Annotated in this window: 44 protein-coding genes, 1 tRNA gene, 1 rRNA gene and 1 pseudogene; 32 read left to right on the top strand and 15 right to left on the bottom strand. The window is 31.7% G+C overall.

All coding sequences use genetic code 4. From position 1 onward, the window contains the following. From OF376_RS03045 to OF376_RS03035, 3 genes and pseudogenes are all read right to left on the bottom strand, one after another. Positions 1–376: pseudogene (locus OF376_RS03045) on the bottom strand (Vmc-like lipoprotein signal peptide domain-containing protein); the annotation flags it as partial. A 161-nt stretch (positions 377–537) separates the two neighbouring features. Then, on the bottom strand, positions 538–1,335 hold the full coding sequence (locus tag OF376_RS03040; RefSeq protein ID WP_263822049.1) for a hypothetical protein: 798 nt from the start codon (positions 1,333–1,335) through the stop codon (positions 538–540). 2 nt (positions 1,336–1,337) lie between these two features. After that, on the bottom strand, positions 1,338–3,467 hold the full coding sequence (locus OF376_RS03035; RefSeq protein ID WP_263822048.1) for a Tex-like N-terminal domain-containing protein: 2,130 nt from the start codon (positions 3,465–3,467) through the stop codon (positions 1,338–1,340). Positions 3,468–3,547: 80 nt separating this feature from the next. Between OF376_RS03035 and OF376_RS03030 the strand changes: the two genes are divergently transcribed. From OF376_RS03030 to rsmG, 3 genes are read left to right on the top strand one after another with little or no spacing between them, the layout of a single operon-like run. Continuing rightward, entirely contained in the window at positions 3,548–5,659 is a 2,112-nt protein-coding gene (locus OF376_RS03030; RefSeq protein WP_263822047.1) for a DUF31 family protein, read from the top strand. Positions 5,660–5,676: 17 nt separating this feature from the next. Further along, positions 5,677–7,533 carry a tRNA uridine-5-carboxymethylaminomethyl(34) synthesis enzyme MnmG gene (mnmG, locus tag OF376_RS03025; protein ID WP_263822046.1) on the top strand — a complete coding sequence of 619 codons (1,857 nt, stop codon included), beginning with the start codon at positions 5,677–5,679 and terminating at the stop codon, positions 7,531–7,533. Further along, the gene (gene rsmG, locus OF376_RS03020; RefSeq protein WP_263822045.1) at positions 7,526–8,236 is read left to right on the top strand and encodes a 16S rRNA (guanine(527)-N(7))-methyltransferase RsmG; all 711 of its coding nucleotides are present in this window, start codon (positions 7,526–7,528) and stop codon (positions 8,234–8,236) included. Before mnmG ends, rsmG begins: the two co-directional genes overlap by 8 nt. A gap of 1,106 nt (positions 8,237–9,342) precedes the next feature. On the opposite strand, the gene OF376_RS03015 is transcribed toward rsmG, so the two are convergent. From OF376_RS03015 to OF376_RS02980, 8 genes are all read right to left on the bottom strand, one after another. Beyond that, positions 9,343–9,882: a PQ-loop repeat-containing protein gene (locus OF376_RS03015; protein WP_263822044.1), complete on the bottom strand. Its 540-nt coding sequence runs from the start codon at positions 9,880–9,882 to the stop codon at positions 9,343–9,345. A 149-nt stretch (positions 9,883–10,031) separates the two neighbouring features. Continuing rightward, a complete protein-coding gene (locus OF376_RS03010) occupies positions 10,032–10,535 on the bottom strand; it encodes a hypothetical protein (protein ID WP_263822043.1) in 504 nt (167 codons plus the stop codon). A 2-nt stretch (positions 10,536–10,537) separates the two neighbouring features. After that, the gene (locus OF376_RS03005; RefSeq protein ID WP_263822042.1) at positions 10,538–11,095 is read right to left on the bottom strand and encodes a PQ-loop domain-containing transporter; all 558 of its coding nucleotides are present in this window, start codon (positions 11,093–11,095) and stop codon (positions 10,538–10,540) included. 104 nt (positions 11,096–11,199) lie between these two features. Further along, a complete protein-coding gene (locus OF376_RS03000) occupies positions 11,200–11,760 on the bottom strand; it encodes an L-threonylcarbamoyladenylate synthase (protein ID WP_263822041.1) in 561 nt (186 codons plus the stop codon). Continuing rightward, positions 11,760–12,617: a HemK/PrmC family methyltransferase gene (locus OF376_RS02995; protein ID WP_263822040.1), complete on the bottom strand. Its 858-nt coding sequence runs from the start codon at positions 12,615–12,617 to the stop codon at positions 11,760–11,762. The genes OF376_RS03000 and OF376_RS02995 overlap by 1 nt, the downstream gene beginning before the upstream one ends. A gap of 1 nt (position 12,618) precedes the next feature. Further along, entirely contained in the window at positions 12,619–13,698 is a 1,080-nt protein-coding gene (prfA, locus tag OF376_RS02990) for a peptide chain release factor 1 (RefSeq protein ID WP_263822039.1), read from the bottom strand. 113 nt (positions 13,699–13,811) lie between these two features. Beyond that, on the bottom strand, positions 13,812–14,114 hold the full coding sequence (gene rpmE, locus OF376_RS02985; RefSeq protein WP_263822038.1) for a 50S ribosomal protein L31: 303 nt from the start codon (positions 14,112–14,114) through the stop codon (positions 13,812–13,814). Between the two features lie 142 nt (positions 14,115–14,256). Beyond that, entirely contained in the window at positions 14,257–15,654 is a 1,398-nt protein-coding gene (locus tag OF376_RS02980) for a DnaA ATPase domain-containing protein (protein WP_263822037.1), read from the bottom strand. A 139-nt stretch (positions 15,655–15,793) separates the two neighbouring features. On the opposite strand from OF376_RS02980, the gene rpmH reads away from it, so the two are divergent. From rpmH to OF376_RS02885, 19 genes are all read left to right on the top strand, one after another. After that, on the top strand, positions 15,794–15,940 hold the full coding sequence (rpmH, locus tag OF376_RS02975) for a 50S ribosomal protein L34 (RefSeq protein ID WP_263818122.1): 147 nt from the start codon (positions 15,794–15,796) through the stop codon (positions 15,938–15,940). A gap of 6 nt (positions 15,941–15,946) precedes the next feature. Then, entirely contained in the window at positions 15,947–16,306 is a 360-nt protein-coding gene (rnpA, locus tag OF376_RS02970; RefSeq protein ID WP_263822036.1) for a ribonuclease P protein component, read from the top strand. Continuing rightward, entirely contained in the window at positions 16,291–17,445 is a 1,155-nt protein-coding gene (gene yidC / locus OF376_RS02965; RefSeq protein WP_263822035.1) for a membrane protein insertase YidC, read from the top strand. The genes rnpA and yidC overlap by 16 nt, the downstream gene beginning before the upstream one ends. Next, entirely contained in the window at positions 17,445–18,296 is an 852-nt protein-coding gene (gene rsmA / locus OF376_RS02960; RefSeq protein ID WP_263822034.1) for a 16S rRNA (adenine(1518)-N(6)/adenine(1519)-N(6))-dimethyltransferase RsmA, read from the top strand. The genes yidC and rsmA overlap by 1 nt, the downstream gene beginning before the upstream one ends. Continuing rightward, the gene (locus OF376_RS02955) at positions 18,286–19,080 is read left to right on the top strand and encodes a GHMP family kinase ATP-binding protein (RefSeq protein ID WP_263822033.1); all 795 of its coding nucleotides are present in this window, start codon (positions 18,286–18,288) and stop codon (positions 19,078–19,080) included. The genes rsmA and OF376_RS02955 overlap by 11 nt, the downstream gene beginning before the upstream one ends. A gap of 4 nt (positions 19,081–19,084) precedes the next feature. Then, the gene (gene gltX / locus OF376_RS02950) at positions 19,085–20,536 is read left to right on the top strand and encodes a glutamate--tRNA ligase (protein ID WP_263822032.1); all 1,452 of its coding nucleotides are present in this window, start codon (positions 19,085–19,087) and stop codon (positions 20,534–20,536) included. Further along, positions 20,536–21,765, top strand: a complete 1,230-nt coding sequence (locus OF376_RS02945; RefSeq protein WP_263822031.1) for an HD domain-containing protein — start codon at positions 20,536–20,538, stop codon at positions 21,763–21,765. Before gltX ends, OF376_RS02945 begins: the two co-directional genes overlap by 1 nt. Positions 21,766–21,776: 11 nt before the next feature. Continuing rightward, the gene (gene rpoE / locus OF376_RS02940; protein WP_263822030.1) at positions 21,777–22,250 is read left to right on the top strand and encodes a DNA-directed RNA polymerase subunit delta; all 474 of its coding nucleotides are present in this window, start codon (positions 21,777–21,779) and stop codon (positions 22,248–22,250) included. After that, a complete protein-coding gene (locus OF376_RS02935) occupies positions 22,250–23,119 on the top strand; it encodes a class II fructose-bisphosphate aldolase (protein ID WP_263822029.1) in 870 nt (289 codons plus the stop codon). Before rpoE ends, OF376_RS02935 begins: the two co-directional genes overlap by 1 nt. Before the next feature lie 14 nt (positions 23,120–23,133). Beyond that, positions 23,134–24,240 carry a redox-regulated ATPase YchF gene (gene ychF, locus OF376_RS02930; protein WP_263822028.1) on the top strand — a complete coding sequence of 369 codons (1,107 nt, stop codon included), beginning with the start codon at positions 23,134–23,136 and terminating at the stop codon, positions 24,238–24,240. Positions 24,241–24,314: 74 nt separating this feature from the next. Next, positions 24,315–24,968, top strand: a complete 654-nt coding sequence (locus tag OF376_RS02925; RefSeq protein WP_263822027.1) for a thymidine kinase — start codon at positions 24,315–24,317, stop codon at positions 24,966–24,968. 2 nt (positions 24,969–24,970) lie between these two features. Further along, entirely contained in the window at positions 24,971–25,441 is a 471-nt protein-coding gene (locus OF376_RS02920) for a hypothetical protein (RefSeq protein ID WP_263822026.1), read from the top strand. Continuing rightward, positions 25,428–26,255 carry a ribosome biogenesis GTPase YlqF gene (gene ylqF, locus OF376_RS02915; protein ID WP_263822025.1) on the top strand — a complete coding sequence of 276 codons (828 nt, stop codon included), beginning with the start codon at positions 25,428–25,430 and terminating at the stop codon, positions 26,253–26,255. The genes OF376_RS02920 and ylqF overlap by 14 nt, the downstream gene beginning before the upstream one ends. 21 nt (positions 26,256–26,276) lie before the next feature. Next, positions 26,277–28,301, top strand: coding sequence for a type I DNA topoisomerase (gene topA, locus OF376_RS02910; protein WP_263822024.1), 2,025 nt, complete (start codon positions 26,277–26,279; stop codon positions 28,299–28,301). Between the two features lie 11 nt (positions 28,302–28,312). Beyond that, positions 28,313–28,636, top strand: coding sequence for a thioredoxin family protein (locus tag OF376_RS02905; protein ID WP_263822023.1), 324 nt, complete (start codon positions 28,313–28,315; stop codon positions 28,634–28,636). A 64-nt stretch (positions 28,637–28,700) separates the two neighbouring features. Beyond that, positions 28,701–28,789, top strand: a tRNA-Ser gene (locus OF376_RS02900). Between the two features lie 133 nt (positions 28,790–28,922). Continuing rightward, complete coding sequence (locus OF376_RS02895; protein ID WP_263822022.1) at positions 28,923–29,186, top strand: HPr family phosphocarrier protein; 264 nt, start codon at positions 28,923–28,925, stop codon at positions 29,184–29,186. 11 nt (positions 29,187–29,197) lie between these two features. Beyond that, the gene (locus OF376_RS02890) at positions 29,198–31,174 is read left to right on the top strand and encodes a transketolase (protein ID WP_263822021.1); all 1,977 of its coding nucleotides are present in this window, start codon (positions 29,198–29,200) and stop codon (positions 31,172–31,174) included. Beyond that, on the top strand, positions 31,162–31,662 hold the full coding sequence (locus OF376_RS02885; RefSeq protein ID WP_263822020.1) for a dUTP diphosphatase: 501 nt from the start codon (positions 31,162–31,164) through the stop codon (positions 31,660–31,662). Before OF376_RS02890 ends, OF376_RS02885 begins: the two co-directional genes overlap by 13 nt. A 27-nt stretch (positions 31,663–31,689) precedes the next feature. On the opposite strand, the gene OF376_RS02880 is transcribed toward OF376_RS02885, so the two are convergent. Both OF376_RS02880 and OF376_RS02875 read right to left on the bottom strand, forming a co-directional pair. After that, the gene (locus OF376_RS02880) at positions 31,690–32,913 is read right to left on the bottom strand and encodes a peptidase U32 family protein (RefSeq protein ID WP_263822019.1); all 1,224 of its coding nucleotides are present in this window, start codon (positions 32,911–32,913) and stop codon (positions 31,690–31,692) included. Further along, complete coding sequence (locus tag OF376_RS02875; protein WP_263822018.1) at positions 32,903–33,844, bottom strand: peptidase U32 family protein; 942 nt, start codon at positions 33,842–33,844, stop codon at positions 32,903–32,905. Before OF376_RS02875 ends, OF376_RS02880 begins: the two co-directional genes overlap by 11 nt. Before the next feature lie 107 nt (positions 33,845–33,951). Here OF376_RS02875 and OF376_RS02870 point away from each other — a divergent pair, with 107 nt between their 5' ends. The 3 genes from OF376_RS02870 to cmk are packed head-to-tail and all read left to right on the top strand — an operon-like array spanning position 33,952 to position 36,292. Further along, complete coding sequence (locus OF376_RS02870) at positions 33,952–35,034, top strand: YbhB/YbcL family Raf kinase inhibitor-like protein (protein WP_263822017.1); 1,083 nt, start codon at positions 33,952–33,954, stop codon at positions 35,032–35,034. Then, entirely contained in the window at positions 35,027–35,581 is a 555-nt protein-coding gene (locus OF376_RS02865) for a hypothetical protein (RefSeq protein WP_263822016.1), read from the top strand. Before OF376_RS02870 ends, OF376_RS02865 begins: the two co-directional genes overlap by 8 nt. A gap of 18 nt (positions 35,582–35,599) precedes the next feature. Then, the gene (cmk, locus tag OF376_RS02860) at positions 35,600–36,292 is read left to right on the top strand and encodes a (d)CMP kinase (RefSeq protein ID WP_263822015.1); all 693 of its coding nucleotides are present in this window, start codon (positions 35,600–35,602) and stop codon (positions 36,290–36,292) included. 56 nt (positions 36,293–36,348) lie between these two features. On the opposite strand, the gene OF376_RS02855 is transcribed toward cmk, so the two are convergent. Both OF376_RS02855 and OF376_RS02850 read right to left on the bottom strand, forming a co-directional pair. Continuing rightward, positions 36,349–37,629 (bottom strand): lipoprotein 17-related variable surface protein, encoded by a 1,281-nt coding sequence (locus OF376_RS02855; protein WP_263822014.1) that lies wholly within the window; start codon positions 37,627–37,629, stop codon positions 36,349–36,351. Between the two features lie 14 nt (positions 37,630–37,643). Next, positions 37,644–38,420, bottom strand: coding sequence for a hypothetical protein (locus tag OF376_RS02850; RefSeq protein ID WP_263822013.1), 777 nt, complete (start codon positions 38,418–38,420; stop codon positions 37,644–37,646). 235 nt (positions 38,421–38,655) lie between these two features. On the opposite strand from OF376_RS02850, the gene rplJ reads away from it, so the two are divergent. The 7 genes from rplJ to OF376_RS02815 all read left to right on the top strand — a co-directional run. After that, complete coding sequence (gene rplJ, locus OF376_RS02845; protein WP_263822012.1) at positions 38,656–39,159, top strand: 50S ribosomal protein L10; 504 nt, start codon at positions 38,656–38,658, stop codon at positions 39,157–39,159. A 15-nt stretch (positions 39,160–39,174) separates the two neighbouring features. Continuing rightward, a complete protein-coding gene (rplL, locus tag OF376_RS02840; protein WP_263818096.1) occupies positions 39,175–39,537 on the top strand; it encodes a 50S ribosomal protein L7/L12 in 363 nt (120 codons plus the stop codon). A 107-nt stretch (positions 39,538–39,644) separates the two neighbouring features. After that, positions 39,645–40,217, top strand: a complete 573-nt coding sequence (efp, locus tag OF376_RS02835) for an elongation factor P (RefSeq protein ID WP_263822011.1) — start codon at positions 39,645–39,647, stop codon at positions 40,215–40,217. An 8-nt stretch (positions 40,218–40,225) separates the two neighbouring features. Beyond that, positions 40,226–40,618, top strand: coding sequence for a transcription antitermination protein NusB (locus tag OF376_RS02830; protein ID WP_263822010.1), 393 nt, complete (start codon positions 40,226–40,228; stop codon positions 40,616–40,618). A gap of 1 nt (position 40,619) precedes the next feature. After that, positions 40,620–41,357, top strand: coding sequence for an RsmE family RNA methyltransferase (locus OF376_RS02825; protein WP_263822009.1), 738 nt, complete (start codon positions 40,620–40,622; stop codon positions 41,355–41,357). Next, the gene (locus OF376_RS02820; protein WP_263822008.1) at positions 41,338–42,360 is read left to right on the top strand and encodes a hypothetical protein; all 1,023 of its coding nucleotides are present in this window, start codon (positions 41,338–41,340) and stop codon (positions 42,358–42,360) included. The genes OF376_RS02825 and OF376_RS02820 overlap by 20 nt, the downstream gene beginning before the upstream one ends. Before the next feature lie 221 nt (positions 42,361–42,581). Next, positions 42,582–42,676, top strand: a 16S ribosomal RNA gene (locus OF376_RS02815); the annotation flags it as partial.

Below are 42,676 nucleotides of genomic sequence, written 5' to 3'. Positions count from 1 at the left end.
AATTGGCAATTTGTTTTTCAGCTTCAGCTAGGAATGTTTTTTCGTATAATCCCTTGTCAATTAAAGGTTTAAATGTAGATGATTTATTTAAGTCGATAGCTTCATCTAATCCCTTTGCAAGATTACGGATTTGTTCGAATGGTGAATTTCAAAAACGAGCTCAGTAAAAAGCATCGACATTGTTTAATTCTCCATATTTCTTTTGTTCCCCTTTACGAGCTAGAATTTGATCAATGATTTTGCTTCTAGTTTCAATTTTGTCTTTACTATCTGGATTGCCACAACTAGCTGTAATAGCAGCCACTCCCCCTAAGGCAGCAACGGCTCCAAAACCTAATAAAGAAAAACCAAGGATTTTTTTATTAATTTTTTTCATGAATAATCACTCTTTCTATTGATGAACACAGTTAAGACATATTAACTGTATGTCACCTTTTTCTTTTTCACTATGATTGTACCAAATATTATAAAAAGTGACCCGCTATCAGCACCTATAATTTACAAAAAAATAAAAAAGAAAAAAACCGCAGCTTTTTGCTACGATTTTTTAATTAATTTAGAGCGTTGGGTGTGTGTTAATTGTAAAGGTTCTTCGCCTATAAAAATGGTTACTTCTACATTTAAGTCAGCTATTTGAGGATCTTTCGTTTCATAAATTTGTAGGTCGGTCACCTTAACTTTTAATTGATTAAAAGGTGGTTGGTTTTTATAGGTTTGAATTTGTGCAAAGGCGGGATTATCAATGTTTAGAAGTAATGCTTCATCACCGAGCTTTTTAATTTCGTGCGCTGAGAGGTTTTTATATTCTGGTTTTAGTTGGACACCAAAATAATCAAGTTGTAACTCTTCGTTTTTTGCAAGTGCCTCTTTTAAGTATTTTTTATATCGGCGTTTTGTATTGTACGTTTCTAATTCTTCTGCTGAGATATACTCTTGAATATGTTCAATTGTTTTTTCTTGATTTTGATAAGTAATTTTAATTTCAAAAAATAAGATGTTTTCACCTAGTAGACGAGGTTGATTAACGATTTCATAACTTAATTCGTCAGGATTAATTTGGTCACTAGGCAGGAAATTGGGTTTGATGATTTTAAAAATAGTATAGTCTTGCGGATCTTTTTCGTTCTGTGAGAAACTTTTTAAAGCTTGTGCAGCAGTAATGGAATGAACACTATAACCATCATTTATTTTGATGATGGGTTTGTTGATCTTACGAAAAATAACTTCACTGATTTCTTTTTTAGCACAAGAAAAAGCGACACTAGGTATTGTGATACATGCGCTTAGAGATAAAGCTAATCCGAAAATAATTTGTCGTTTTTTTAGTTTTTTCATTTTTAAATCACCATGACAACAACTTGTTCTTTATTTATATTGATTTTATCAATTTTTACTTTGATTTTCATATTAATAGACAAATCGTCGTCTTTTGTAATTAATTTATTAGGTGCAAAAACCGTTTTTGGAAGTCCGATATCAATGAATAAACCAAAATCTGTTACGTTTGTAATAATTCCATCGTATGTTTGGTTAATTTGTAGGTCATAAAAATTTTTCAATTGATTTCAAAACATTAATGAGCCATAGTTATCACGGATATCGTATGTGGGATTACTTAAAGCTTCAAGAATGTATTTAATAGTTCAGTGTGAAGTACTAAACTCCTGACTTAATTGGTTATATAAAGCATCATTTAGATTAATTTTAACTTTTTGAGCTATTACGTCTTCTGGTTTGATGTTTAACTTTTGCATAAGTTGTTTAGCTAATAAATAATCATCTGGATGAATAATAGTACTATCAAGGATTTCAGCAGAATTATGCACTCGCAAGAAACCGATAGCTTGCAGGTATACTTGTGATGTTACATAAGGAATATTTTTGATTTCTTCGCGTGATTTAATCGTTTTATTGGTTTGCAAGTACTTCATAATACTACTAGCAGCTCGTTTATTTAAGCCAGAGATTTTGGCTAGTAAATATTTATTTGAAAGATTAATGTCAACACCCACTTGGTTTACGCAATATGAAACGCAGAAGTTTAACTCTTCCTCTAACATTTTATTATCTAAATCGTGTTGATATTGTCCGACACCAATGTTTTGTGGATCAATCTTGATTAATTCACTTAAAGGATCTAGAACACGCCGTGCGATACTAATTGCCGAACGGATATTTACTGGACAATCATTTAACTCCTCATTAGCAATCTCGTTAACAGAATAGGCCGATGCACCATCTTCATTGACGCTTACAAAGGGGATGGATAGATTTTGTTTCTTTAAAAACTCATTGATTCAAATTAATGTTTCAGTGGATGCTGTTTTATTGCCGATGGCGATAAGACGGACTTGTTTTTCAGTTAAAAGAGTAGCAATAATCTGCTCAGCTTCGTTTATTTTATTAAACGGTGCATGCGGATAGATAGTTTGGGTAGCTAAAACATTGTTGAAGGCATCGATGACTGCAATTTTGCAACCATGAGCAAAACCTGGATCAATACTTAAGACTGTTTGTGGTAAAACAGGTTTAGTTAACAATAAATGTTTTAGGTTATTGCTGAAGACTTTAATACTTTGTTCTTGGGCTTTGTTTGTTAATTCCTTGTGTACGCTATTAATCACAGCCGGAAAGACTAGACGTTTTAAACCATCTTTGGCAGCTTTGGCAATATATGGTGCACAATCTGTCGCTCTTTTTTTATGATATTTGTTAGCCATGAAATTAATAATATAATCTTCGTCAAAAAGAAATTTTAAAGACAATACTTTTGCTTCAACAGCACGGTTAATTGCCATTATTTGATAAGCCTTTAAAAAATTGATTTTATTTTTTCAATCATAATATAAATGATATTTTTCTTCCTCATCCAGTTCTTTTTTAGCTAATTTGGTCTGAACATAACCATAATTTCACAAACTCTTTAAAGCCATTTGTGAACCGATTGGATCTTGTGCAATAATAGCAGCTATAATGTCGCACGCTTTATCAATGGCCACATCTACTGTTGGTACTTGTTCGTTTACAAAATTGGCAGCGGCCTGTTTGACATTGGTTTTGAAATCGTTTTGCATAATTAAATCAGCTAGGGGTTGTAAACCTAACTCGATGGCTTTTTTTGCTCTTGTGACTCGGTTTGTCATATAAGGTTCATATAATGTCTCTAACTCACTAAGTGTATTCACACTCTTAATAGCGGTTAATAATTCATTAGTTAATAAACCTTTTGTTTGTAAAGTTTCAATGATGAATGTTTGGCGTTTTTCTAATTTTATTAGATAAGCATAACGATCAGCAATCTTCTTAATTAAATGTTCATCCATGTTATTAGTTTTGGCTTTTTGATAACGCGCAATATAAGCGATGGTGTTTTCTTGTTCTAATAGTTCTAAAACATTTTGAATATAAGTTTCATTAATGTTTGTTTCAGCACTCATGGTGCGAATGATATCTGCGTATGTTTGCATCTAAATACCTTATAGTTCTTCTGATATAGTTATCATTTATAATTTATAATTATATTTAATTGTATGTTAATTGGTGGTATATGAAAAAACAAATTAGAAAAAGAATTTGACAATGAGGGATGTTAACACTTGGATTGGGTATGGGTGCTATAGCCACAACAAGTTGTGGATTAATACGACGTTTTTCAGATATTCATATTCAACGAAAAGCGTATGCGATAAAACTATTACCCTTAAATGAGTATGAAAAATTACCATCTGAAATGACAGATGAAATGATTTTAAAAAGTTTTGTTTTTGTTAGCAAAAACAAACAAAAGGAGTTCATTTTAGAAACGGCTAATTTATCTGTAATTGAGAAAAAATCAGATGATAAACACGGTTCTCTAGATGTTATGTTGCACGAACGTACGAGCGGTGAGTTCTTTTGGGTCCGGATTTCTGACACATTTATTAATGAAAAAATTTATACAGAAATTGCAGATGTTCGCGATATAACACCACAAACATATACACTAGATAAATTATTGAATTTAGAGGGCACACCCTTTGAAATAATTAATAGCAACCCATATTATGCAGAATATTTACAAAAAGCCAATCGCTATTATAATCAGTCAGAACGAGATGACGAAGTTGTACAGTTTTATGCAAATAAAACCGGTTTTTTGGGTTTTAATACTGACGAAGAAACGCGAATTGATATTCTAAAAACAACAACATTTAGACAATCTTTAAAATATCAAGTGTCATTTTTAAATTACATTGAACGTAATAAACTCTTAGAAGCTGATGTCATGGAAACTGATTGGGATGTGGATATTAATGTTGTTAATCAATTAATTAAGAAAAACCCCTATGGATATTTACCGAGTGGATTTTTACAATTTTTCAATTGATTGAGCCCAATGGAATATAATCATTTATTAAAAAGTAAAAAAATATTCGCCAACGCTGTTTATGTGGAAGGGATTAGCTTCCGTTCATCAGATCGTCATGGAGAATTAGAATTCTATATTTTATTGTCAAATGGCAAGTATATTTACAAAAAAATTAATCACCACAATAGTTTACTAAAAACTAATGAGGATTATTATCGATATATTTTTGATCGAACAATTAGCTTAAATATGTTACAAACCAATGCTGAAAATAATTTAAATATTATCAGTGGAACAGGATTTATTTTAGATCGTATTCCTACAAATGAACCAGATACATATACTTTTTTAGTGGCCACAAATAATCACGTTTTAAATATGCGATCATATGATGATGAAAAAGACTCGACCAAATGGTTTAACAAAGATTCTTATGATAAATTTTTAGAAGATAATAAAGCAGAAATTTCTAATGAAGCATATGAGGACAAGGATCGCTATAAATACCTTCTATGAGGAAAAGCGCCAAAGAAGTCAGCTATTTCAAATAGCTTTTCATCTATTAACGGTGTAGGTTTTTCTGAATTATCGAAGGTTTTAGATTATACAGAGGATAATTATAAAAACACTTTCTTTTTTGCGCCACAATTAACGGGCCATGATTTTGTTTTAGGAAGTAATAAAAAGGAAACCAAAAACATCGATAAAATAGATAATGGAACTATTGACTTTGTTGTTATTAAAATGACAGTTAATAAAAAAGATGTTGATAAACAACTGCCAGAATTAAGTAAAATTATAGGAACACCGAATGAACAGGCATGATATGTTAATTACCAAATTAACTATCCATACCACCCACAAGTAACGACTTTCTCAGCCGGATATGTCGGTGCTTCTGATGACTCAACTGGACTGAGCTTATGAAAAGGGTCAAAAGGGGTCGGTAATCTAGTTATAAGTAGTCAACACGTATTGCAAAACACCAATATTTTAACAAACGGGAAACATCCAACTGGCTCAGATGATTATCGTTATAACATCGGTAGTCAAATATATAGTTCTGATGAATTGGGAACTTTAACAGCTGGTTCAAGTGGTTCAATGATAATTGATGCTAATTTCAATTTAGTTGGAATCCATTATGCCGGTTTAGAAGAAGGCACTGGAAATAATCAAAAAAACTCTATTATTGGGAATATGCTTTTTTCTTACAGTCCTGATTTAGATGGGGACGTGGATGCGATTGGCGCCTTGAGAACGTATTTAAAAGCAAATAACATATATACAATCAAACTTAATAGAAAATAAAATTCATGGAGGTAAGAATGAATTTAAATAAAACATATGATGTAATCGTTGTCGGTGCAGGACATGCGGGCTTAGAAGCCTGTTTTGCTGCAGCTAAATCCAATTTATATACTTGTCTAATTACTTTAAAAAAGAAAAGTATTGGTTTAATGCCGTGCAATCCATCGATTGGTGGTCCTGCGAAAGGGATTGTCACACGCGAAATTGATGCTTTAGGAGGTATGCAGGCAAAAGCAGCGGATGCTTGTGCGATGCAAATGAAAATCTTAAATTCATCAAAAGGTCCAGGTGTGTGAGCTATTCGTTCGCAAACTGATAAGGTTGCTTACCATGAATGATTTGTGAAAGCGGTTGAACAACAAGCTAATTTGGATTTATACGAGGCGGAAGTTACTGATTTGCTTGTTGAGGATGATCAAATTAAAGGTGTTGTTGTAAATGGGAATGAACAATTACACGCTTCTGTTGTTATTTTAACAACGGGTACTTATTTGCAATCAGTAACCCATAAAGGATCATTAAAAATTAATGAAGGACCAGATGGTTTAAATAATGCTCAATCTTTATCTCATGCCTTAAAAAAATTAGGTTTTGAACTGATTCGTTTAAAAACAGGAACGCCACCACGAATTAAAAAAGATTCGATTAATTATGAAAACATGATTTATGAACCAGGAACTAATGATCTGATTGCTTTTAGTCATTATCAACCAGTATATAAACCTTTTGAAGAACAGTTACCATGTTACATCATTCATACCAGTCAAGAATTACATGAGCTTATTAACGCTCACCTAAAAGATTCGGCGATGTATGGAGGGATGATTGATGGTGTTGGACCACGTTATTGTCCATCTATTGAAGATAAAATTGTTAAGTTTGCTAATAAACCTCGACACCAAATTTTTGTAGAACCCGAATCATATTCTTTAGATTCCATTTATTTAGGTGGTTTTTCTACGTCGATGCCCACTGATGTTCAAGAAAAAATGATTCGCATGTTACCGGGGTTAGAAAAATGTGAAATTTTAAAATATGCTTACGCCATTGAATATGATGCAATTGATCCGACTCAACTTTACCCAACGCTTGAATCTAAAAAGATAAAAAATTTATATTTTGCTGGCCAAATTAATGGTACAAGCGGATATGAAGAAGCTGCTGCGCAAGGTTTGATGGCAGCAATTAATGCTATATTAAAATTACAAAACAAAGCACCATTGATTTTAAAAAGAACAGAAGCTTATATCGGTGTGATGATTGATGATATTGTAACTAAAGGGATTGTTGAGCCATATAGATTATTAACTTCACGGGCTGAACACCGCTTATCATTAAGAAATGATAATGCTGATGATCGTTTAATAAAATATGGTTATGATATTGGTCTAGTATCACAAGCTATGTATGATGATTATGTGCAAGCACAAAAAACATTTAGTGCTGTTATCAATTGGTTAAAAAACACCACAATCGGCCAAATTGATCAATTAAAAAACACGACGACAAAAACTAATGTCAGCTTATTTGATTATTTAAAACGTCCAGAAATTAAATTAGCAGATTTATTAGTTTATCAAAACATTTTTGACGATTTAAGTACACAATTAATTTCAAAAATTCAGATTGCAGTTAAATATGAAGGTTATATTAAAAACCAAGAAGAGCATTTACGACAATTACAAAGTCTGGATACATACAAACTCGACCCCACAATCGATTATCATCAAATCCCCAATATTTCTTTAGAGACAAGAGATAAATTAGCAAAAATTCGACCGCTTGATTTACAACAAGCGTCACGAATTTCGGGAGTCAATTTAGTTGATATTGCGATGATTAAATATTACTTGGAGCATAAAAAAGATGAATAAAGAAACATTTATTAAAAAGGTTCATGAACTTTTTCCGCATGTAAGTGCGACACAAATTGATTTAATTCTAGCCTATAAGAATTTAGTGCAAGAATATAATCAATATTTTAATTTAACACGTTTAGACGATGAGTCAAAAATTTACCAAGAATTCTTATTAGATTCACTTTTACCATATGCTGATTCAAGTATCATGCCAGTGGATGTTAAGAAGAAATTGATTGATATTGGTTCAGGATCAGGAATTCCTGGCATTTTAATTGCAATCGTTTTTGCTTCATATGATGTTGTTTTATTAGAAGCGAATGCTAAAAAATGTACATTTTTAAACACTGTTATTGAGCGATTAAATTTGCAAAATGTTCAAGCGTGAAATATGCGAGCTGAAGAGATGACTTTAGATATGCGTGAGTCATTTGATATAGCGACTGCTCGGGCTGTGGCGGGTTTATATAAGATCTTAGAAATATCTACCCCATTTGTTAAGGTGGATGGACTTCTTATTGAACCAAAAGGGCTAGCATACGAGGCTGAAATTAACGAAGCGTTAAACACAATTAAGACATTGAACCTGTCTTTAATTAAACATAATGCTTATATTTCAAGCGACAAATCAAATAATGTTTTGGTATATCGAAAACTAAAACGAACAAGCAAACAATACCCACGTAAGTGAGCGCAAATAGTGGCTAAACCATTATAAAACAATATAATTATTTAATTTGCTTTTTATCCAGTTAATTTTGTGCCGTTTTAAACGAAAAATGATATAGTTAAAGAGAAAAAAACGGAACATTAAATTTATGTATTAACAAGGTAAAAGGTGAAAAATGAAGGATAAAGTTTATAGAGATTATGCTTTTAATGGGGATATAATAAACCATTAGAAAGATATTCCGGCGAAATAAGCATTTTTAACTTTCGACTGTGTAATGTCTCAAACTTAAACACAGGTAGTGAATCGCATACAGAGGCGTCTTTAGATATTATGGATCGAACATTTGGGTTTGCACACGGTATAGGTGCATTTAATTCCAGAACAACAGGAAATCTATCGGCACATAATTCAACACGACAACTCAATAAACTTACATATACATTTGTAGGGATGTTTGATAAGAGTAATCGAACGGTTTTAAAAATCTTAAAATTATTTGATCAGCACAAAGAAATTTATAGCAAAATTATGGATACTAAATCCTAATTTGCCATGCCGGTTAAACGCAAGGTTTCTCCATGATGAATTATATGTGGTGTATTTTTTGTTTTATCATTATGTCTTTTAATCCCTTATGTAATAATGCCAGAAACAGAAGCGGGTAGAAGATGTTCTGAAGTCTCTGGTTTTTTGGATTGATTAGTTTTATCTTTTTTATTATTGCAATTGTTCGCTACAAGAAAAAAAAGAACAAGCCTGAATCATAAAAATATATTGTCGATCTGAAGAACATTCGTAAAAGTTATCAGCATCATTATTTAGTTATAGCGGAATTAACCAAGCAAAAGGCTGCCATATTAGCTGAAGCAGCTTACTTACAAAATAAGGAGTTGGAACTAGAATACCTTCTTGATAAATTAATAAATTAAATTACGAAGAAGATGTTTATAATCGAAATGATATAACAGTTTACTTAGACATCATTAAACATGACTTTTCCAACTATGGAATTAATGTAGGCGCAGAGGAAGCAGCGATTATAGAAGACAAACCACTTTTAGAATAAGGCTTTATCACAGATGTTTATTTATAAAAAACACCGCTTAACAATAACGGTGTTTTTTTGATTTATATTTTTATAAAAAAGAGTCCTATAAGGGTGCTTTATCCTGTTTAATTTGAGTAAGTATATATTGTTGGTAATAATCGGTTTCTGACAAGTTCATACTCTTTGCATTACGTGCATTTTTAAATTTTAAAAAGGCAACCATTAGGGCAGTAATTGATAATAATGAACTACCAACGCACATAATAATTCCTGGGACAAGATATCCAGCAATAAATCTTTGGTAATTAAAGATTAAAACAGTTTCGTTTTGCTCATTTATAAACTTACCCACAGCAAACACTTTAGCATAAGGACTAACAGTCGCTAATCCGACACCGTATATGGCTAGGAAGGCGCTTGCTAAACCGGTTAGCAAGAACAATCAGAAGTTTAGTTGGGCTGTGTCCTTACTCTTTAATGTTTTAATTGTTTGTGGCAAAACACTTAAAGCGAGCAAGGTTGTACCCACAGCCGAGAAAACAGACGTAGCCACTTCAGTGGCACTAGCGTGCGCAGAGACCTCTAAATTAATGTTACCCATCTCATCGTAAAAATTGGGAATATCACTGATACTATTTCACATATAAAAACCTACCTTTATTATCTTTAAATATTAATGGTACTATATTTTGCCATATATTCTTCAATAAAAAGATTTTTGTTTTTACAAAATAGACAATAAAAAAAGAAGCCACAGGCTCCTTTTAAAATAATTTTTTTTATCTTTTCTGATTATTTGTTGATTTTTGCATTAATTGGGTAGTGTAGGTTGCAGTATTCTAATTCAGACATACCTGCTTTTTTAGCTTTGTTCATAATTGAAATTTTCACTGATAGAACGATGATTGTTAAGATCAATGATAATGATTCTGAAACGGCTACTAAAGCGAAACCACCTGGTGATAAAGAGAATCCTAATCATGCAAAGATTGTTAAGAATGCTAGACCTAATACAGATAAAATTCACATTCCTAATGATAATACTTCTGTACGTTTAGATTTAAGAGTAGCAACTACCCCTGGTACATAAGCGATAAATACTAGAACAGCACCAATTACTTGGAAGAATACTGCTCAAGGGTGAATAGGGAAACCATAAGTTTGTTCAGCGTCACCCATTTGGCTAAAGATAACATCTTGATTAACAATGAAACCATTGTCAATTGCTTGAGTTTCAGTTAATGGAGCAGTGACTTTAGTAGCACTTTCTGCAGCTTGTTGTAAAAATGATAACATGACTATTTAGCTCCTTTTAAATTTAATGTTGGTTTGATGTGAACTTCGTAGTAATCTAATTCAGACATACCAGCTTTTTTAGCTTTGATTTGGTTTGCAAGTTTAACGAATGCTACCATGAATGATGTAACAGCCATGAATCCTTCACATGCAAGTAAGAAGATACCTGGTACTAAGAAACCAGCTACATATTCTTGATAATTGAAGATACCTTTACCTGTATCTGATGTAACCCCTACTAAGAAAGCAGAAGAGTTTGTTTTTACTGTGATTAAACCAATACCATAAAGAGCTAAGAAAGTTGTAGCTAAACCAGTTAGGAAGAATAATAAGAAACTTAAGCTTGCTGTATTACGATCCTTCATAGTTTTAATTGTTTGTGGGAAAACACTTAATGCGATAACAATTGTACCGATAACACTGAATACAGAAACTGCAATTGAAATTCCAGATGCAGCAGAACTATCTAATTTACTTAGATCAGCACCGCTAATGATCTTTGCAAGATCACTATCAGGAAGGATGTAATCAGGTGTTGTAATATTTTGTAATATACTCATAATTGTATAACTTCTTTCATTACTTTTTATATATGCATATTTATATTACAACAAAAATGTAAAGTTATCACATTTTTAAAGCGATTTTTTAAAAAAAGAAAAATTTAATCGATTTGAGATGATTTGTTAGCATGTAAATCAGCTAAAAATTCATCAACAACCCCCACACTAGCTCCGCGGCGAATATATTTTCACTCATCTATATCGATGATTGTTGACGGTTTGGTAGTATTAGCATTCCCTTGAACATATAAAACATTGTCCTTTGCCCCGAACTTAAAGACAGCTTCTTGTTCGTTAAGAACAGGATCTTCACCAGACAAGTTTGCACTACTGCAATATAGTGGTCCGAGCTTCTCTAATAGTTTTAAAATGGGTCGACTATTAGGCATACGGTAGGAAATGTGATCTTTAATTATAGTAATTTGTCCTGGTCAGATAATATCTAGGAACTGTTTTTGTGCAACAGTTAATTCCCCTAATAGAGAGTAGTCAGCAATAAAACGAACAATCGGTTTATTTGCAGGACGTTTTTTAAGGGCATAAATATTCTTTTCATTTTTAGCTAAAATTCCCATGATTGTATCAGTGGGTAAAACGACGCACTTATTAGCAGCTAAGGCATCTGCAATTATATTGAGCTGGTTAAAATTGTAGGTTTTCATTATTTTCTCCCTTGGATGATTAATATCCGATCATAACCTTCATAATCTTTTTTAAAAACATAATCTTTTATTTTACATTGTGCTAAGAATTTTATTAAATGTGCCCTTTGGTCATACCCAATTTCAAAAAATAAGGTACAAGCAGGATTGGTTTTTAAAAAATACTCTTTAATAATATATATATAAAAACTCAATCCATATTCATGATGGACATCCACTAAGGCATTATATGGGTCATGCATTAGGACATTTTTTGATAACTCGTAATTAGGCATAATATATGGTGGATTACAAATTAACAAATCAAATTTTTGTGGACACGTTTGTAAAAACAACTGATAATCTTGATTATAGAGCTGTGCATTTAAATTATAAAGTTTTTGGTTTTTTTGTGTATTTTGAATTGCTAAAGGGTTGATGTCGACGCACGATAAGTTAATTGGATGTTCTAATAAGACGCTTAAACCTAAAACACCTGTTCCACAACAAACATCAACAACGTTTAACTCTTTATTTGTTTTTTGATTTTTTAGATAATTTAAAGCTTCCGAAACTAATAGCTCACTTGCTTGTCGAAAGATAAAAACACCATCATCAACATATCATTGACGATGATAAAAAAACCCTTTTTTAGCTAAACGCTCAATCGGGATGTTTAGATTAACGTGCTGGTTTCATAAGTCTTCAAAAAGATGCTGGTCTTCTTCTTTGATGAGTTGATTAAAGACAGCATATAAACTTGTTAAATCAGTAATATGGGGATTAATTAGATTAATTAAGTGAATGATTATTACTGGATTAAGATTTTTTTGGCAAGCTTTTTGGTAATAAACTTGATAAAACGCTTGGTAGGTCATACTAGATTTCTAAATTTGTCATTAGAGTAGTTTGTTCATCAGCAATCAACGGATCAATGATTTCATCTAATGTCCCTAGCATAATATGTTCTAACTTGTTCAAAGTTAAATTAATTCGGTGGTCAGTAATTCTGTTTTGTGGATAATTGTATGTCCGGATTTTTTCTGAACGATCACCCGTTCCAACTTGATTTTTTCGTAAATTAGAAAATTCTTCGTTTTGTTTACGTTGTTCTTCTTCTCACAATTTTGAACGTAACATTTTCATCGCAGTTTCTCGGTTTTCGATTTGTGATTTACCTTCTTGACAAGCAGCCACAACACCCGTTGGGATGTGTGTAATACGAACAGCTGATTCAGTTCGATTAACGTGCTGTCCACCAGCTCCACTAGCTCGATAAGTATCAATTCTTAAATCAGAAGGATTGATGGTGATATCTACTTCATCTTGTTCTGGTAAAACAGCCACGGTAATAGTTGATGTGTGGACACGACCTTTTGATTCAGTTGCTGGAACACGTTGGACACGGTGTACACCAGATTCAAATTTCATACGTGAATAAACTTCTTCACCAGAAATCATAAATGAAATAAAGTTGAAGCCAACTGATGAGGGAATCATTTCAATAATTTTCATTTTTCAGTTACGAGATTCAACATATGCTCGATAAGTATCAAATAAGTTACCAACGAAAATAGAAGATTCATCACCACCTGCCGCCGGACGCATTTCGACAATTACGTTCTTGTCATCATTGGGGTCACTTGGTAATAAAAGAATTTTTAGTTTTTCTTCAATTACTGGAATTTGTTCTTTAGCTTCGTGCAGTGTTAATTGTGCTAATTCAAGCATATCGTCATCTTTTTCGGTTTTTAAAATTTCTTCAGCATAAACACCATTATTGATAGCTTGTTCATAATCAGTAAAAACATCAGCAACTTGGTTTGTTTTCTTTAACTGAATGTTAATTTCTTTCATGCGTTTAAAATCGTTAGAAATAGTTTCTAACTCTTTTTTTAGTTCATTGTTTTTTACAACAACCTTTTTAATTGCATCAAATAATTTTTTATTATATTCCATAAAATTTCTTTCTTTTAAGTTTGTAAGATAAAAAATAAATAACAGCGGCCTGTTATTTATTTAACAATTTGAATGTCAATAATCCAAGCACTTGAAATTAAAATGCTTATAAATTAGTTATTTCCTAAAACATCAAAGCCACTTGCAGGACGTGATTTTGGTTTTTTAGTAACTGTTTTCTTAACTGGTTTGTTTTGCATGTTTTCTTTAGCAGTTTGGAACTTAGAATTAAGTTTTTCAGCACGACCACGTAATGTAGTAGTAGCGTTTTGTTTTCCAATGTAGAAAGAGTGGCAATTAGAACAAACTTCGACAGCCATATCTGGAGTTTTAAATGTAGTTAAAACAGGATATTCTTTTTGGCAAGTCACACATTTAAAAACAGTTTCATTTAAATTTAAGTGAATGTCTTTCATTTTATACTTCCTTATATTCTTAAATAATTATCATCTATTAATTTTCATTAATATGCTTGATTTCATGTTTGAAAATTTAATACTTACTCTTAATTATATAATAAGAGGAATAAAAACGCAATAATTAAATCTGCAAACAACTTTATTGATTTTTTGAAACATATTCAATAATATGGTTCAATTGTTGCTTAAATGTATCGTCTTCATCTGCCTTGCGTGCGACTTTATCAAACGCATACGAAATCGTTGAGTGGGATTTCATTTTTAAGACTGTAGCAATTTCTGTAAATGTCATGTTTAAGACTCGTCGTAAGACATAAATGATAATTGATCTAACCCATACAACTTCTTTTCGCCGTGTATCTGAGAGAATTAATTGTTCATTAATATTCATATATTGTGCAATCATCGTAATAATCTTGTTAGGATCTAATTCGTTTTCTATCATTTGTAAACCGATACCAGATTGAGCACATTTTTCTTGCAAGAAAGCTAATTCAATATGGCTGACTTTTTCATGACTGTTCATTGCTCAATAACTAATTTGTTTTAGAAAACCAATCAATTGTCTAATGTCTTTATGAAAGTTATAAGCAATATATTCAATTGCTTCAGTAGAAATGCTAAATTGTTTATTAATTGTCAGTCAGTTATTAATAATATCAATGGCATCAGCAATACTAGGATTAGATAGTTTGATTTGAATACCTGAAGCTAAACGAGAAATCAGGCGAGTTTCAAAAGCCACCAACTCACTAGTTTTTTTATCACAAGTAATAATAATTTTCCCTCCATTATTAATAATGGTGTTGAAAATATTAAAGAACATTTCTAGCGCCTTAGCCTTATCACCTAAATTTTGAATGTCATCAATAATTAATAATTCAGCAGCTTGAATTTCATTTTTCAGTTGTTCAACTACGTGTGCTCCTTTAAAAGCAGCAGCGTTGAAACGTCTAAAATATTCGGCTGCTTCAATATAATAAACAACCTTTGTAGGATTATTTTTATGATATTCATTGGCAGCAGCAGCGACTAAATGGGTTTTACCAATACCAACCTTTCCAAAAATGAAGATGGGGTTAACTTGGGAGTAAACAGGATATTCAGGACTTAATAGTTGATAGATAGCATTAATTGCATCCATGTTATATGTAGTCTTTACTAAGCGCGAAAAAGTTAATTCTTTTAATTCTTTTTTGAAATTAACAATTTCGGTCTGAACAGGTTTTTCTAATGTCTTAATTAATTGTGATCGTTCGTTTAAGCGTGCTACTTCTTGGGGAGATAAGAACAAAACTTCTTGCACAGGCTGATTAAAATACTCGAATTCTTTAACTAAGATTTGTTTCAAAGTTAAATAATAAGTTGTAGAAGCAAGCAGACAAACGTGTGGATCATCAACAACAATTTGTAAAATATTATTGTCAAAACCGTAAACTTTTGATTTAATTAAAGTGTTGACTAGTCGAGGATCAATGGTAGATGAAGAAACAGAATTAAGCGCATTTGTGTATTTTTTTTGAATTTCTTTAATCATTTAGACACCTCAGACGAAAAACATTGTCATTCTTAAAAATTATAAGATATTGATAAACAATTAGATATATATTATTATATAATAGTTATTAAATGCTATAATTTTTTAATATGTTTATAAATTTGAAGGTGGTGTAGATATGAAAAGAACTTTTCAACCAAACAATCGTAAACGTGCTAAAACTCATGGTTTCCGTGCTCGTATGCAAACTAAGGATGGTCGTAACGTTTTAGCGCGTCGACGTCTAAAGGGAAGACATAGTTTAACTGTTTCATCTGAAAGATAAAACAATATGGCTAAATTTTTTAGTCTCAAAAAAAATTTAGATATTTTAAAAATTATCAAAAAACACCAAAAAATTTCAACAAAGATCATGTCTTTCTATTATGCTTTTAGTGAGGAAGATAAACCATGCGTGGCTATATCTGTTTCAAAGAAACATTTTCGATTAGCAACCACGCGAAATCGCATTAAACGTTTAATTCGTGCTTATTTAAATAATTTAAAGTGCGATTTTAGTTATTGTAAAATGGTGATTATTGTGAACCCATCTTTCACCGATGGAGTTTTTAATCTTAATGCCTCTGTCGTTGAAAAAGCGGTTTTAAAAATAATGAAAATTAGAAAGGAAAAGAGATGGGAACAAAAATAGATAAAAAAGCTGTTGTTAACCGTTTAAGTTATTCAGTAGAAAACTTTTCTGGTGCCCAAACAGCTACATCGCATCTCAAAGCTCGTAAAAAGAAAATTACTAGCTTGTTAGTAAAGATTCTTAAGGGTATCATTTACGCTTTCTTTTTAAGTATAGGTTTATATGGTTGCTTCCAAAATATGGCCAACCATTGAACAGTTCAGTCGTTAGTTGTTGGTAATGGATTAGAACTTGGTTTTAATGCCGATCCAGCGAGTGCATCAGGTGATATTCGATTTGACTTGATATATAACGGATCTGGACCTTTCTATGCTTATAGCGACTTTACCTGAGCCTATGGTCCTTTTTACGCTTTATTTGTATGACCTATTGGTCAAATCTTATTACACTTTTTATATGCAACGCGTGATTGACCAGTTGGTTTAAATGTTATTTTAGGTTTAATAATTGTTTTATTTATTATTCGTTTAATTACTGTTGCAATTACAGCACGTGCAACATTTCAATCTGAAAAAATGAGCGAAATTCAGGGTAAAATCGCTGAGATTAATGCTAAATATAAAGATGCAAAAGATATGCAATCACGTCAGAAAAAACAACTGGAAACACGTGAATTATATCGTAAGCACGGTATTAAACCTCTGGCTCCATTTGAGAGTATGATAATTACCCTTCCAATTTTCTTAATTATTTATAGAGTAGTAACGATTTTAAGATACTTAAAATTCATCAGTTTATTTGGAATTTGAGATTTAACACAAACACCAATCTCACAATTATTCTCAAATTTCACAAACGGTGGATGACATTATTTATTCTTTTTATTACTAGTTATTCCAGTACAAATTATTTCGCAAAAAACTCCACAATGATTAGCAAAAAAACGTGGTCGTGGAGCAACAACTGTTGGTGCAAAAAACCAACAACAATTAAAACGATCTCGAATGACACAAAATATTATTATGATAGTGTTAGCTGTTGTAGTTGCTATTTCATCATCTGGGGTAGGGTTATACTGATTCTTTAATGCGATCTTTACAATTGTACAATCTGTTATTATTCATAAAATTATTATGAAACGAAGAACAATGAGTACTACACGAATAGATTCTAAATTAGCGAAATTAGGTATTAGTTAATGGCAGATAAGAATGTTAAATTCAAATTACAAAAAGAAAGTTTTGTTCCATCCAAAAAAATGGGGCAAAACTTCTTGCTGTCTAATCAGATAAAAAAACAAATCGTACAAGCGGCCGATATTTCAAGCGAAGACTTGGTAATTGAGATTGGTCCAGGGTTAGGAGCTATCACTGAATTTTTGGTTCAGGAAGCTAAATTTGTACAGGCAATTGAACTAGATAAAAGATTGTTTAACCATTTAACAAAAAATATTAAAGAAGCAAATTTCAGCATCATTAATAACGATGTTTTGAAAGTTGACTTTGATGCATTAGTGGCAGAATTGAAAAGCAAAATGCAATTTAACGACGTCAAAGTAGTGGCTAATTTACCCTATTCAATTTCATCAAAAATCATTGAAAAATTAATTAAAACAACGAGTATCAAATACAGCTATGTGATGGTGCAAAAAGAAATGGCTGATCGTGTTACTGCAAAGGTGAATACAAAGGACTATAATGCTTTTAGCGTTTTTGTCCAATTATTCGCTAATTTAAAAACGCTCTTTCACGTTCATCCAAAAAACTTCTATCCTGCACCTAAAGTTGATAGTTCAGTTATCATGATTGAAAACCACGACGTATGTGAACATTTTGATCACGGCCAGATGTTAACTTTCTTGCGTTTATGTTTTTTGAATCGGCGAAAAAAATTGCTGAACAACTTATTAAATAAGTATGATCGCAATCAGATTATCCAAGCATTTTTAGCCGAGCAAATTGATATTAACGCAAGGGCGCAAAATTTGACACAAGCAAATTTTGTGAATTTGTTCAAAATATTAAATAAGGAGATGCAAAATGAAGATTAAAAAGATAAGAGCTCACGCCAAAATAAATTTGGGGTTCAATATATTAGAGAAGCAACAAAATTGTGCTAAACACGATTTTGAATCTATCTATATTCGTGTCGATAATCTGTATGATGAAATCGAAATTAGTGAATCACCAAAACCATATGATATTGTTACTTACTTTATTAATGATAAAGAGGTTCTAGTTTATAGTCGACTAATTTATAAAACTTTAGATTATATTCGCTCACAGCATTTTAGTAAGAAATATTTTATGGTAAAAATTAACAAGAACATTCCTATTGGATCAGGCTTAGGTGGAGGTTCAAGTGATGCTGCTGCTGTGTTACGAGGTGTTTTAGAAGAACACCAATTAACGTCATTAAATTACTATGAAATCGGAACATTATTAGGAGCGGACATCCCTTTCTTCTTATCAGATTATTCATCTGCTTTTGTAACTAACTTAGGGACAAAATTAACAGATTTAGGTGGTTTTATTAACTTCCAATATAATGTCCACATTTTGAACATTAATGTTAATACACAATTAATTTATCAAAAATACGATCAATCAAATTATCAAGAAGATCGCAATGATTATGTCAAAATAATCGATCAATTACGTGTAGGCGAAATACCTGATATTATTCACAATAATTTACAAGAACATTGTTTTGATTTATATCCTGCGATTCGCCACCGTTATTGCGAACTATCAAAAGACTCGAACAATCTAGTGTTATTATCGGGTTCAGGTAGTTCATTAATCTCAATTAATAAATTCCAAAATAAGGAGTAAAAAAATGGCTGTAAGAACACGTTATGCGCCGTCGCCAACAGGACATTTACATATTGGTGGAGCACGAACGGCTTTATTTAATTATTTATTTGCAAAAAGTATGGGTGGTCAATTTATCATTCGAATTGAAGATACTGATATTGCACGAAACATTGAAGCGGGGATCGATTCCCAATTTAATTTTTTACAATGATTAAGCGTAGAATCTGATGAATCATTAAAAAATCCTAACCCGCAATATGGACCATATCAACAATCATTAAAATTCACGCACTATGAAGCTTTAGCAGAAAAATTAGTAACAGAAAAGAAGGCTTATTATTGTTTCTGTTCAAAAGAACAATTAGAAGCGGACAAAGAGTTTTGTCAAAAAACCCAACAAACATATAAATATAACAAACGTTGTTCATTTCTATCTAAGGAAGCAATTGCTGAGAAGATGCAAGCAAAAATTCCTTACACAATTCGTTTGTTAATCCATGAGCAAGAAAAATTTGCTTGAAACGATTTAATTCGTGGACCAATCGAAATTCATGCGGATGCATTAACTGACCCGGTGATTTTAAAATCAAACCGTATTGCGATGTATAATTTCGCGGTTGTAATTGATGATTATGAAATGGCTATTACACATGTAATTCGTGGTGAAGAACATATATCAAATACTCCATACCAACTAGCTATTAAAAAAGCGTTGGGATATAATGATTACGACATTCAATATGGACATTTATCAATTATCGTTGATGAAACTGGTAAAAAATTGTCTAAACGGAATTTAGCACTAAAACAATTCGTTGAAGAATATGCTGCTGATGGTTATGTTCCTTTTGCTGTAACTAACTTTATTAGTTTATTAGGTTGAAGTCCTAAAAACTGTGAAGAGAAAATGACTTTATCCGAAATGGTTGATCAATTTAATCTACAACAAGTTTCTAAAGCGCCAGCCTATTTTGATATTCAAAAAATGAATTGATTTAGTAATTTATACTTTAAACAAATGAGCGATGAAGAGTTTAACACTTTTTTAACAAATCACGAATTAACTAAGGCTCTGGTAGTTAATGATAAAGACTTTATAAAAAAAGCTCATTTATTCAAAAAAGAAATTTATAATTTACAACATTTATTAAGTTTGCTGAATGAACATTTCAGTATCAAAGATCATTTAGAAGATGCGTTATTAGCTGAAATTAATAACGAAAGTGCTCAACAGGTGATTACTATCTTCTATGATTTATTAAGTAAATCAGAAGAGTTTAGTCCTGAAGCAATTAGTGCAATGATTAATGAAACAAAGAATCGAACTAACCTTAAAGGTAAATTGCTATTTATGCCGATTCGAATTGCTGCCACATATAGCATGCACGGACCAGAACTAGCACAAATGATTTATTATTCATCAAAAGATCAAGTGATGAAGAACATGTTAAAAATATTGGAGATTTATAAATAATGCGTATTAATGATTTAAATTATATTAACGACCCAATCTTGGGGGTTATTACTTTTGAAGATGATCCATGAGCAATGGAAATTATTAATTCCAAAGAATTTTGAAGATTACATAAGGTAAAACAATTAGGTACATCACATGGTGGCTTTTATTCAGCATCACATACTCGTTTTACTCACTGTGTAGGTGTATATTTCGTAGTTAAGAAAATGTTATCTAAAATCAATTTTATAGAAAGTGATACAGATAATTTACAAGCTGACAAAATTGTTGTTAAAGCCGCAGGTTTATTACATGATATTGGACATGGTCCTTATTCGCACTCGTTTGAAGAAGCGCTAGGCAATTATAATCATGAACAAGTTGGTTTAAACATCATCACAAATCCTAATTCAGAAATATACCAAATCCTAAAAAAACACAACATTGATCCTCATCGTGTTGCTTCTGTGATTGACCATACTGTGGACAAGAAATGAATGCACCAAATGATTTCTAGTCAAATTGATGCCGACCGTTTAGATTATTTACAACGGGACTCACATTATTGTGGAGTGAAATTTGGTTTACTTGACTATGATTTATTATTTGCTTCAATGATTGTTTACCAAAACGAAATTGCTTTCCACAAAGGCGCTTGAAACGTAATCGAAAACATTTTGATTTCACGTTATGCAATGTTTGAAAATGTTTATTATAAAGACATTTCAGTGACATATGACACGCTGATGCAAAAAACACTAAAGAGAGTTTATGACTTGTATCAGAAAAAACAACGTTTTAGCAATCCACAAGCATTACAGATCTTTCTTCCTTTTTTAGAAAATAAAGAGTGAACATATGAAGATGTTATGTTGCTTGATGACTCATCTTTCTTAGAATCATTTAAATCATTTGCCAACGAAGACGATGATATTTTACGCACACTTGCCTCTAACTGATTACACAATAAAGAATTCATTACATATGAAACTGGTTTAGTTAATCGGGTATATCCAATTGATAATTCAAAAAAAGAATATTTTTATAAATCAACAGAGTATTACAACAAAAAAATTTATGATTTTTCAAATCCTGTTCGTTTGTATAAATATAATAATAAAAACGAAATTAAAATCTCACTTTTAGAAGATATTAGTATTTATATTAGTGCTTTGAAAAATGAAGAAAAAATGAAACATAAAAAATATATTTTCTATCGTATTAACCCCGATGGAAGAGACGAATAAGGAGTTTATAAATGAACAAAAAATATATTGATATTGCTTATGAAGCAATTGTTAATGACAAGGAAATTCAAAAACAAAAATGCAGTTTTAACTTTGATTTTATCGTTCACAAAATTGTGGATAATTCAGATTTACAAACTGATGAAATGGTTCAACATTATGGTGAATTATATTCTGCTATTCTACAAGACCCACGTTTTATTTTAATTGCTGAAAAAGAATGAAATTTACGTGAACATTTATCATTAAAAGAAATTACGAAAATTGCTAACGCAATGTATGAAGTTGGTAGTTATAAAGATAATGACGTGGATGATAGTGAAGATGTTAAATTAGCTAAGATTAACAAAGAAAAAGAAGAAATGGAAGAGGAAGAAATCGCTCTTTCAGACTTTGAGTACGATACTGAAGATGATGAAAATCTGAAAATTGTATCTTCTGATGAAAACGATGTGGCAGATGATGACTTGGAGGATGACGAATAATGTACAAACATTTAGTCAACGCTCAAGCAATGGTTGCACACGCCAAAGCTAATAAGTATGCAATCCCTGCATTCAATGTGAATAATTTAGAATGATTAAAAACTATTTTATCAACTTTAAACCAAACGCGTACGCCAGCCTTATTAGCCTTTAGTGAAGGTGCTATTCGTTATATGGGTGGCTACGAATGTGTTGTGCATTTAGTTAACCACATTGCTGAATATTTAAAAGTTGATATTCCAGTTTGCATTCATTTAGATCACGGGACATATGAGGGTTGTTTTAAAGCGATCGATGCCGGATTTACATCTGTTATGTTTGATGGTTCTGCATTAGAGTTTGCTGATAATTTCCAAAAATCATCCGAAGTAGTTGCTTATGCACAAAAACATAATGTTTCTGTGGAATTAGAAGTTGGTGCTATTGGTGGTGTGGAAGATGACGTTGTTTCAGAAGGCGAACTAACCAAACCAGCTGAAGCTGTGAAAATGGCTGAACTAAAACCGAATATGTTAGCTTGTGGGATTGGAAATATTCATGGTTTATACCCAAGTAATTGAAAAGGTTTAAATTTTGCCTTGTTGCAAGAAATCAATGATTTAATTGAATCACCATTAACTTTACATGGTGGTTCAGGGATTCCTTTAGAACAAATTCAACACGCTGTTTCTTTAGGAATTAGTAAAGTGAATATTAACACAGAAGTGCAAATCGCTTATGCTCAAGCTTTACAAACATATTTTGCTAACAAAGATATTATGGCTAACAAAGCGTACGCTTTTCGGACAATTAATAACTTTGCTTGTGAAAAAATGAGCGAACAAATTACAACGCTTGTTTGCAATTTAAAAGCAGACAATCGTGTTTAAAAAGGAGATATAAAATGGCTTTAGCAGCAGGTATTGTTGGTTTACCAAATGTCGGCAAATCAACACTTTTTAACGCTATTACAAATTCGCGAGTTGAAGCTGCGAATTATGCCTTTGCTACAATTAATCCCAATGTGGGAGTAGTTGAGGTTAAAGATGAGCGTTTAAAATCCCTAGCAGGATTAATTACGCCAGAAAAAATTGTTTACACAAGCTTTAAGTTTGTTGATATTGCTGGTTTAGTTAAGGGTGCTAGTCAAGGTGAAGGATTGGGTAACCAATTTTTAGCAAATATTCGTGAGGTTGATGCAATTTGTCATATGGTGCGCTGCTTTGAAGATAAAAGTATCTTGCACGTGCATAATAAAATTGATGCCCTGAATGATATTGGTGTTATTAACTTAGAGTTAATTATTGCTGATTTAGATGTGATTAATAAACGAATTAGTAAGATCAAAAAGAAGGCCGAAGCCGGCGATAAGGAATCTAAAAAAGAATATTTAGTTTTAGAAAAAGCTCAAAAGGTATTATTGCAAGACCAACTTGCAAGTACTGGTGAATATGATGAAGAAGAATTAAAAATTCTACAAAACTTTCAATTGATTACAATGAAACCAGTTTTATATGTTGCTAACATTGCTGAAAACGAAATTCATGATCCAGAAACTAATCCAGAATATGTGAAAGTTAAAGCTTACGCTCAAGCTAATAATGCTAACTGCATCGCTTTATCTGCACGTATGGAATATGAAATCAGTGTTTTAGATGATGAAACGAAAACCATCTTCATGAATGATTTAGGCATGAAGCAAACTGGTCTTGATGCAGTGACAAAAGCAGCTTATGATTTATTAGATTTACAAACTTTTTTCACCTATGGAAAAATTGAAACACGAGCATGAACTTTTAAAAAAGGGATGAACGCCCAAGAATGTGCCGGAGTGATTCATACTGACTTTGCCAAAGGGTTTATTAAGGCAGAAATTATTAGTTATACTGACTTATTAAAACACAAGAGTGAACAAGCTATAAAAGAAGCTGGTTTATTACGAATTGAAGGAAAAAATTATATAATGCAAGACGGCGATGTTTGTCATTTCCGCTTTAATGTTACGAAATAAAAATTAATCGTTAGGTTAATTTTTTTATTTTATATATATTATAATATGCTTTATGTATTAACGAAGGAGATCATATGGCTAAGAAAAATGCTTTTAACAAACGGTTGGGTTGAATTGAATTAATTATGGGACCGATGTTTGCCGGGAAAACCGCTGAATTAATTCGTCGCATGGCACGATTAGAATATGCTGATGTTCAATACGTTATTTTTAAACCAAAACTAGATACTCGTCAAAATTTAATGGTTGCCTCTCGTAATGGAACTAAACTACCATCGATTGAAATCAACCAACCAGAAGAAATTTTGGATTATTTGATGCGTCAAGAAAATAAAGAAAAAAATATTAGTGTCATTGGCATTGACGAAGCACAGTTTTTCAATAGTAATTTAGTTGAAGTGTGTAATATTTTAGCTGAAAACAAATATGTAGTGATTGTTTCAGGACTAGATAAGGATTTTAAAGGGGAAACCTTTGGGTGTATGAACGATTTAGCAATCGCTGCTGATTATGTTACTAAATTAACAGCCATTTGTCATGTGTGCGGTAGTGAAGCGGCTTATTCTTTACGAGTAATTGATGATAAACCAGCGCGGTATGATGATGATCTAATTTTAATTGGTTGCAAAGAATCATATATTGCGGTTTGCCGTCATCATCACAAAGTTCCCGGTCGACCATACCGTTCAGAATTAAGTAAAAAATTTATTGAATTTGCAAAGGCTTAAAGATGAGTACAGAAGAATTTTTAATATTTGACAAATTCAAGAGTTATCTAACGGATCGATTCTTTTACAAAAATAAGTTCCTAGTCATTCTATTGTTAATTTTAACAGGTACTTTTTTAATTCTTGGGGCATGATTATTGATTTTAATTTTGAATCATGCTTACAATGAAATTTATATGGCAGCCAAACCAACATTTGCTTTTAATGCACACATTATTGGGTGTTGCTTTATGTGAATTGGTTTTCTTATTTGTTTGGTACCTTTGATTATGATTGCGCGTGCAAATACTTTAATTAGTTTTATTTTAAAAAAAGTGGTTAAAAATTATCTACGTAAGCAAAAGGCGGTTAAAAATCAAAAATATTTCGTTTTTTTCTTTAAACGTTTTTTAAAATATTACCGATGTCATCAAAAATATGACGCCAACCATTTTTATCATCTAATGTTAAAGGAAACACATGGCACTAATTAATCCTAATAAAATTAATTGATTTCCTGGTCATATGAAAAAGGCCACGGATGAAATTAAAAATAAAATTAAACAAATCGACTTTTTTATTCAAGTCCTGGATGCGCGGGCAATCAAAACTTCAGCAAATCCAGATTTACAATCATGAATCAATGGCAAGCCTTTAATTAATATTGTTTTAAAAAGTGATCTAGCAACCAAGGTTGTTGAACAAGAAAATTATTTAGTTGGGAGTTTAAAAAACAAACAATTTCGTGATACGATTATCAAACACCTATATAATATGTTTGCAACTAGTATGGAGAAATTAAAACGCAAAGGTCTTATTAATCCTGAATTTACTGGCATGGTTGTTGGTTTACCTAATATTGGCAAGTCATCATTAATTAATTTTTTAGCAAAGAAAAATCAATTAAAAACTGAAAATCGTCCCGGTGTGACAAAAACGCAGACCACAAAATCAATCAATCAACATTTTAAATTAATTGATACCCCTGGTATCTTTATTAAAAATATTGAAAACGAAAATGATGCTTACAAATTAATTATGATTAATTGTATAAGAAAAGAAGTTGTGGATTTAATGTACCCACTTAGTTATGTTTATGAATATTATGTAGAGCATCACTTGGAAGCATTACAAAATTTTTATAAACTAGATCAACAAATGGACTTTCACACTTTTGTTGATTACATTTGTGCCAAGTACCAATTTTATATGGCACAACAAGAATACGATTATACCCGAGCATACAATTTGCTATATGACCATTTTGCAAATCAAAAGATATGTAAGGTTAATTATGATATTCTTTAATTACAAGTGATGGAGGTAAAAATGAATTTAGTAATCGTCGAATCACCCAATAAGTGTAAATCAATTGAATCTTATCTTGGTGAAAATTATAAGGTAGTGGCCACTGGTGGTCATATCCGTGAATTATCAACTAAAGGTTTTGGATTTAATCTAGAAACACTAGAAATGCGTTGACAATTTATTGAAACACCAGGTAAGAGTAAAAAACAAACGAAACAAGAGATTGTTCAAGAAATTAAACGTTATGCGAATTTAGCAGACAATGTTTATCTAGCAACCGACCCGGACCGGGAAGGAGAAGCTATTAGCTGACATGTTTTTGATTTACTAGACAAGGACGCACAAAATAAATCGAAACGAATTACCTTTAATGAGGTAACTAAAAAAGCAATTATTAATGCGATTGAAAACAAATCAGAAATTGATATACATTTAGTTAATTCGCAATTCGCTCGTCAAATCATTGATCGTTTAGTAGGTTTTAAACTATCATCACTAACACGCTCAAAACTCAAGGCGCAATCAGCCGGACGTGTCCAATCGATTGCTTTGTTATTTGTTGTACAACGAGAATTAGAACGTCGTAATTTCGTTAAAGAAGATTGATTCGAAATCAAAACAATTTTAAAAAACAATCTAGAGCTAAATTTATTAAAAATTAAATATAATCTAACACTATATAAACGAGAAGACTCAAATGTCGTTCGTTTCATTAACAAACAAGATGCACAAAAAGTTTTTGATGATTTGTCAGATGTATTTACGATTATTGAATTATCAAAACCAAAGGTTAACAATGGGGAACGTTTATTAGCTTTAACGACTGACAAACTTTTACAATATGCTGCTAATAATTTAGGATGAACAGCATCTAAAATTACCAAAGTGGCACAAACAATGTTTGAAGGGTTAGAAATTAATCAAGAATTTCAAGCTTTAATTACTTATCCAAGAACGGATAGTGAACGTTTAAGTGATGAGTTTGTCGCCCAAGCACACACCTATATTAATGATCATTTTGGAACTGATGACATTAATACACAAGTAAATTATAAAACAGCTAAACAAACTCAAAATACACAAGATGCCCACGAGGCGATTCGTCCAGTTAATATTTTTGTTACACCTGAACAAATTAAAGATCATGTGCCAAGTGATGTTTACAAATTATATAACTTAATTTGAACGCGAACACTAGCTTCTTTAATGAATCCGCCATCATTTGTACGGCAAGAGATATTTTTTGATAATAATGGTCATACATTCCATTCGGCGATTCGTAGCATTAACACTTTAGGATATTGAAAATTAAACTTTTACACTCCAGCGCGTAACGAAATGCCAACGCAATTAATGAACCTAAAAGTTAATGATAAATTCACTAAAAAAGAAATGGAAATTATTAGTAAAGAAACATTACCTCCACCATACTATACTGAGGCATCATTGATTAATGCCTTAAAGAAGGCGGGTGTTGGTCGTCCTTCAACTTATGTTTCCATGGTTAATGTTGGTTTAAAACGCGGTTATGTTCAAAAAGATAAAAACAAATTAATTCCAACAGATTTAGGAATGTTAGTCATTGCGGAACTAACAAAAGCATTCCCAGAAGTCATCTCCATCTCGTTCACATCTAATATGGAAGAAACGTTAGATGAAATTGCGCTTGGTAAATTAGAGTGAAAAAAACCGCTCCATGAATTTATTCCAAAATTTGAAGAAAATGTTCAAAATGCATATAAAATAATAGATAAGGTTGAAGATGAAAAAACAGGCAAACAATGTCCTGTTTGCGAATCTGATTTAGTTATTAAAACTGCTAAAAAATATCGCAAGGATTTTATTGGATGTTCGAATTTCCCTACATGTAAATATATTGAACAAAAAAATGCACCAGAGATTATTGATGAAGAATGTCCAGAATGTCACAATAGTCCATTAGTTAAACGCGTTGCCCACCGAACAGGGAAACCGTTTATTGGTTGCAATAATTTCCCAAAATGTAAATACATCCGCAACTATGAAGTAAAAAAAGAAGAAAAATAAAGAGGTAGTATATGTTAAAAATGTTAAGTAAAGAAGATAATTTAGACGCTTTATTAGCGACTAGTCAAGAAAAACCGTTGTTATTAGTTTTCTCAGCAACATGATGTCCACCATGCCGTATGTTAGCTAAAGAAATTGAACGTTTAGATGAAATGCACGGTGATGAATATAACATCGTGAAGGTTGACGTTGATCAATTTAACAGCTTAGCTAGCCAATATGGTGTTTCATCAATTCCTTCTTCATTCTTTATAAAAAACAAGGAAATCGTTGAAAACAAAGTTGGTTTCATGGATATCAACACTTTATTAGTTAAATTAAACAAATTAAAATAGTTTAAGCACCATCATGTTTGCTTTTTTGCAGCGATTAATTTATAATATATAAGTTATAAATTTTGGAAGCATACTCAAGTGGTTAAGAGGGCACCCTGCTAAGGTGTTAGGTCGTTCTGCGGCGCGTGGGTTCGAATCCCACTGCTTCCGCCATTAAGATAAACAATAGATTTATAAAAAAACACCCTAAAACAAGGGTGTTTTTTGCTACCTAAAAAACTTTTATATGTGTTTTTTGAAATCGTGGTAATGATATAATAATTATATTGTCGGATAAGAGGTTATTATGGTTAGACGCAAATATATTATTAAAGCAAAAGTTGAAGATTTTATTAAATGTATTAGTTCATTAGTGAACCAAACATGTGACTTTTCTTCATCAATTAAAGTACACGCAAACAATATGAAGGCAGATGGTAAATCAATTATTAACATCATGGCTTTAGGGATTGTGGAAAATACTGCTGTGGAATTTGTAGCCAATGGTGATGATGAACACGAAGCACTACAAAAAATTCATGAAATTCTACAAAGATACGAAGTTATTTAGGGGGATTATAGATGAATCGTTATGTTAATGCGATGCGTTCTTTAGCGTTGCAATGTGTTAAGCATGCCAATCAAGGGCATATTGGTATGAGTATTTCAGCAGCCCCAATTATTTATACTCTGTATAAAACTTTTATAAATATTTCATCTACTGAACCTAAATGAATCAATCGTGATCGTTTAGTTTTATCAGCTGGTCATGGTAGTATGAGTTTATATCCTGCCCTGCACTTTGCTTCTTTAATTCCTATGGAAGCGATGAAACAGTTTCGCCAAGATAGTGAGCTAACTCCTGGGCATCCCGAAGTTTTAGCAAACAATTTTATTGACGCTAGCACTGGACCATTAGGTCAAGGTGTGGGTAATGCTGTGGGAATGGCTTTAGCTGAAACATATTTAAATGCGAAGTTTAGTAATTTAAAAGGTTTATTCAACCACTATACATATGTAGTTGTGGGCGATGGAGATTTACAAGAGGGCGTTTGTTATGAAGCGATGAGCTTAGCAGGACGTTTAAAATTAAATAAGCTAATTATGCTACACGATTCTAATGATTATCAATTAGATACACCTGTTTCAGCGGTTTTTAATGAAAATTTAGAATTACGTATGCAATCAATGGGTTGAAATTATTTAACTTGTGATAATAACCCAGAAAACATTGCTTTAATGGTGCAACAAGCACGAGCAAAAAGTAATGACAAACCAACATTTATTGAAGTTAAAACAGTTATTGGTGAAGGTTTAAGCACTCAAGCATCAGCTGATGCTCACGCAGCAAGTGTGAACGATGAGGAATTTGCTAAATTCAATAAACATTTTCATTTAAAATGAGATAACTTTAGTTTTGAACAAGAAATTTATGATCACTTTAATTTTAATATTGTAGTCCGTGGTGATTCAGCTTACATGCAATGACAAAACTTATTGCAACGTTATGAAATAAAGTTTCCCGAAGATGTTAAACAATTAAAAAAATATTTAGCAAATGATTTTGAAGAACTTGATCAATTATTAGATCTTTCTGCAATTACTGATCACAACCAAGCAACCCGTAATTACTTCAAAGCTTTTTTAAAACAATTAGAAGCGCAAAACTTTAATTCTTGTTTAATTTTAAGTGCCGATACTGGTAAATCAACTAATGTGCGCTACTTAGAATCAAATTTAAACGATAACCAAGTATTATCACCCTATGTGCAAATGGGGATTCGTGAGTTTGCGATGGGAACGATTATGAACGGGATTTTATATCACGGTGGTTTAAAAGCGATGACAGGAACCTTTTTAGCTTTTAGTGATTACATGAAACCAGCTATTCGTTTAGGATCAATAGCTGAGTTACCTGGACTTTATGTTTTTTCACACGATTCTTATGCAGTAGGAGCAGACGGCCCAACCCACCAACCTGTTGACCAATTAACAATGTTGCGAGCAATTCCTAATATTATGGTTTGACGGCCAGCTGATTTATATGAAACAAAATATGCTTTAGTAAATGCGTTGAAACAAAAAACTACTAATAGCGTTATGATTACTTCACGACAAAACTTAATGGCGATTAATGACCAACAACCAAGTGAAATGGCATACGGAGCATATGCCATCGAAAACGAATTTAGTTTTGAAAAAGATAATGACTTTACAATTATTGCCTCAGGGTCTGAAGTTAGTTTAGCGGCTTTAGCTGCTAAGGAATTGTTCACGAAACACCAGATTAAAGTGAAAGTGGTTTCGTGTTTAAACTTAAATACTTTTATCCAACAAGATAAAGATGTGATTCACAAACTTTTAATGAATAAAAACGGGTTATTAGCGATTGAAGCAAGTAATGATCCGACATATTATCGTTTAGGATATGGTTTTAAAAATTTCCAATTCATCCAATCATCTGGTTATGGACGGAGCATGGACGGTGCTGCATTAATGCTAGAAAAAGGTTTTAGTGTAGAACACGTTGTTGAGGAATTATTAAAATGAAAAGCTTAGTTTTTAATATCCAAGAACTATACGAGCTACAAGAAAAATTAGACAATACTATCGCCCAAAATAAAGATTTTGACCCGCAGACTGATTATAAAACTCAACGGATTTTAGCTTTATTAGTTGAAATTGGAGAACTAGCTAATGAAATTCAAATGTTTAAGTATTGAAAAACAAACAAACAAATTAATCGAGAAAAAATGTTAGATGAATTAGCTGATGTGTTGCATTTTGCTTGTGCTCACGCTTATAGATTACAGGCTTCAGCACAGATAATTGTGCAAGAAACAACTGATGATTTAAATCAACAATTTATTTCTTTATACGCAGCTGTGAGCACTTTGGCTCATGAATATCAGGCGACACAGACGCAAAAAGTACTAGAAATTATTTTTGGAATTTGTACTTCATTAGAATTAGATTGATCAGTTATTCGTCAAGCATATATTAAGAAAAACGAAATAAACTACAAGCGCGTAGCCAGTGGTTATTAAAATAAAAAAACACCTTACGGTGTTTTTTTATTCTTCATCTATACGTGCCATATCATTAACATATAGTTTTTGATTAGGATCTTTTAGGCGAATAATATACATTTTCATGGGTGTATGTACTTCATACAAACCAGCATTTGTTTCATAATCGATAATTTCTTGTAACTCAATGGTTTTTAGTTCTTCTTCATGAGCTGAAAGGATTTGAATTTTAGATTCTAAATAAAACTTGTTTTTAGAAGTAATTAAATATTGGTTAGCACCTAAGACTTCGCTGACAATGAAAATAAAGGATTGAGCGACAATTTCTTGTTTGTCGTGATACAACATCAAGTCGTGCCCAGGATTCCCGTTCATTCATGCTACATTAGCTAGACGGTTCATGGCTTTTTGTAAATCAACTTTTAGTTGATCTCAATCAATGTTAGTTTGTTTGATATAAGCTTGCATAGCTTTTTGGTATGTATGTACTATAGTGGCAATGTAATGCACTGATTTCATTCGTCCTTCGATTTTGAAAGAATGAATTTTTAAATCCATTAATTTTTGCAAATTGGTAATTTGAATCATATCTTGCGATGACATTGAAAAAGGTGATGGTGTTTGTTGTAAGCTATGGTTTTTAATTTCATAAGATCAACGGCATGAGTGTGCGCAACCACCAACGTTAGCATCACGTAAACTGAAATTATTACTCATCATGCACCGACCAGAATAAGCGATACAAACTGCCCCGTGAATAAATACTTCCACCTCAATCGCATTATTTAAGTTTTGCATTAACAAACTAATTTCATTAATTGTCATTTCCCGCGATAAAACAACTCGAGTGGCTTTATTTCGTTTAAAAAACAAGGCTGCTTTGGAATTAGTAATTGATTGTTGGGTACTAATATGGATTTCTGTTTGATCAGAATAATGTTTTTTTAAGTGGTCAATAATAAACGGATCAGCACTAATGCATCCATCGGGTGGATTCACCATAATTTCTTCCATGAAAGAAGCAAAATTCTTAGTTAGTGGCATGTGACATAAGACATTAGTTACTAAGTACACTTTCTTGTTACGTGCATGAGCATAATCAATTAATTCGTGGATTTGTTCGATTTCGAAATTACTTGCACGAGCTCTTAATGAATATGATTTAGCACCAACAAAAACAGCGTCTGCTCCATAATCTAAAGCAATCTTTGCTTTAAATAAATCGCCAGCAGGAGCGAGTAGTTCATAATTAAATTGTTTATTTTTCATCTTCGTTTTTTTCCATACTTAAAATATCTTTAATTATTCCATAAAAGTTGTGCGTAATGGTTTGGTTGTGCGAGATTTGTTTAATGCTTTCTCATGCTTGTTTTTTGAATTCATCATCATAAGTATTATTTAATAAATGATTAACAGCTTGTTGGTATCACATGAAAATTTCTAAACTTTGTTCGTCTGTATGTTGGTAATTATTAATTCACACTAAATTAACACCCGTACTTTGGATTTTATCTAAAATATCCACACAACAAATTTCGTAACCACTATACATGTGGGTTCCCGATTCATCTTGTTTTAAAATGTGCGGATAACGGCGTAATTGTTCTTGGATTTCTAAAAAAGCATCTTGATCAAAAGTGACGTTTTCATATTGTCTTGCATAAGCTGCGAAGTTAGAAACTAAATTTCAACGCGAATGCATTACAAATAATAAACCATTAATTTGAATCATTGTGCGAACATTTAAAGGGTTATCATGACAAATCATGCGCACTTCAGCTAATCACATTTCACGGGCTAAGAAAACACTTTGAATACCGTTTTCCACAAAAAAAGGAAACTGTTTAGAGCTAGTAACGGTTGTTTCAGAATTATACATTAGGTTCAATGATAACTGATCGCTAAGGTTAATCTCCGCCACAGCATAATCAGAAAACATGACACAATCAATGTCTAATGTTTTTAAAAAATGTAAATAATTGGTTAAATCAGTTAATTGGTTATCATAAAAAAAAGCATTAACTGCTACGATGATTTTTGTTGTTTTTCGTTGGTTAACAAGAGCAATCAACTCTTCGTTATTTAAATAAAAATTTTGGCGTATACTATAATCCTGTTGGCCAACGATTAAGTAATCAGCACCATGATTAATTAAATCATAAGCATTTTTTAAACTAGTGGGACTAACACATAATTTCATAAAAACTCTTTTCTTCTTTTAGATGTGTATTTTTGCTACATCACTATATATTATAGTAATATAATTATGATTAGTATCCTAGGAAAAGATTTAAGAAAGAAAAAAATATGAGTGTTAAACAAAACGAATATAAACAAATGACAATTGAAATTTTAAGTGCCAATGAGAATAATCATTTAGATGAAAAATTCATCGGTGATAATCACGTCTCTCTAGCCTTAAAATGAACATCAATCAAGCAAGCAGCTAGTTATGCTGTGGTCATGATTGACTATGAAGCTACAAGCGCTGTGGGCATGAGTTATGTGCATTGATATGCCTATAACATTAAAAACAATTATTTAGAAGCAAATGCTTCACAAACTGATACATCCCTTGTTCAAGGGCTACCAACTAGTTTTTATTTAGATAAAACAAATAATGGTGCCAACCGATACGTTGCGCCTTATCCACCTAATAAATCACACCGCTACGAAATCCGTGTTTACGCTTTAGCTAATGATATTGCAGAACAAATCGAAAACTTAAATATGGAACAATTTGACAAGTTAATTAACCAAGCTGGGATTATTGGTGTTGGTATGAATTATGTTGTTGCTCCACAATTAAAAAACCACAACAATCAAGCAACTATTGTAAGTCAAGATTACGCCACAACATTATTTAAAAATCAACCAATTCGTTTAATTCATGATGTGGAAATTGACCACTTATGATTAAATATTTTTACACCAGACATGGCAGACCGTCTATTAGAAAAAGTGCAATGTGCAATCAAGATAGAGGATGCTCATTTAAGTGGGACGCCAGCTTATGGAATTTTAATCACAAGTAATATTGGATTTACAAAAACTGGTTCTTCAACAATTCATTACGCACACATTGTGAATCAAAAAAATCAACAACACTTGAAATTTGTTAACTCATATCAAACAAATCCGCAATTATTAAATTTAGACGCATCGAAACGCCAAAAAGTCGGTCATGAATTTGCGATTATTGCAGATAATAATTATCTATTAACAAATGAAACTTATTTAAACATTAGCGTTTTTGGCTTAGACAGCGAAATTGAACAATTAAATAAAACAATGACCGATGCATCAGTCACAGGTTTTTTTGATGTGATGGCCGGACATGTAGTTTCGTATTTGAATAAATACATTAAAGTGAATAAAGTAAATGAGTAGTTTAGCTAAGCGCAGTCAATTAAACGCTGAATATTATCATGGGTATAAACTATATGCTAATATGAGCGGGGCCGCTAATGCGATTTTGTTAAGAGCGAATACACTTGGCAAAAAAATGCTTGATTATAGTGAATTAAAAATTGATCATTTTCAATCATCATTGTTTGACCCCTACCAACCTAGTGTGTACACACATGAAATAATGATATATGCCAACACATATAATGAACAATTAGATCAACAAACCAAAAAATTGCTACAACAATTAGAATGCTTGCACCAACCCTACGATATCAACCCGATTTTTAGCGAGCAAAAATTATTTGATGAAACCCAAAAAATCGAAGGGGAATGATTACAATTTAGTAATCAATATATCTTAATTGAACATGTAGATAATTTAGAAAAAAAAGAGCTGGTGCCTATTAAAGATTTAAAGGTCCAAGTTAGTAAGAAAAATTGATTAGAAATTTTAGTTTATGTTTTAATTAGTATAGTAATTGTTATTAGTATTATTCTAATGATTGTTTTATACAAACAGATCTAGAATAAAGAAGGAGTTTAAATGTCTACAATTAAAATTGCCATTGACGGCCCGAGTGGTTCAGGTAAATCATCAGCAGCCAAGTTATTAGCTGCTAAATTAAATTTCGTGTACATTAATACAGGTAATATGTATCGGACATATGCTTATGTCTTAAACGAACACGACTTATTATCAAAAATTAAACCGACAATGACAGCGTCTGAAGAACAACAAATCACTGATTTTTTAGATCTGCAAAAAATTGTGTTTGATGGTGATGATGTGCATTACAATGACCAAGATATTAGTGAAATTGTTCGCAAGAACAAAGTTGCTAATTTAGCTAGTAAAGTTGCTCAGAATGTTTGTATTCGTAATTATGCGACGAACAAACAACGTCTATTAGCTGATATGAACAATACGGTTATGGATGGACGAGATATTGGAACAGTGGTTTTGACTAACGCCGATTTAAAAATTTATTTAAATACAAAAATTGAAACACGTGCGCAACGACGCCTTGAACAAAATAAAGGTATTGATAATCAAGACTATCAAACAATTTATGATGAAATCAAGAAACGCGACGAACTTGATATGACACGTGCGCTAGCTCCTTTAAAAAAAGCAGATGATGCGTTAGAAATTTACAACGATGGTATGAACGTTGAACAATGTGTTGACTATTTATTAACAGTTGTAGAAAAACACATCCCTTGTTTAAAAAAATAATTTATAAAGAAAAAAACAAGCTATGGCTTGTTTTTTGTTGTCTTATTTATATACATTTAGTTGCTGTGTAAAATAATTGCTGGTTCACATTCCATACGGTATGGTTCATGTGTAGTTTTGTGACCGTTGAAAATGACATCCATGGCCACGATGGTGTATTGCTTATTCAGATCATAAACTATATCGTCAAAAACAAAATCGATTTGTCCGAAACGTTTAACAGGTTTTGGTTGTGAAAAATATTCTTGATTATTTTCATCGCGAATGACTAAGATAACATCAACAGGGGCTGAAAGTTTTAAATCAGCTTGTGTTTTCTTAATGAAAAGATCGATTGAACCATCGTAAAAATTATTGATTTCTATCGGTACTAGTAACTGATTAGAGGCATTTTTAGTAAACTTAATTGCAGGGTTTTTAATGTACTCATTAGCATGAACTTTTTGGTTATCAAGCATGATGAAAGAATCATTATGGGTAGTTTGTAAATTAGCTATTTTATATTCGATGGTGTGTTTTTGATCATTTAGTGTCAGGTTTAAAGTTAAAACAATCGATCCTTCAATATTATTGGCAGCTGTTAGTTTTTGATCAATGATTTTTATGGACGGGTTGTGAAAATCAATTAATAAATTATTGTTTGTGAACTTAGAAGGCAGGATATTTGTTTGACGTAGATGGACATATTGATTAATATCACGATCATAGATCAATAGCTGATCAGCATCACTGATGGGCTGATCTACTGTGGTCGGGATGACATTGATATCATACCCTTGATTATTGATTAGATAAACTTTTTCATCTTCAACTGTTAATTGACCAGCATTGTGTGTCGTTTTCACAAAACCTAGATAACTAAGCTTTAAATTTGTGACCTCATCAATTACTTCTTTAGGGAATTCAAAATCAATTAAAAGATATTTGCGATCATTTCTGGTTTTGATTTTATCTGAAGTGATATGGGTTAAAATACTTGCTTGGCGCTTGTTAGTGTAAAGTCGAATGTATGGATTGTGTTCCAAAAGAGCTAGTTCAGTTGGTGTTAACCAAATTAAAAACTGTTTAACTAAACGTTCTTTTTTGGTGATGGTTTGATCTTTTTTAATTAAGAGAGTATAAATTGTGCCACTTAAATTTTTTTCAAATTCAACACTGGAAACTTCCTCTTTATGATCGGGATTAGTTTGTTTCGGATCGATTGTTATTTCATTATCTTTATTATTTGGCTTGTCTAATTCTTTCTTCTCATTTTTACAAGAAACTGCGACGGCAGATGTTAGAGTAGCTAAGACAACTAGACTAGAAAGTGAAAATCAAAGTTTTTTATTTTTCATGATTTTATACCTCATTAATGGTGGTGACCGTTATGGTCGTGAATGTGTAATCTTTTTTTAATTTGGGTTGGTCGATCAAAATCATAGGTACTATAGTCACTATAATCGTATTGATTATTATTATAAGGGTTAGTATCTTCTTGATACGGAATGATTTGCGTATCTGGATCGATTTTAATCGGCGTGTGCAATGGTCAAACAACAAATTTTTCTAATAGCACACCATGCTCAGCAACGCTGGGTATAGAAATTAAAAAAGCAACATATTTAATATGGTAATTTTTGCTTCTTCCTAAACTAGCATTTCTTTTGTTAGGACGAAAAACTAAATCGTAAGAGTTAGTGGTATTTTTTGTTAATAGATTTGAAACATATTGATCATTATTATCATTGACAATCACAAATAAAAAGTGTTTAATAAAACCAATATCAGGATCAATTGATTTAAGTTCTCTAAGGATTGTTGATTCATTATCAGCTAAAGTAAACTGAACGTTATTAAGGATTTTGTAATCCTGATTGGCGTGCAATTTAGTATCATTGTTAATGCTTAAGTATTTATCAGCATAGGAATTAGCCTTAATTAACCGCCCATTGGAATTACTCAAACCAACATAAACAGGTTTTTCATCATTATTGCCAATCGGATCAATCGGAGTAATGGGTACATACTGATCATGCGTCTTATTTGTTTTATTAATTTGGGTCAAACACACAGGCAAACAAACAATTAAACCAAGAGCGGTAATACTTGCGAGCGTTGCGCTTAAAATGACATATTTCTTTTTCATAAGCTACCTCATTTTTTAAAAATTATATTCTTTTTTAATAAGCATTAATGAAAAAAGGCACTGTAGCTACCGCTCTTTATATAAATATAAGAAAATCAAAAATTGGCAAAAATTATTTTTTATGTTATAATTTTACTTGCAATGTGCCCAAGAAAATAACTGTCAGATGACTTAATTTGTTATTCAGGTGCAAAACGCTGTGCATATTGCAAATAAATATTAAAAGAGGTATATTATGTCAGATATTCGACGCAATATCGCTTTAAAGCAATCCCAAGTCGACCAAATGGCAGAAGTATTCAAAAACGCTAAATCATTTATCGTTTTCGAATATAAAGGACTAAACGCCGCTAGTACACTCGCATTAAGAAATACTTTACATGCATCAAATGCACGATTATATGTTTTAAAAAACAATATTACAAGACGTGCTTTTGAAAAAGCTGGTGTCGTTGGATTTGAAGGTTTAATTCAAGGTCCAAATGCTATCGCTGTAGCGACAGAAGATGAAATTGCTGCGATTAAAGCAGTTCATGAAGTTTCTAAAGAATTTAACTTCATCAAAATTAAAGGTGCATATGTGGAAAATACTTACGCTGAACCAAGCAAAGTATCAGCTCTTGCATCAATTCCAGGTCGAGAAGGCCTTTACTCAATGTTACTATCAGTTTTAACTGCTCCATTAAGAAATGTTCTTTATGGAATTAAAGCTGTAGCTGAACAAAAAGAAAATAATTAAGAGGTATTTTTACTTATGGCAAAATTAACAAACGCACAATTTATTGAAGCGATTAAAGAAATGTCAATGCTTGAACTTAATGAATTAGTTAAAGCTATTGAAGAAGAATTTGGTGTAACAGCTGCTGCTCCAGTAGCTGTTGCAGCTGGACCAGCTGAAGAAGCTCCAACTGAAGTTACTATTAAATTAGCTGAAACAGGAGCAAACAAAGTAGCTGTAATTAAATTAGTTCGTGAAATTACAGGTCTTGGTTTAATGGAAGCAAAACAAGTTGCTGAAACTGTAGGTTCTGTAATTAAAGAAGACGTTAAAGTTGAAGAAGCAAACGAATTAAAGAAAAAATTCGAAGAAATCGGCGCAAAAGTTACTTTAGCGTAAAACTCATAAACGAGATTAAAGATCTTCTACCAAGAAGATCTTTTTTTATATTTATAACATTATAAGTTATAATAATAGATTGTATAAGATTAGAATAGGTGATTATTATGGCAAATATTATTCATGCAAAAGATTTGCGTGCAGGACATACATTTTTTTACAAAGACAACATTTACCAAGTTATAGAAAATTCATTCAATAAAACGGCAATGCGTGAAGGTATTGTAAAGTGTAAAGTGAAGAATTTACGAACGGGAGCAATTACTGTAGAAGTTCTTACAGGATTAAAAGTAGAACAAGCATTAGTCGAAAAAGTTAAAATGACATTCAGTTATGATGATGGAGCAAACTACGTATTTATGAACAATGAAACGTTTGATCAATTTGCAATTCCACACCAACAATTAGAATGAGAAAAAAACTTTATTGAAGAAGGTACAGAAGTTATGATCATGCGTTATGAGGATGAATTATTAGGTGCCTCATTAGCAGACCAAATTGTCGTAACCATTGTTGAAGCTGAAGAAGCTGTTCAAGGGAACTCTGTATCTAATGCTACAAAACGTGCTTGATTAGCATCAGGTTTCGATTTCCAAGTACCTCAATTTATTAAATCAAATGAAAAGGTTATTATTAATACAGCCAACGGGCAATATGTTTCACGTGCGAAACAAGAATAAGGTTTGTTATGAAACAAGTATTATCTCAACGTCAAAAAAGAATTAAATTATTTCAATTTATATATAGTTACATTATGTATAAAGTAGACCACCAAACAGCACTTGATCGTGCAGCCCAAATGTTTAGTGAAGGGTTGGATTGATTACCTGCTGCTGAATATTATTTAGAAAATAATGAAGCTTTGGTGAAACAAATTCAACCGCATTTAAAAGACGGTTGAGTTTGAGAAAGATTGCCTTATGCTGAACAAGCATTAATGTTAGCAATCTTATCTGAATCAAAAACGTTAAAGACTCCTAAATCAGTGATCATTAACGAAGCGGTCGAAATTATTAAAGATTTCTGTGACTTAAAATCATATAAATATATCAATTCAGTTTTAGATGCTATTTTAGAATAAGATGCACCAATACCTTGTTAAAAAAATTGACAAACAAAAAAACGTTATTTTTCATGAAGATGATATCTTTAAAATTACAAAGGTTCATCGGATTAAATTATATGAAGAAGTTTGCGTACTTTATAACCAAGAAAAGTTTATAGCTAAAATAACCAATCTTAAACCGTTAACGGCCGAGGTAGTTGGTTTATGAACAAACATCCAACGGCAATATGATTTAGATGTTTTCTTGGGTAGTTTAAAAGCCAAACCATTTGAGGATGCTATTAATAAGCTAACTCAATTAAATGTCCGAACTTGTGCACAATTAATATTGCAACGCTCATATGATTGTGAACAAATTAAAACGGAACGGATTCACAAAATTATTGAAACAGCGACTAACCAAGCGAAACGCAATGACTTAATGACATTTCAAGCTAATGTTCGTTTTCAAGATTTATGTGAACAGATTAATATGTATGATGCAGTTTTTGTAGCTTATGAAAATAATGCACCAACATATATTTATGATTTACAAACCAATTGAACAAAACTAGAAAAAATAGCTGTGGTGATTGGTGGTGAGGGTGGTTTTAGTGATACTGAAATTACTCAACTACAAACATATAAGAATGTTTTTTGTATAAAACTTTCGCCCACTATTTTGCGTGCAGAAACAGCCGCTGTTTATTTATGCAGTGTTTTAGATCAATATTTAAATTTCCAAAGGAGATCACATGAAACAAAGACTAATTAATTATTTAATTGTTTTAGCTGGTATTCTAGCTGTGATTACAATTGCTGTTGGTTTTGGTATTTTCATGCATACCAATAATAACGCTTTAGCTGAACATCCTAACTTTGCTAATAAATTAAATGCTGCAGAGTGAAAATGAATTTCAACATTTTATGTACGTGACGCAATGTATACAGAATCCTTTGCTAAAATATCAAATTCGCAAAAAGATATTATTTTACAACCAGAAGGTAACATCTTTTTATCTTTAAAATCATTTAGCAAGAGTGCAATCGCTACACAAGTTGTTCCGGTGTTTACCACACTAATTGGCTTAGGTGCAATTTTATTGTATTTCTATTTAAATAAACGCGAACGAGCTAAGATTAAAGAAAACATTAATTTAAAATGAGTTCGTCATAGTTCTTTAACAACTTCAATTTGCATGGCCGTCGTTTTATTAATAACTGTATTTTTAAGTTATTTAATTGTAGGTTTAGATTTTGTTGATTCTAATTATTACAATTTACAAAAGAATGACGAAAAAATTACTTTATTAATTCAAATGCTTACAAATAAGAAGAATGCATATATTGCCGTGTTCGTTATTGTGATTCTATTAGCTACGACAGTTGTTGGTTTTAATAACTTTGTTTCTTTTAGAATTACATACCAAATTACAGCGTATGCAACAAAACACAAATTCGATGCAGATCGATTAGATCCCCGAACTGAATATTTTGATGTAGTGGAATCAAGTCAAGATGCTTATATGAAATTTGTCATTAATCAAAAGAACGAATTAACTAAAGATCAGTTTGAACGTATTAATAAACGTGAAGACGAATTAATAGCCGAATTGAAAACAGACTTTGCCTTGATGCCGATTGATCAAAAAATCCAAAACCGGCAAAAGGCGACAACAGAAATTTTTAGTGAACCACATGTTTTAATAGAAGAAGCATCTCCAACATCATTGGATGATGAAAAGAAACCCACACAAGGGTCTTCAGGCAATTTTTAATAAAAACGCAGAAATGCGTTTTTTTCTTGCTTTTTTTATAATTTTGGAATATACTTATATCAGTGCCACAAATTGAGAAAATTTGTCAAACTTCTGAAAAAATAAAAAATAAAAAAAATTCAAAAATAACTTGACATTTTTTTTCATATGCACTATAATAATATGGTGTGTTTAACAAAAACACATTGTAATGATCTTTGAAAACTAAATAGAATCCGTCAATTTTTAAGAGTTTGATCCTGGCTCAGGATTAACGCTGGCGGCATGCCTAATACATGCAAATCGAACGAGGTTAGTTTACTAACCTAGTGGTGAA

Source organism: Ureaplasma miroungigenitalium (assembly GCF_025780085.1).
GTDB classification, from domain to species: Bacteria; Bacillota_I; Bacilli_A; order Mycoplasmatales; family Mycoplasmoidaceae; genus Ureaplasma; species Ureaplasma miroungigenitalium.
The sequence above is the reverse complement of the archived record's forward strand: the minus strand, read 5'-3'. Positions and strand labels throughout refer to the sequence as shown.